Origin of the sequence: Paraburkholderia sp. SUR17 (assembly GCF_029536165.1) — a bacterium.
GTDB lineage: Bacteria > Pseudomonadota > Gammaproteobacteria > Burkholderiales > Burkholderiaceae > Paraburkholderia > Paraburkholderia kururiensis.
Genome location: NZ_CP120508.1, coordinates 3,599,927 through 3,656,210, shown reverse-complemented (window position 1 = coordinate 3,656,210; position 56,284 = coordinate 3,599,927). Strand labels below are relative to the sequence as shown.

General features: G+C 64.9%; 50 protein-coding genes and 1 pseudogene (2 of these 51 cut by a window edge). 21 read left to right on the top strand and 30 right to left on the bottom strand.

Annotated elements, in window-relative coordinates; translation table 11 throughout:
- The 4 genes from P2869_RS16360 to P2869_RS16345 form a co-directional block, all read left to right on the top strand.
- A protein-coding gene (locus tag P2869_RS16360) for a lytic transglycosylase domain-containing protein (RefSeq protein WP_277596989.1) crosses the window boundary here: on the top strand, positions 1-1,658 show its 3' portion. It extends 310 nt beyond the left edge of the window; the window shows 1,658 of its 1,968 coding nt (coding positions 311-1,968); its start codon lies beyond the left edge, outside the window; its stop codon occupies positions 1,656-1,658.
- 147 nt (positions 1,659-1,805) lie between these two features.
- The gene (locus P2869_RS16355; protein ID WP_277596988.1) at positions 1,806-2,762 is read left to right on the top strand and encodes a complex I NDUFA9 subunit family protein; all 957 of its coding nucleotides are present in this window, start codon (positions 1,806-1,808) and stop codon (positions 2,760-2,762) included.
- A 64-nt stretch (positions 2,763-2,826) separates the two neighbouring features.
- Entirely contained in the window at positions 2,827-3,468 is a 642-nt protein-coding gene (locus tag P2869_RS16350) for a glutathione S-transferase family protein (protein WP_042302012.1), read from the top strand.
- On the top strand, positions 3,465-4,718 hold the full coding sequence (locus tag P2869_RS16345; protein WP_277596987.1) for a multifunctional CCA addition/repair protein: 1,254 nt from the start codon (positions 3,465-3,467) through the stop codon (positions 4,716-4,718). The genes P2869_RS16350 and P2869_RS16345 overlap by 4 nt, the downstream gene beginning before the upstream one ends.
- 105 nt (positions 4,719-4,823) lie before the next feature.
- On the opposite strand, the gene P2869_RS16340 is transcribed toward P2869_RS16345, so the two are convergent.
- Positions 4,824-5,018, bottom strand: a complete 195-nt coding sequence (locus tag P2869_RS16340) for a DUF2905 domain-containing protein (RefSeq protein ID WP_126878167.1) — start codon at positions 5,016-5,018, stop codon at positions 4,824-4,826.
- A gap of 30 nt (positions 5,019-5,048) precedes the next feature.
- A pseudogene (locus P2869_RS16335) lies at positions 5,049-6,374 on the bottom strand (SAM-dependent methyltransferase); the annotation flags it as partial.
- Here P2869_RS16335 and P2869_RS16330 point away from each other — a divergent pair.
- The 5 genes from P2869_RS16330 (at position 6,370) to glmS (ending at position 12,245) form a co-directional block, all read left to right on the top strand.
- A complete protein-coding gene (locus tag P2869_RS16330) occupies positions 6,370-7,227 on the top strand; it encodes an SDR family oxidoreductase (protein ID WP_277596985.1) in 858 nt (285 codons plus the stop codon). The pseudogene P2869_RS16335 and the gene P2869_RS16330 overlap by 5 nt on opposite strands.
- A 110-nt stretch (positions 7,228-7,337) precedes the next feature.
- The gene (locus tag P2869_RS16325) at positions 7,338-7,739 is read left to right on the top strand and encodes a dihydroneopterin aldolase (RefSeq protein ID WP_017772076.1); all 402 of its coding nucleotides are present in this window, start codon (positions 7,338-7,340) and stop codon (positions 7,737-7,739) included.
- Between the two features lie 3 nt (positions 7,740-7,742).
- Positions 7,743-8,801, top strand: a complete 1,059-nt coding sequence (gene ttcA, locus P2869_RS16320; protein WP_017772075.1) for a tRNA 2-thiocytidine(32) synthetase TtcA — start codon at positions 7,743-7,745, stop codon at positions 8,799-8,801.
- Between the two features lie 168 nt (positions 8,802-8,969).
- Positions 8,970-10,331, top strand: coding sequence for a bifunctional UDP-N-acetylglucosamine diphosphorylase/glucosamine-1-phosphate N-acetyltransferase GlmU (gene glmU, locus P2869_RS16315; RefSeq protein WP_277596984.1), 1,362 nt, complete (start codon positions 8,970-8,972; stop codon positions 10,329-10,331).
- 96 nt (positions 10,332-10,427) lie between these two features.
- A complete protein-coding gene (gene glmS, locus P2869_RS16310; RefSeq protein ID WP_017772073.1) occupies positions 10,428-12,245 on the top strand; it encodes a glutamine--fructose-6-phosphate transaminase (isomerizing) in 1,818 nt (605 codons plus the stop codon).
- 50 nt (positions 12,246-12,295) lie between these two features.
- On the opposite strand, the gene P2869_RS16305 is transcribed toward glmS, so the two are convergent.
- The 5 genes from P2869_RS16305 to P2869_RS16285 all read right to left on the bottom strand — a co-directional run bounded on the left by P2869_RS16305 (position 12,296) and on the right by P2869_RS16285 (position 19,418).
- A complete protein-coding gene (locus tag P2869_RS16305) occupies positions 12,296-12,580 on the bottom strand; it encodes a PAAR domain-containing protein (protein ID WP_042302005.1) in 285 nt (94 codons plus the stop codon).
- A gap of 281 nt (positions 12,581-12,861) precedes the next feature.
- Positions 12,862-13,830, bottom strand: a complete 969-nt coding sequence (locus P2869_RS16300) for an Imm72 family immunity protein (RefSeq protein ID WP_277596983.1) — start codon at positions 13,828-13,830, stop codon at positions 12,862-12,864.
- Between the two features lie 127 nt (positions 13,831-13,957).
- A complete protein-coding gene (locus P2869_RS16295) occupies positions 13,958-15,067 on the bottom strand; it encodes an Imm72 family immunity protein (protein ID WP_277598160.1) in 1,110 nt (369 codons plus the stop codon).
- The gene (locus P2869_RS16290; RefSeq protein ID WP_277596982.1) at positions 15,067-16,647 is read right to left on the bottom strand and encodes a hypothetical protein; all 1,581 of its coding nucleotides are present in this window, start codon (positions 16,645-16,647) and stop codon (positions 15,067-15,069) included. Before P2869_RS16290 ends, P2869_RS16295 begins: the two co-directional genes overlap by 1 nt.
- Positions 16,648-16,649: 2 nt before the next feature.
- The gene (locus P2869_RS16285; RefSeq protein ID WP_277596981.1) at positions 16,650-19,418 is read right to left on the bottom strand and encodes a type VI secretion system tip protein VgrG; all 2,769 of its coding nucleotides are present in this window, start codon (positions 19,416-19,418) and stop codon (positions 16,650-16,652) included.
- A gap of 344 nt (positions 19,419-19,762) precedes the next feature.
- Here P2869_RS16285 and P2869_RS16280 point away from each other — a divergent pair, with 344 nt between their 5' ends.
- The 3 genes from P2869_RS16280 to P2869_RS16270 all read left to right on the top strand — a co-directional run bounded on the left by P2869_RS16280 (position 19,763) and on the right by P2869_RS16270 (position 22,858).
- The gene (locus P2869_RS16280) at positions 19,763-20,179 is read left to right on the top strand and encodes a hypothetical protein (protein WP_126878177.1); all 417 of its coding nucleotides are present in this window, start codon (positions 19,763-19,765) and stop codon (positions 20,177-20,179) included.
- 90 nt (positions 20,180-20,269) lie between these two features.
- The gene (locus tag P2869_RS16275) at positions 20,270-22,297 is read left to right on the top strand and encodes a VTT domain-containing protein (protein ID WP_277596980.1); all 2,028 of its coding nucleotides are present in this window, start codon (positions 20,270-20,272) and stop codon (positions 22,295-22,297) included.
- Positions 22,298-22,438: 141 nt separating this feature from the next.
- The gene (locus tag P2869_RS16270) at positions 22,439-22,858 is read left to right on the top strand and encodes a DUF305 domain-containing protein (protein WP_020480651.1); all 420 of its coding nucleotides are present in this window, start codon (positions 22,439-22,441) and stop codon (positions 22,856-22,858) included.
- A 116-nt stretch (positions 22,859-22,974) separates the two neighbouring features.
- Here P2869_RS16270 and P2869_RS16265 read toward each other — a convergent pair whose 3' ends face one another.
- Together P2869_RS16265 and P2869_RS16260 are read right to left on the bottom strand one after the other, a co-directional pair.
- Complete coding sequence (locus P2869_RS16265; protein WP_277596979.1) at positions 22,975-23,322, bottom strand: hypothetical protein; 348 nt, start codon at positions 23,320-23,322, stop codon at positions 22,975-22,977.
- Positions 23,323-23,403: 81 nt separating this feature from the next.
- Complete coding sequence (locus P2869_RS16260; protein ID WP_017772062.1) at positions 23,404-23,532, bottom strand: hypothetical protein; 129 nt, start codon at positions 23,530-23,532, stop codon at positions 23,404-23,406.
- Positions 23,533-23,844: 312 nt separating this feature from the next.
- Between P2869_RS16260 and P2869_RS16255 the strand changes: the two genes are divergently transcribed.
- On the top strand, positions 23,845-24,150 hold the full coding sequence (locus P2869_RS16255) for a hypothetical protein (protein ID WP_277596978.1): 306 nt from the start codon (positions 23,845-23,847) through the stop codon (positions 24,148-24,150).
- A gap of 38 nt (positions 24,151-24,188) precedes the next feature.
- Here P2869_RS16255 and P2869_RS16250 read toward each other — a convergent pair whose 3' ends face one another.
- The 3 genes from P2869_RS16250 to P2869_RS16240 form a co-directional block, all read right to left on the bottom strand.
- Positions 24,189-24,854: a DnaJ domain-containing protein gene (locus P2869_RS16250; protein ID WP_277596977.1), complete on the bottom strand. Its 666-nt coding sequence runs from the start codon at positions 24,852-24,854 to the stop codon at positions 24,189-24,191.
- Between the two features lie 136 nt (positions 24,855-24,990).
- Positions 24,991-25,479, bottom strand: a complete 489-nt coding sequence (locus tag P2869_RS16245; RefSeq protein ID WP_277596976.1) for a hypothetical protein — start codon at positions 25,477-25,479, stop codon at positions 24,991-24,993.
- A 205-nt stretch (positions 25,480-25,684) separates the two neighbouring features.
- The gene (locus P2869_RS16240) at positions 25,685-26,638 is read right to left on the bottom strand and encodes a DMT family transporter (RefSeq protein ID WP_277596975.1); all 954 of its coding nucleotides are present in this window, start codon (positions 26,636-26,638) and stop codon (positions 25,685-25,687) included.
- Between the two features lie 242 nt (positions 26,639-26,880).
- On the opposite strand from P2869_RS16240, the gene P2869_RS16235 reads away from it, so the two are divergent.
- The gene (locus P2869_RS16235) at positions 26,881-27,093 is read left to right on the top strand and encodes a hypothetical protein (RefSeq protein ID WP_017772057.1); all 213 of its coding nucleotides are present in this window, start codon (positions 26,881-26,883) and stop codon (positions 27,091-27,093) included.
- 138 nt (positions 27,094-27,231) lie between these two features.
- Here the strand turns inward: P2869_RS16235 and P2869_RS16230 are convergent, their stop codons facing one another.
- Positions 27,232-27,999 carry a Mut7-C RNAse domain-containing protein gene (locus P2869_RS16230; RefSeq protein ID WP_017772056.1) on the bottom strand — a complete coding sequence of 256 codons (768 nt, stop codon included), beginning with the start codon at positions 27,997-27,999 and terminating at the stop codon, positions 27,232-27,234.
- 91 nt (positions 28,000-28,090) lie between these two features.
- On the opposite strand from P2869_RS16230, the gene P2869_RS16225 reads away from it, so the two are divergent.
- Together P2869_RS16225 and P2869_RS16220 are read left to right on the top strand one after the other, a co-directional pair.
- Complete coding sequence (locus P2869_RS16225; RefSeq protein ID WP_017772055.1) at positions 28,091-28,960, top strand: NAD(P)-dependent oxidoreductase; 870 nt, start codon at positions 28,091-28,093, stop codon at positions 28,958-28,960.
- A 124-nt stretch (positions 28,961-29,084) separates the two neighbouring features.
- Entirely contained in the window at positions 29,085-29,729 is a 645-nt protein-coding gene (locus P2869_RS16220; protein WP_017772054.1) for a LysE family translocator, read from the top strand.
- 74 nt (positions 29,730-29,803) lie between these two features.
- Here P2869_RS16220 and P2869_RS16215 read toward each other — a convergent pair whose 3' ends face one another.
- Positions 29,804-31,093, bottom strand: coding sequence for an MFS transporter (locus tag P2869_RS16215; protein ID WP_277596974.1), 1,290 nt, complete (start codon positions 31,091-31,093; stop codon positions 29,804-29,806).
- A gap of 93 nt (positions 31,094-31,186) precedes the next feature.
- Here P2869_RS16215 and P2869_RS16210 point away from each other — a divergent pair, with 93 nt between their 5' ends.
- Positions 31,187-32,101, top strand: coding sequence for a LysR family transcriptional regulator (locus tag P2869_RS16210; protein ID WP_277596973.1), 915 nt, complete (start codon positions 31,187-31,189; stop codon positions 32,099-32,101).
- A 300-nt stretch (positions 32,102-32,401) separates the two neighbouring features.
- On the opposite strand, the gene P2869_RS16205 is transcribed toward P2869_RS16210, so the two are convergent.
- From P2869_RS16205 to P2869_RS16175, 7 genes are all read right to left on the bottom strand, one after another.
- Positions 32,402-33,235, bottom strand: coding sequence for an OmpW family outer membrane protein (locus tag P2869_RS16205; protein ID WP_277596972.1), 834 nt, complete (start codon positions 33,233-33,235; stop codon positions 32,402-32,404).
- Between the two features lie 191 nt (positions 33,236-33,426).
- Positions 33,427-34,674: a DUF2957 domain-containing protein gene (locus tag P2869_RS16200; protein WP_017772050.1), complete on the bottom strand. Its 1,248-nt coding sequence runs from the start codon at positions 34,672-34,674 to the stop codon at positions 33,427-33,429.
- A 193-nt stretch (positions 34,675-34,867) separates the two neighbouring features.
- Positions 34,868-36,211, bottom strand: a complete 1,344-nt coding sequence (locus P2869_RS16195) for a DUF2957 domain-containing protein (RefSeq protein WP_277596971.1) — start codon at positions 36,209-36,211, stop codon at positions 34,868-34,870.
- 526 nt (positions 36,212-36,737) lie between these two features.
- On the bottom strand, positions 36,738-37,685 hold the full coding sequence (argC, locus tag P2869_RS16190; RefSeq protein WP_277596970.1) for an N-acetyl-gamma-glutamyl-phosphate reductase: 948 nt from the start codon (positions 37,683-37,685) through the stop codon (positions 36,738-36,740).
- A 359-nt stretch (positions 37,686-38,044) separates the two neighbouring features.
- Positions 38,045-38,626: a flavodoxin family protein gene (locus tag P2869_RS16185; protein ID WP_017772047.1), complete on the bottom strand. Its 582-nt coding sequence runs from the start codon at positions 38,624-38,626 to the stop codon at positions 38,045-38,047.
- Positions 38,627-38,857: 231 nt separating this feature from the next.
- Positions 38,858-39,454: a YbhB/YbcL family Raf kinase inhibitor-like protein gene (locus P2869_RS16180; RefSeq protein ID WP_277596969.1), complete on the bottom strand. Its 597-nt coding sequence runs from the start codon at positions 39,452-39,454 to the stop codon at positions 38,858-38,860.
- Between the two features lie 229 nt (positions 39,455-39,683).
- Entirely contained in the window at positions 39,684-40,370 is a 687-nt protein-coding gene (locus P2869_RS16175; RefSeq protein ID WP_017772045.1) for an orotate phosphoribosyltransferase, read from the bottom strand.
- A gap of 365 nt (positions 40,371-40,735) precedes the next feature.
- Between P2869_RS16175 and P2869_RS16170 the strand changes: the two genes are divergently transcribed.
- Positions 40,736-42,025 carry an MFS transporter gene (locus tag P2869_RS16170; RefSeq protein WP_277596968.1) on the top strand — a complete coding sequence of 430 codons (1,290 nt, stop codon included), beginning with the start codon at positions 40,736-40,738 and terminating at the stop codon, positions 42,023-42,025.
- 274 nt (positions 42,026-42,299) lie between these two features.
- On the top strand, positions 42,300-44,591 hold the full coding sequence (locus tag P2869_RS16165) for an NADP-dependent malic enzyme (RefSeq protein ID WP_126878189.1): 2,292 nt from the start codon (positions 42,300-42,302) through the stop codon (positions 44,589-44,591).
- A gap of 195 nt (positions 44,592-44,786) precedes the next feature.
- On the opposite strand, the gene P2869_RS16160 is transcribed toward P2869_RS16165, so the two are convergent.
- On the bottom strand, positions 44,787-48,377 hold the full coding sequence (locus P2869_RS16160; RefSeq protein WP_277596967.1) for an indolepyruvate ferredoxin oxidoreductase family protein: 3,591 nt from the start codon (positions 48,375-48,377) through the stop codon (positions 44,787-44,789).
- Between the two features lie 386 nt (positions 48,378-48,763).
- On the opposite strand from P2869_RS16160, the gene P2869_RS16155 reads away from it, so the two are divergent.
- Positions 48,764-48,979, top strand: coding sequence for a hypothetical protein (locus P2869_RS16155; protein ID WP_017772041.1), 216 nt, complete (start codon positions 48,764-48,766; stop codon positions 48,977-48,979).
- 195 nt (positions 48,980-49,174) lie between these two features.
- Here the strand turns inward: P2869_RS16155 and hppD are convergent, their stop codons facing one another.
- Positions 49,175-50,272, bottom strand: a complete 1,098-nt coding sequence (hppD, locus tag P2869_RS16150) for a 4-hydroxyphenylpyruvate dioxygenase (protein WP_017772040.1) — start codon at positions 50,270-50,272, stop codon at positions 49,175-49,177.
- A 159-nt stretch (positions 50,273-50,431) separates the two neighbouring features.
- Between hppD and P2869_RS16145 the strand changes: the two genes are divergently transcribed.
- Positions 50,432-50,959, top strand: coding sequence for an Lrp/AsnC family transcriptional regulator (locus P2869_RS16145; protein WP_277596966.1), 528 nt, complete (start codon positions 50,432-50,434; stop codon positions 50,957-50,959).
- 166 nt (positions 50,960-51,125) lie between these two features.
- On the opposite strand, the gene P2869_RS16140 is transcribed toward P2869_RS16145, so the two are convergent.
- The 7 genes from P2869_RS16140 to paaA all read right to left on the bottom strand — a co-directional run.
- The gene (locus P2869_RS16140; RefSeq protein ID WP_017772038.1) at positions 51,126-51,791 is read right to left on the bottom strand and encodes a GNAT family protein; all 666 of its coding nucleotides are present in this window, start codon (positions 51,789-51,791) and stop codon (positions 51,126-51,128) included.
- Between the two features lie 243 nt (positions 51,792-52,034).
- The gene (locus P2869_RS16135; RefSeq protein WP_126878193.1) at positions 52,035-52,637 is read right to left on the bottom strand and encodes a TetR/AcrR family transcriptional regulator; all 603 of its coding nucleotides are present in this window, start codon (positions 52,635-52,637) and stop codon (positions 52,035-52,037) included.
- Between the two features lie 145 nt (positions 52,638-52,782).
- Positions 52,783-53,871: a 1,2-phenylacetyl-CoA epoxidase subunit PaaE gene (gene paaE / locus P2869_RS16130; protein WP_017772036.1), complete on the bottom strand. Its 1,089-nt coding sequence runs from the start codon at positions 53,869-53,871 to the stop codon at positions 52,783-52,785.
- Between the two features lie 2 nt (positions 53,872-53,873).
- Positions 53,874-54,458 carry a 1,2-phenylacetyl-CoA epoxidase subunit PaaD gene (paaD, locus tag P2869_RS16125; RefSeq protein ID WP_277596965.1) on the bottom strand — a complete coding sequence of 195 codons (585 nt, stop codon included), beginning with the start codon at positions 54,456-54,458 and terminating at the stop codon, positions 53,874-53,876.
- A gap of 46 nt (positions 54,459-54,504) precedes the next feature.
- Entirely contained in the window at positions 54,505-55,308 is an 804-nt protein-coding gene (paaC, locus tag P2869_RS16120) for a 1,2-phenylacetyl-CoA epoxidase subunit PaaC (RefSeq protein ID WP_277596964.1), read from the bottom strand.
- Between the two features lie 10 nt (positions 55,309-55,318).
- Positions 55,319-55,603: a 1,2-phenylacetyl-CoA epoxidase subunit PaaB gene (gene paaB, locus P2869_RS16115; RefSeq protein WP_017772033.1), complete on the bottom strand. Its 285-nt coding sequence runs from the start codon at positions 55,601-55,603 to the stop codon at positions 55,319-55,321.
- Positions 55,604-55,728: 125 nt separating this feature from the next.
- Positions 55,729-56,284, bottom strand: partial view of a 1,2-phenylacetyl-CoA epoxidase subunit PaaA gene (gene paaA / locus P2869_RS16110; protein WP_277596963.1) — the 3' portion only. Its footprint extends 443 nt past the window's final position; only the last 556 of its 999 coding nucleotides appear in the window; the start codon falls outside the window, past its right edge; its stop codon occupies positions 55,729-55,731.

The following is a 56,284-nucleotide window of genomic DNA, read 5'->3' as shown; positions in this document are numbered from 1 at the left end:
TCCTCCAGAAGTACGACGGGCAGGCCATCGCGGACCGGCTGCGCAACGACTACCTCGCCGTGCTCGGCGCGCGTCACGACTGGCGCAATTTCGACGACCAGTACGCACGCTTCGTTCTCAACGACGACACGCAGGTGAAGTGCTATGCGCTCGAATCGCGCGCATCGCGCGGCGAGAACGTGGCCGACGCGGCGCGCGCATTGCTCGTGGAGCCGCGCTGGTACGGCGACGGCTGCGTCGATCTCGTCACGGCGCTCGCCGCGAAAGGCCAGTTCAGCACGAACGACGTCTGGCAGCAGATCCGCCTTGCCTACGAGCAGAATCAGCAGACCGTGGGTACGCGCCTTCTCGATGCGCTGGGCTCGCAGGCGCCCGACGCCGCCACATTCAGCCGCGCCGTGAGTACGCCGCCGCTGCTGCTCGCGCGCGGCGTGGGCCCCGACAACACCTCGCACCAGCTTGCGCTGCTCGCCGTCACGACGATGGCGCGCAACGACCCCGCGATGGCGGCCGCCACCTACGCGGCCGTGGCGCCGCAGCTGAGTTCGCCGGAACGCGCCATCGGCTGGGGCACCATCGGCTATCAGGGCGCGCTCAAGCAGATGCCCGCTGCCGTGGATTGGTACCGGCTGTCGGCCAACGCGCCGCTGTCGAACCCGGCCTACGAATGGCGCACGCGCGAGGCGCTGCTCAACGGCGACTGGACCATGGTGCGCTGGTCGATCGAGCAGATGCCGGCCGCGCTGCGCGCGCAGCCCGCCTGGGTGTACTGGCATGCGCGCGCGCTCAAGCAGGCCGGCGACACGGCGCAGGCCAATGCCGAGTTCGAGCAGATCGCGCCGGGCTACAACTTCTACGGTCAGCTCGCAACCGAAGAGCTGGGTCGCAAGATCACCATTCCGCCAAAGACCCAAGTCACCGACGCCGAGATCGACAAGGCTGGCAACACGCCGGGCTTTGCGCTCGCGCGGCGCTTCTACTCGCTGAACCTGCGGCTGGAAGGCAACCGCGAATGGAACTGGCCGCTGCGGGGCATGACGGACCGCCAGTTGCTTGCCGTGGCCGAGTACGCACGCGGTATCGAGCTTTACGACCGCACCGTGAACACGGCAGACCGTACGAAAGCTGACCACGACTTTTCGCTGCGCTACCTCGCGCCGTTCCGCGACGTCGTGGAGCGCGACGCGCAGTCCACAGGGCTCGACGTCGAATGGGCCTACGGGCTCATCCGCCAGGAGTCGCGCTTCATTCTCAACGCGCGTTCCGACGTGGGTGCGAGCGGCCTGATGCAACTGATGCCGGGCACGGCGCAACTGGTGGCGAAGAAGATCGGCCTGGGGCCGCTCTCGCGCGAGCAGATGAACGACATCAACACCAACATCCTGCTCGGCACGAACTACCTTTCGATGATCTACAATCAGTTCGATGGTCTGGCCGTGCTGGCCACAGCCGGCTACAACGCCGGGCCGGGCCGTCCGCGCGCGTGGCGCCAGGCGCTGCCGCACGGTGTGGAAGGCGCGATTTTCGCCGAGACCATTCCGTTCACGGAAACGCGCGACTACGTCAAGAATGTGTTGTCCAACACGGTCTACTACGCGGCGCTCTTCGAAGGGCGCCCGCAATCGCTGAAAGAGCGGCTCAGCTACATCGCTCCGTAAGCGGCAGCATTGCCGCCGCGCTTAAGGCCCGTACACGAGGCGTACACCAGGCCCCAAGCGCGGCGGTCCGCCAGCAGCGTTCATCGCCTGCACCGCGCGGAGGCAGTCGCCGCGACCGCCGCCCGCGCACGAACGAGGGAGTCGAACATGCGACATCAGGTCATCGCAGTCATCGGCGGCTCCGGATTCATCGGCAGCCATCTCGTCAATGCGCTCGTGGAAGCCGGCAAGAACGTGCGCATCGCCACCCGACGCCGCTACAACGCGCGTCATCTCACCCTGCTGCCCATCGACGTGATCGAAACCGACGTATTCGATCCGGTGAAGCTCGCGAGCTTCGTCGAGAACGCCGACGCGGTCATCAATCTGGTGGGCACGCTGCACGGCAGCCGCGGCACGCCCTATGGTCCCGAGTTCGCAAAGGCGCACGTGGAGTTGCCTACGAAGATCGTGGCGGCGTGCGAGGGCAAGGGCGTGCGTCGGCTCGTGCACGTGAGCGCGATAGGCGCCGATCCGGCCGGCCCGAGCATGTACCTGCGCTCGAAGGGCGACGGCGAGCGCGCCGTGCATTCGGCGGCGGAACTGGCCACCACGATCTTCCGGCCGTCGGTCGTGTTCGGTCCTGAGGACACCTTCCTGAACCGCTTTGCGTTCCTGCAGAAGCTCTTTCCCGTCATTCCGCTCGCGATGCCCGACGCGAAGTTCCAACCCGTCTTCGTGGGCGACGTGGCGAAGGCCATCGTCAACGTGCTCGATCTGGACGCCTCCGTCGGGCGTACTTACGAACTGGGCGGGCCGACGGTCTATACGCTCGAGCAACTGGTGCGCTATTGCGGCGAGGTGATTGGCCGGCACGCACGCATCGTGCGTCTGCCGGATGCGCTCGCGCGCCTGCAGGCGCTCTCATTCGAGTTCGGCCCTGGCGAGCCGCTTATTTCACGCGACAATCTGGACTCCATGAAGGTGGACAGCGTGATGAGCGGCCCGCTTGCGCCCGAACTCGGCATCGAGCCGGCGAGCATCGAAAACATCGCGCCGCTGTATCTGACCGGCGCCTCGGCGCGCTCGCGCTTCGACACGTTTCGCGCCAGCGCCGGGCGCTGAGCGGGGGGGGCGTCCGCGTCGTCCAGTTCATCCGGTTCATTCGTTCCTTGCCCCATCACACAACATGAAACTCGTTATCGGTGACAAGAACTATTCGTCGTGGTCCATGCGGCCTTGGGTGCTGCTCAAGCACTTCGGCATTCCGTTCGAAGAGGTCGTGATCGAACTGCTTCAGCCCGACACGAAAGCCTCGATCCTGCAGTACTCGGCGTCGGGCAAGGTGCCATGCCTGATCGGCGACGACGGCGTGCCCGTGTGGGACTCGCTCGCCATTGCCGAGACGCTCGCCGAGCGCTTCCCGCAGCACGCGATGTGGCCGCGCGATGCCACGGCTCGCGCGCGGGCTCGCTGTGTGAGCGCGGAAATGCATTCGAGCTTCGGCGACCTGCGCTCGCAGATGTCGATGAACATTCGTGCGTCGTGGCCCGGCCGCGGCGCGACGCCGGGCGCGCTCGCAGACGTCGCGCGCGTCGATACCCTCTGGCGCGACTGTCTTGCAGCGAGCGGCGGTCCGTTCCTGTTTGGCGAGTTCGGCATTGCCGACGCGATGTATGCGCCCGTGGTCATGCGCTTCAACACCTACCAGCCCGAGATTTCGGCCGTGGCGCAAGGCTACGTGGCGCGCGTCAACGCGCATCCCGCGGTGGCGCAGTGGGTGGAAGACGCGCGTCGCGAGACCCATCGCATCGCCAGCTACGACGTATGAATATCTACGCAGTAGGCGGTGCCATTCGCGACGAACTGCTAGGCGTGCCGGTGCAGGACCGCGATTACGTGGTGGTTGGGGCGACGCCCGAGCAGATGATCGCGCAAGGGTTTCGTCCCGTCGGCAAAGACTTCCCGGTGTTCCTCCATCCCGACACGAAGGAGGAATACGCGCTCGCGCGCACCGAGCGCAAGACCGCGGCCGGTTATCACGGCTTCCAGTTCTACTACGCGGCCGACGTCACACTCGAAGAAGACCTCGCGCGTCGCGACCTCACCATCAATGCGATGGCCCGCGAGGTGCGGCCCGACGGCGAGCTGACTGGTCCGGTGATCGACCCGTTTCACGGCGAGGCCGACCTGCGCGCGCGCGTGTTCCGGCACGTGAGCGACGCGTTCCTGGAAGACCCGGTGCGCATTCTGCGCGTGGCGCGCTTTGCCGCGCGCTTCGCGGACTTCACCGTGGCGCCCGAAACGGTGGCGCTCATGAAAAAGATGGTGGAGGCGGGCGAAGTGGACGCGCTCGTGCCCGAACGCGTATGGCAGGAGGTGTCGCGCGGGCTCATGGAACAGAAGCCTTCGCGCATGTTCGAGGTGCTGCGCGAGTGCGGGGCGCTCGCCCGCGTGCTGCCCGAGGTGGATGCGCTGTTCGGCGTGCCGCAGCGCGCCGACTACCATCCCGAGGTCGACACCGGCGTACACGTGATGATGGTGGTCGACCACGCCGCGCAGCAGCGTTACGCGCTGCCCGCGCGCTTTGCGGCGCTCACGCACGACCTCGGCAAGGCGACCACGCCCGACGACGTGCTGCCGCGTCACATCGGCCACGAGGGCCGCAGCGTCGATCTGTTGAAGCCGCTCTGCGAGCGCCTGCGCGTGCCGAACGACTGCCGCGACCTCGCCATTCTGGTGGCGCGCGAACACGGCAACATCCATCGCGTGATGGAGATGGGCGCGGCGGCGCTGGTGCGCCTCTTCGAGCGCTGCGACGCGCTGCGCAAGCCGGCGCGCTTCGCTGAAGCTTTGCAGGCCTGCGAGGCCGACGCACGTGGGCGCCTTGGCTTCGAGTCGCGCGAGTATCCGCAGGCGGAGCGGTTACGCGAGGCGCTGGTGGCGGCGCGATCCGTGGATGCCGGCGCGATTGCGAAGGAGCACGCGGAGCGCCCGGAGCAGATCAAGGACGCCGTGCACCGCGCGCGGGTGAAGGCGGTGGCGCGGGCGATTGGCGGTGGGGAAGATGCGGCGGAGTAGGCGATGCAGGTGCGGCGGAGTCGCTGCGCCGGGCGTCGAACATCCCGAGCCGAACGCCGTTGCCGCGCCGCCGTGCCGCGCTAACGCGGCAGCGAGCCACCGCGCTCAAAGCATCCGCACGATGAGCGACAACACCATCGAGATCACGAGCGTCGACATGAACGGGAACGAATACTCGCGCCCGAAAAGCCGCAGCGTGAAGTCGCCAGGCAGCCGGCCAATGCCGATCTTGCGCAGCCACGGCAGCGACCCCGAGAGAATCGCCACAGCGATGAACGTGGTGAGCAGCCAGCGCAGCATGTCGTGTCGGGTTCCGGGCCTGAAGGTGGTTTAAAGCGTGTGCGAGCGGTCGCCGCGCGAGAAAGCGGTGAGGGTCTCGCTGATGCCGCGTGAAAACGCGATCACCTTGAAGAGCTCGCCCATCTCCGCTTCGGAGAGCAGCTTCTGGACCGCGTTGGCCGCGGGCAGGAAGTGCTCGATGTCCTGCGGATCGATTTCGGCGAGCGCATCGGTGATACCCGCGTTCATCAGGAAGCGCGCCTGCGAGGTGTAGCCGAGCAGATCGGCTCCGGCCTCCACGCCGGCCTCCGCGATACCCGTGAATTCGACGTGCGCCGTGATGTCGGTGAGACCCGGGTAGAGGAACGGATCGCCGTGCGCGCGGTGCCGGTAGTGGCACATCAGCGTGCCTTGGGCGCGCTGCGCGTGGTAGTACTCGTGGCGCGGAAAACCGTAGTCGATGAAGAACGCCGCGCCGCGCGTGAGCATGGAGCACACCGTGCGCGTGAAGGCGAGAGCCGCTTCGTGCGTTTCGGCGACGTAGCCACCGTCTGCGTCGATGCCGGCCAGCAGCGCCGCATCGGCCGGCGAGGCGAGCGGGCGGTCGGCGAAGGTGAAGCGGCCGTCCGCGGCCACCGTGACGCCGCGTTCGTACCAGACGGCGCCTTGCGTGCGGTGGCCATTGAGCGTGTGGCCGTTGATCGTGTGGCCGTTGAGCGTGTGGCCGATGAGCGCCGGCGCTGACTCCCGCGAATCGTGAGCGACAGCGTCAGCGCCATGGTCAGCGCGCACGAAGAGCCGCACCGGCATCGCGTCCAGCACCTCGTTGCCCACTACGACGCCTTCGAAGTGCTCGGGCAACGCATCGAGCCAGCGCACGCGGTTCGCCAGCGCGGGCGCTTGCGCTTCGATCGTTTCGCGCTGGCGCTGGCGCAACTCGCCGGAGAGTTCGACGATGGAATAGGTCTCGAACGCTGCGTCCAGCGTGGCCAGCGCGTTCAGCAGCCCGGCCGCGAGCTTGCCCGTGCCCGCGCCGAACTCCATGACGTGCCGCGTGCCGCTAGCCGCGAGCGCTTCGGCAATGGGCCGCGCGAGCGTGGCCGCGAAAAGCGGGGACAACTCGGGCGCCGTGACGAAGTCGCTCCCGTCTTCGGCGCGCCATCCGAATTTGACCGCGCCGCCGCTGTAATAGCCGAGGCCCGGCGCGTACAGCGCACGCTCCATGTAGCGGTTGAACGGCAGCCAGCCGCCCGCCGCTGCGATTTCGCCGCGCACGAGATCGGCCAGCGCTTCGGACTGCGCCAGCGCGGCAGGGCCCGGAGCAGGTAAACTATCGGGTTCGAGAGCTTTCGGATTCATTCCCGCATTGTAAATGAGCGCTTCTTCCGGCACTTTCGGCCCAGCCAGCGTTGAAAACGCGTCGTCCCGTGCATCCACGGCGGGCCGCGCGCCGGCGCGCGTCGTGCTCGTGACGGGCGCGGCGCAGCGCGTGGGCCGAGCACTGGCGCTCGGCTTTGCCGAAAGCGGCTGGGACGTGGGCGTGCACTACGGCACGTCGCGCGACGAGGCGGCGGACGTGGTCGAGCAGATTCGCAAACTGGGCCGCCGCGCGGCGGTGCTGCACGCTGACCTCGCCGTGGAGGCGCAGGTCGCCGGACTGGTGCCCGCCTGCACGGCGGCGCTGGGGCGGCCGGTCTGCGTGGTGAACAACGCGTCGCGCTTCGACGAGGACACCGCACGCAACGTCGGCTACGAAGGGTTGCTCAAACACACGGCGATCAACCTGGGTGCGCCGCTCGTGCTGGCGCGCACGCTGTACGAGGCCACGCCCGATGCTGCCGCTGCCGACGAGTCCTTGCGCACCGTGGTGATCAACGTGCTGGACCAGAAGCTGTACAACATGAATCCGGACTACCTCTCGTACACGCTGACGAAGGCCGCACTCGAAAACGCCACGGTGGCGCTCGCGCAGGCTCTCGCGCCGAAGGTGCGTGTGGTGGGCCTCGCGCCGGGGCTCACTTTGCCCTCGGCATGGCAGACGCCGGAAGCGTTTGCCGCCGCGCATCGCGTGACGCCGCTTGGCCATGCCTCGCGTCCCGAAGATCTGGTGGCGGCGGCGCTGTATCTGGCCGACGCGCGCGCCGTAACGGGCACGACGCTTCTCGTGGACGGCGGCCAGCACCTGGTGCCGCTGCCGCGCGATGTGATGTTTCTGACGCCGGGCGCCTGACGAACCGCCGCGCCCGGACCGAGTTGAACTGAAGACTGAACCGCCGAAACGCCGAAACGGAACGGCACGCCAATGTGCCCTCCGCCACGCCCGCCTGAACTGGAACGACCATGCTAGCCGCCTCCGCCTTTGCGCATCCGAAACTCGCCGCGTGCCGCAGGCTTTTCCTGCGCAATTACGAGGTGTACATCAACATCGGCGTGCACGACTTCGAAAAACGCGGCGAACAGCGCGTCGTGATCAATATCGACCTGTTCGTGCCGTTCGCGCTTTCCACGCCGAAGGAAGACAAGCTGCGCGAAGTGGTGGATTACGACTTCATGCGCGCGACAGTCGCGAAGCGCGTCTCGCAGGGGCACATCCATTTGCAGGAGACGCTGTGCGACGACCTTGCGCGCGCCATGCTCGAGCATCCGCACGTGTTGGCGGCCCGCGTGTCGACCGAAAAGCCCGACGTTTATCCGGACTGCGATGCCGTGGGCGTCGAAGTCTTTCGCATCAAAGAGGACTGATTCATGAACGCTCCCGAGATTGCCGGCGGTGTAGCTGCCGCCACGCCGGCCGATGCCGTCGCGCTGCAGAGCCGGGAAGCTGGCCAGGAACGCAGCCAGGAAGCCGACGAGGCCACTGGCCAGCAAGCCAGCCGCCGCGCCCTTACGCGCCGCGAGCAGAAAGAGGCGTACGAGAACAACAAGCTCTTCAAGCGGCTGGCGCGCCTCGTGGGCCAGGCCATTGGCGACTACAACATGATCGAGGACGGCGACAAGGTGATGGTCTGCCTGTCGGGCGGCAAAGACAGCTACGCGCTGCTCGACGTGCTGCTGCGCCTGCGCGAGCGCGCGCCCATCGACTTCGACATCGTCGCCGTGAATCTCGACCAGAAGCAGCCGGGCTTCCCCGAGCACGTGCTGCCCGAGTACCTCACGCAGCGCGGCGTGCCGTTTCATATCGAAAACCAGGACACCTACAGCATCGTCAAGCGCCTCGTGCCCGAGGGCAAGACCACGTGTTCGCTGTGCTCGCGGCTGCGCCGCGGCATTCTGTACCGCGTGGCGGGCGAACTGGGTGCGACGAAGATTGCGCTGGGCCATCACCGCGACGACATCCTGCAGACGCTGCTGCTCAACCTGTTCTACGGCGGCAAGCTGAAGGGCATGCCGCCCAAGCTGCAGTCCGACGACGGCAAGAACGTCGTGATCCGGCCGCTTGCCTACGTGAAGGAAACGGACCTCGAAAAGTACGCCGAGCTACGCGAGTTCCCGATCATTCCGTGCAACCTCTGCGGCAGCCAGCCGAACCTGAAGCGCGCCGAGATGAAGGCGTTGATCCGCGAGTGGGACAAGCGCTTCCCGGGCCGCGTGGACAACATGTTCAACGCGCTCGCGAACGTGGTGCCGTCGCACCTGATGGACTCGAAGCTGTTTCCGTTCGCCGGATTGCGCGCCACGGGCGAGGCCGACCCGCAAGGCGACATCGCGTTCGACGACGATCCGTGCTCCACGACGAGCGGCGATGAGACGCTCGCGAACGGAGCCACGAAGCCCATTTCCATCGTGCAGTTCGACGATCTTTGAGCGGGCAGGGCGCAGCGGCGACGAACGGCCGCCGTCGCCGCTGCGCGCGACGGGACATGTTCCGAGGCGCCCGCGCCAGCCGTGGTTTCAGCGTTTCCGCCCCAGCCGATCGGTACATATGCCCATGCTAGAATGCCCGGCTTCCAATCCCGTCTTCTCGCCGACGCCATGAATATCGTCATTTTGGCGGCAGGCACCGGCAAGCGCATGCGGTCCGCGCTGCCCAAGGTGCTTCATCCTCTGGCCGGCCGGCCGCTTCTCTCACACGTCATCGATACTGCCCGCACGCTCAAGCCCGCGCGGCTCGTGGTGGTGATCGGCCATGGCGCCGAGGCCGTTCGCAGCGCCGTTGCCGCGCCGGACGTGCAGTTCGCCGTGCAGGAGCAGCAGCTGGGCACCGGGCATGCCGTGCAACAGGCGCTGCCGCTGCTCGATCCCGCGCATCCCACGCTGGTGCTTTACGGCGACGTGCCGCTCACGCGGGCCAGCACGCTGCGGCGCCTCACCGACGCCGCGGGCCAGAACGGCTACGGCGTGCTGACCGTGACGCTCGACGACCCCACCGGGTACGGGCGCATCGTGCGCGATGCCGATGGCGGGGTGCTGCGCATCGTGGAGCAGAAAGACGCGTCGGAAGAGCAACGCCGCATTCGCGAAATCAATACCGGCATCATCGTGACGCCGACGGCGCCGCTCGCCGACTGGCTCGCGTCGCTCAAGAACGATAACGTGCAGGGCGAGTTCTACCTCACCGACGTGGTCGAGCTTGCGATCGAAGCGGGGCTCGAAGTCGTTACCACGCAGCCCGACGAAGAGTGGGAAACGCTCGGTGTGAACAGCAAGCAGCAGCTTGCGGAACTGGAGCGCATCCACCAGGGCAACGTGGCCGACACGCTGCTCGCCGAAGGCGTGACGCTGGCGGACCCCGCGCGTATCGACGTGCGCGGCACGCTGGAATGCGGGCGCGACGTCTCGATCGACGTGAACTGCGTGTTCGAAGGACGCGTGACGCTCGCGGATAACGTCGCCATCGGCCCGAACTGCGTGATCCGCAACGCGACGATTGGCGCCGGCACGCGTGTGGACGCCTTCACGCATATCGAAGGCGCGCAGGTGGGCGCGCAGGTCGTGCTGGGTCCGTACGCGCGGCTGCGTCCGGGCGCGGCGCTCGCTGACGAGGCGCATGTGGGCAACTTCGTCGAGGTGAAGAACGCCGCGATTGGCCACGGCTCGAAGGCGAATCACCTGACCTATATCGGCGACGCCGACATCGGCGCGCGCGTGAATATTGGCGCGGGCACCATCACGTGCAATTACGATGGCGCGAACAAGCACCGAACGATTATCGAAGACGATGTGTTCGTGGGCTCGGACACGCAGCTCGTGGCGCCGGTGCGCATCGGCCGCGGCGTGACGATCGCGGCGGGCACGACCGTCTGGAAGGACGCCGAAGCCGGCGCCCTCGTGCTGAACGACAAAACGCAGACGGCGAAGTCCGGCTACGTGCGTCCCGTCAAGAAGAAAAACTGAAGCTACGGCGAAGGCGGTGGCGCAACGCGAGGGCATGACCACCGCGCGGCTGTCTTCGAATTCAACCTGCAAGGACCGGAATAAGGACCGAAATCCATGTGCGGCATTGTCGGCGCGGTTGCGCAACGTAACATCGTCCCCGTACTGATTGAAGGACTGCGTCGCCTCGAATATCGCGGCTACGATTCGTGCGGCGTCGCCGTGGTGTCGAGCGAAGGACCGCGCCGCGCGCGTAGCGTCGCGCGTGTGGCCGACCTCGACGAGCAGGTGCGCGAGACGCATCTCGATGGCGTAACGGGCATCGCGCACACGCGCTGGGCCACGCACGGCGCGCCCGTTACCGACAACGCGCATCCCATCTTCTCGCGCGACGAACTGGCGCTCGTGCACAACGGCATCATCGAAAACTACGAGTCGCTGCGCGAGACGCTGCGCGGCAAGGGTTACGAGTTCGTCTCGCAGACCGACACCGAAGTCATCGCGCATCTGATTCACAGCCTCTATCGCGGCGACCTGTTCCTCGCCGTGCGCGAAGCCGTGCAGCAACTGCACGGCGCCTACGCGATTGCCGTTCTGCACAAGGCCCAGCCGCATACGGTGGTGGGCGCGCGCGCAGGCTCGCCGCTCGTGGTGGGCGTGGGCGAGCACGAAAACTTCCTTGCCTCCGACGCGCTCGCGCTGGCCGGCAGCACCGACCGTTTCATGTTCCTCGAAGAAGGCGACGTGTGCGAAATCACGCTGGAAGGCGTGCGCATTGCCGACCGCGACGGCAACGAGGCGAAGCGCGACGTGCGCCAGGTGCAGGCGTACGGCGGCGCGGTCGAACTGGGCCCGTATCGGCACTTCATGCAGAAGGAAATCTTCGAGCAGCCGCGCGCGATTGCCGACACCATTCCGGCCGGCGAAACGTTCGACGCCGCGTTGTTCGGCGACGCCGCCGGCAAGGCGTTCGCGGGTATCGACAGCGTGTTGATCCTGGCTTGCGGCACGAGCTACTACTCGGGGCTCACGGCGAAGTACTGGCTCGAATCCGTGGCGAAGATCCCGACGCAGGTAGAGATTGCGAGCGAGTACCGCTACCGCGAATCCGTGCCGAATCCGCGCTCGCTCGTCGTGGTGATTTCGCAGTCCGGCGAAACCGCCGATACGCTGGCCGCGCTCAAGCACGCGCAGTCGCTGGGCCACGAGCATACGCTCGCCATCTGCAACGTGGCGACGAGCGCGATGGTGCGGCTCACCGAACTCGCGTTCCTGACGCACGCGGGCCGCGAGATTGGCGTGGCATCGACGAAGGCGTTCACCACGCAACTGGTCGCGCTCTTCATTCTGGCGGTGACGCTCGGCAAGCTGCGCGGTCACGTATCGGCAGCCGACGAGCAGAACTACGTGAAGCTGCTGCGCCACCTGCCCGCCGCGCTCAATAGCGTGCTGGCGCTGGAGCCGCAGATCATCGCGTGGTCGGAGGAGTTCTCGCGCAAGGAGAACGCGCTGTTCCTGGGTCGCGGGCTGCATTACCCCATCGCGCTGGAAGGCGCGCTGAAGCTCAAGGAAATTTCGTACATCCACGCGGAAGCGTACCCCGCAGGCGAACTGAAGCACGGACCGCTTGCGCTCGTGACAGAGGCGATGCCCGTGGTGACGGTGGCACCGAACGACGCGCTGCTGGAGAAGCTGAAGTCGAACATCCAGGAAGTGCGCGCACGCGGCGGCCAGCTCTACGTGTTCGCGGATGCGGACACACGCATCGTGAACGACGAAGGCATCCACGTGATTCGCATGCCTGAACACTACGGGCTGCTGTCGCCGATTCTGCACGTTGTGCCGCTGCAATTGCTGGCGTATCACACGGCGTGTGCGCGCGGCACGGATGTGGATAAGCCGCGGAACCTGGCGAAATCGGTCACTGTTGAGTGAGTAACGGGGGCGGTGCGAACTGCGTAGATGTTCGCGCCGGTCGCCGATCGTTAGCTCGACAGCGTTCCGCTGGTCTGCGATGCAACGAGACGCGGCAGCGGTTCGCAGTTGCATTGGCACAGGTCGCCCTCCAGCGCGACCACTTTGCCGCTGACCGACATCGTGTGAGGCGAGCCATCGCTGACGATGGTTCCATCGGCGTTGCACGTGCGGCAATGCACAGGCGCGCCGAGATACGCGAGCGGCCGACCATCGAACGATGATTCCGCGATGCCGTCGAGCACGATTCCGTTGTGGTCCGTTGCGTCGTCTTTCAGGATGAATTTTCGGGGCATGAGGGGCGTCTGCTTAGGCGTTTGATATCGGAAAGTCAGCCCACCGTGGCGACTGTTGGCTGCGCGTTGCCGCAGGCGGCTTCGATCTCGGCGGGCCACACTGGTTCGCGGCTCGTCAATTGGGCGATGCAAAAAACCACGCGCTAAGGGACGCGCGCAGCGATGGCCCTTTGGGCAGGTAGTGCTGAATAGCGGGAATCGAGGCCGCGCCCCGTGTTGCGAATAGGCTCTATCGCAGACTTCGAGCACCGTGTCGTTCATGGAAAACGCGGTGTGGGCATCTACGTGCCCGATACGGGGCAGACGTCACCGGTTCGTGCCTCGAGTCCCTTGACTGATTGGGTCGCAGTCGCGGAGTCGATGTTCATGGGTTCAAGGAAGTATTCCGTCTCGTCAGGAATCACACCATCCTTGTAGCGGGTGTCCTCCCACAGCAGGCGCCAACGGGTGGTTGTGCGCGTCGTACGAGAGTTGACTCCGCTCCATTGGCCCATGATGCTGGGGGCCTTCGTATCGCTCACCAGATAGTTGAAGCATCCGTTGTTTTCGACACTTCTTATGCCTAAAGGCAGGACGCCCAACGCCTTTTCTCGCCCGATGCTGACTGGTTCCCAGATTCCATCCACCGATACGCGCTGCCCGGAACTGATGATGAGGTCCGTACCGCCGGGCACTTCCGGAATCTCGGCGGGAAAGACAGGATAGGCCAATTGATAGAACCGGTATGTGTATCGTTCGGGGTCGAGCAATGCACCAGGGCTGGAATACCTCGCTGACTTCTGCGGCCCGAAGGGAACCTCGATGGGGGCGTAGTCTCCCTCGTATGTGCTGGCAAGCAGCAGCCTGTTGAGCGCTTCGACGTTATCCGGGTAAGGCGCCGTCTGGGTGCCGCGCTCCCAGTAGTCGGGATGCGTGTACAGAAAGTTATGGACGGTTCCGCTTGTGTCGAGCGCAGTTTCAAGAGCCTGGCCCGTGCGCCACACAAATCGGTGCCCCTTTCCCAGTTCTTCCACCCCTCTGGTGTACAGGCTCAGCGTTTCGTAGATGCGAGGTAGCAAATCGGCGTCCACGCGCTCCGCGGCATTCTTCGGCCAGGTCCGGACGGCATTTTCATATGCCCGGGCGAACACCTCCCAGGCATCTCTTTTCTTTGCCCACAGCGAAAAGCTGGTCAGGCGCTTCAATAGCCAAAACACGCGGCGCCGGGTGGAGGGATCGTGCATGTCGTATTCTTTTGCGGCGTGGTCCATCAAATCTACTCCTGACCGCTTGCTGGAGTACGTGACGCAGCAACGGTTTTGCTGTTCGCCACCTTGGTATTTCATCGCTAGCAGGCTGGCGCGTGCGAGACGGCACGCCCCCATCATCACGGTGCAGTCAAATATCGACAGCCGCTGCAAGCAAGCGCCATCTTGCCCAATGAACACGACGTTCTCCCGAACCCGGAGAAGGGAGAAGGACATCTGGCATTGTCTGCCCCTTAAGAACCTGGATCGGCGCTACGCCAAGTCCGATGGCCTCCCAGGTGCCAGATATGGGACATATCTCGCCGGTTTGCATTTCCATACCGGCGGGCAGATTGGTCGAGGTCGTTGATTCGACTGTCTCCGGGTCGAGAAAGTACTCTGACTCGTCTGGAATGACGCCGTCGTTGTACCGCGTGTCTTCCCATAGCAGATGCCAATGCGTGCTTGTGGCCGAGGAACTGAATGTCTGTGGGTCGAACGGGCCATCGAGGGTCGGTGCCCTTGTTCCCTGGACGAGATAGTTGAAACAGCCGTTGTTCTCGAATGTCTTGTCGCCTACCGGGACGATTCCCAGAAGCTTTGTTTGGGTCGTCGTAACCGGCTCCCATATGCCATCGAAAGGAACGTTCTGGCCAGATCGGATGACAACGTCAGGCGGATCTGGCGGTTCGGGAAGCGACTCCGGGAACACCGGATATTCGAGTTCGTAGAATCGATGCCTGTAATTCTCTGGGGCGAGAAGAAATGTGGCTGATTGAAGGTTCGCCACATCTCCGCTCGAGGCGACGACCTCGCAGGGTGCGTAGTCTCCATGGAACTCCGACATGCGCATCAACCGGGCCAGGGCGCTTACTTTTGGCGGGTACGCTTTTATTTGCGCGCCCCTCTCCCAGTACTCCGGATCGGTGTAGAAGTATTGGCAGAGGTGACTGTAACGATCGATCGCGGCGTCAAAAGGCTCACCGCTTCGCCATACATGACGATGTCCTTGTGCCAGTTCCCTCAACCCTTTGTCGTACAAGCCCAGGATCTCATAAATGATCGGCAGGTTATCTGCCGGAACACGGTCTGTTTCTTCGCGAGGCGGCGTTTTCACTGCCGCTTCATATTGCACGGTGAAATTAGCAAATCGCTCGCGTTTCCTGCGCCAAAGCTCGTAGCTGGTCAGTCTGCGGAGTAACCAGAAGACCTTGCGTCGTATTGCGTTGTCATGCATGTCGTACTTCGCCGCGTTGACGATCACGGTTGTGTCTCCAGATTGGCCTCAGTTTTTAACGCGGCTGTCGTTTTGCTGTTCGTCACCTTTGTTTGAACCTCTTCATTGGCCAGTCGCCGTGTCTTTGTAGCATAAGCGAAGTCGTCTTCGTAACGGCTGTAACCGTAAACGCCTTCGACGTTTTCCCAATTTGTCTTGTAAAAGTCAACGCGAATTCCGTCGATTATTTCTGTTCGGTGGACCTCCTTGTAACCGGTCACACCCTTGTTTTCGGATTTAATTTCCTGTCCGATCGCGGATATCTTCTCGGACAAATCCCCAAGATCGGCAATCACCTGGTCGCCACCTCCCTCAAGGTATTGAACTGGACTTTTCGTCCCGAACTGCTCGGCAATCTTGCCATACCATGCTTTGGCTTCCGGGATGTGTGTTGCGAGGTCGTCTGGAAGATGCACGACCACGAGGAAACCATTTCCGTTCCAGCTATCCAGGACCGCCGACTTCGTTCGCCATTCCTTCGCGTCCTTAGGAGGGAGGCCCACGCCCCAGTACGAGATCCGGCGGCCGCCAGCATAGGTCCCACGTTCGCTTGACGCCAGAGGTGTGGGGTTGCCGAATGCGCGGTACAGTTTTTTGCCGGCAAGCTGTTTTGCATCAATGGCCTCAACCTTCCCATGGAAGGACGCAACGTCGAGATATACCGGGCGTTTACCAAAGACAGGCATCGTTCCCGTCTTATCCAGAAGGTTCGGCCATCCCTCATCGATCTTGGGCTGATATGTTGCCCGGACGTGCGTTGCTGTCTCGCTGCCGTCTGCTGCACATGTTGCTGACGGGTAGCGCCCCTGCCGTATCTCCCGCGCCAGCTTGCGCTCCTCGAGATACGCCTCAGCCTCGCGCTTCACCTTTGGCATGCCGCCGGTGGCAATCTCGTGAATCTCTCCGCGGTACACCATGTTCTGGAGCGCCTTGAGCTTCGCGTCCAGTTCCTTGATGGCTTGCGGAATCATCTGGTCCGCCAGGTCCTGCAAAGCACGAAAGCCGTCGCGAACGCGTTCTATCCGGCCTCGCCACATTTCCGGCAGCAGGTTGCCAACACGCGACTTCAGTGAACGCTCTATGGCAAGGCGGACGGTGGCACAAAAGTCCTTGAACTTCGACAGAACCTGCGACTGGTACGTGCTGATGTCCAACGCCTTCAACCACTGGGGAGCATCGCCATGACCCATGCGGTTGAGAAACCGAATGACTTCGTCGAGCAGTTCCGCGTCCCTCGCTGCATCTCCTGCCACCCTCAACGCGAGCCGGCCGACGCCTTTGATGACGCCTCCCACCACGGGAATCAGCGCGAATACCAGCACGACAAGTAACACCCACTGCATGACCTGTTGCCGCTTCGTCGGGTCCTTGCTCATGTCGATACCTACCGCCAGCAAGTCCCGCACGGCTGTCACGTCCCCGATGAGTGGAATCATGCCGATGACGGCATCGACAATCACCTGGCTGATGGTCTGCTTCTCGTTGAATGCACCTTCCAGCGTACCCCAGCACCATTGCCCCACCTCCAGCGAGGTGGTCTTGAAATCCTCGATCGACCAGTCCACCCTCAGGCTCCCCCGTGCTTGCTGATGAGCGAATCGATGTCGGCCTCGGTGAGCTGTTCGCCCTTGTAATCGGCATTGCGCGTCACGTCCTTGCGCGCGTAGGGTCGCCCGTCCGGCCCAAGGGCAACTTGAACCGAACCTACCGGAACGTCTTTCAGGTTCATTCGTCCCTGGCCGTCGAGCACCCCTTCGCGTGTGCTGCCGTCCGCCAGTGTGGCGACGTACTTCGCGCCCTGCACGGGCTCGTTGTCGTGATAGAGGTACTGCATGGCGGCGTCGTACTTCGACGTCGGCAACGGAGGGAGCGGGTAGTCCTGCTGCGCCGGCCCGTTGAACGAATGTTGCGAGCCCTTCACGTCGACTGCGCCGGGGGCGTGAATTTCGATGTCACCGTTTGCGATGCGTATGTAGGCACCGCCTGACGTGAGCAGAATTTCAGTGGATGCAGCGACCTCGATTTTCTCCGTGGTCGACAGGACCTTGACCGTCTTTTGTGCGGTGAACTCGATGTTGTCCGAGTGCGCCTGCACTTCTACTTTGCCCTTCGCCGCAAAGAGTTTCATGCCGGCGTTTTGCACGAAGAAGCTGATGCGCTGTGCCACGCTCGCCACCAATGACTTGCCTGTGGCGAGGTGCGTGCTTTGTCCGCTGAAAACGTTGAGGTGCTGGTCGGCGGCAATGTGTGTGGAGTTCGGCGTGGACAGAGCGATGCCCGACGGGCTGGCCAGCACCATGACCGGGTCTTTGAAGGCGTTCGCATTTCCCATTCCGCCGCCCGCCGTTTTGCCGCTCGAAGCGCAACCCTGCACGCTGTCCTTCGTTGCATCGGCGAGTGCCTTAAGTGCGTCTTGCCCGTCCTTGAGGCTTTCAGCTTGATGCGTTGTGCTCGCATCCGACATGGCGCCCATGGCGTCTGCGGAGTTGGTCAGTTGCTCTCGCGCGGCGCTTGCATCGAGAGGCTGGCTCGACGTTCCGGACACCGGATGAGTCGAAACGTACAGGCCGCGCGCGGCCCGAATCGCACCGTACGCATCTGACTTGAGGTCGAATCCGCTACCCAGGTACGAGCCTCGGTCATTGCCGCTTTGGTCCACGAGATAACCCAGGTGCAGGTGAGCGTTCGTACTCGTGGTGTAGAACTGCACGCGGTTTTGGCCGGTGGAGTCGTCAAGCACCAACTGGTTGTATCCGCTACCCCCGTACTCCTTCGATTTATAGCCGGAGAGGAGACCGTTGGTATGCCAGTGGGGCGCCTTGTCTGCGTTGTACAGTCGTCCGGTCACGACGGGGCGGTCGCAGTCGCCATCCATCCAGTTGATGATGACCTCTTCACCTATCCGCGGCACATGGACGCCGCCATAGCGGCTACCCGTGTCCGAGTGCGCCACACGCACCCAGCACGACGCCTTTTCGTCGCCGGTATTGATGCGGTCCCAGTGCAGTCGCACCTTGATGCGATTCAGGCTGTCCGTGTACACCTCTTCGCCGGCAGGGCCCACGACAGTCGCGGTCTGCAAACGCATGACCGGCTTCCTGTGCTCGAACGGACTGCGGAACGGTACGGACCTGCGTTGCGCCTCGATCTCTGCGAGGAAGAACCCGCTATTGCCTCCACCGTCGGTGAGCTGGTAGGTCGAGGCGGTTTCCTGGTGCGCGGCGCGTACGTTGGCCAGAACAGGCTCGAGACTGTGCGGGAAGGGGCAGCTGTTCCCTATCGGTACGTTGTTCGCTACATGCCAATGGACCGCGATGGCGACGAATTCCCGGTCCTGTGCCTTGTCCCGCTCATGCTCAGGGTGGCCTTGGAGCTGGAACAACTTGCCCGCATCGATGCGCCGTACGCTGCCCACGCCATGAAAGCGCTTGGCGCGCGATTCCCATTCTTCGAGCCTCAGCTTCGTCAAGTGATCGCCGCGGCCGCTGTCCAGATAAGTGTATGAGCCTGTGTATTCGTAGACTTCAGCTTGCTCGGGGAGAGCACCTTGATTGCCGACGGTCGGAAACGTTTTTGACTTGTCTTCGGCGGGCGACTTGTAATCAAACGTGGCCGTCGCATACGCTGCGCTCTGCAGCGTCCGCGTACCCGACCATTGCACGAACGCGTCCGTTTCGCTATTCACGCCGGAGCGGTAGAACTGCACCTGCTCCGGCTCCACCGGCTTGCACATATAAAGGTCGTCGGTGACCACTAGCGTGTGCGACTTGCCGTCCGCCGCCTGTTCGAAGAAGCCGAACAGCCCTTCGTATTCCATCAGCCGATGCGCAAAATTCCAGTCGTCCTCGTATTGCACGCAGAACGAGCGGTTCGGTGTGGGGTTTCGCAACGCAAAGCGGTAGGCGCCACGCGCCTGCGGATGGTTGTCGAATACGGCTTCCAGAATGGACTCGACCGTCATTTCCTGAAAAATGCGCGCGTCCTTACGGAACTTCAGGAAATGCAGCCAGGACGAGAACGCGAGCTGATAGCTGGTCAGCCTGCCGTCCGAGCCGAGTCGCCGCACGGTATGCACATAACCGTGATGCGGTAGATACGACCGGTCGGATTGCTGAATCCACAGCGTGACCGGTTGCGCAATCAGGCTTTTCAGCTCGACCGAATCTTTCAACGACACAACGTCGACCACAAACTCGAAATGGCGACCGATTCGTGACTGCCCGACGGCGCGCTGAGGCAATAGCACGTCGGAGCCGAGAGGTGAATCGAGTTTGAGTAACCGGTCTTGCTGGCTAATGCCCGCATTGATTATTGAGATGAGGTCTTGTGCACCCATAGTCGCTGCCCCGCCTGGATTTTTACTTCTGGTTTGCGATGCGAATAGTAAAGGGAAAGAAAGCGTCACACAATGCGGAAATGCATTCGGTATTTATTTCGCTTTACCGCAATGTGACAGGAAATAATTACGTTGCACGGAGGCTGGATTTCTCTCGCGCAAACGCATGATATTGCGGCAAAGACGCCACGATTGTTAAACATTGCAATCCCTGCGAATTTCATTCGTTTAGTGCGTAACATCTCGCCGTAGTGATAAAGAGCGGCCACTCCTCTCGAATGAAATGCGGGGCTAAATGCAAGATGAATAAGCGGGGTAAATCCGGCAAAACGTCGACGCGCGCCATGCTGCTGCCACCCACGGCAGGTTCGGTGCGCGAGCTGTCGCTGCGCTATCACCTGGCGCTGGCCGCGCTACGCTCGGGCGAGGGAAACGGTTATCTGCTCAGCGAATTGATTCGCGTGCTCTACGTTGCCTGGTATCTGCACGAGGTAGGGTATGGCCAACCTGCCGCCGGGCTTTTCGCCGACGCCGAAGCGGCGCTCGACCGCAGCGCGTCGCGAGCCACGCGCGACGATGCCTGGCATCTGGAGCCGCGAGAGTGTGCCGCCGTGGAGAAACTGCTCGCCCTGCACGACGAGCAGCTTCAGCAGGCGCCCATCAAGGCGATGCTGGAAGTCCAGAAACGGCTTGCCCATTTCGCCCGCAGCGACAGGCGTACGCCCTGGCAGAAGGACGAGCGGGCCGCGGCGTCGGGGTGACTGGAATCCTTTGCGCCACACGGCGCACCGTGTCCTGATGCGCCCCCGGCTAGCCATGCGTGCCCTCGATCTCGGGCATCATGACGGCCCATGGAGCACCTCTTTCTCCACCTTTGGGCTCACCTTGCCAGCCATCCCGGCTGGACGCTTACTATCGTCTTTCTGGCGGCGTTTCTCGAGGCGGTCGCCGTGGTGGGCACCTTCGTGCCCGGCAGCACCGTGATCTTCCTCGCGGGCGCGCTCGCCGGCGCGGGTTCGCTGAACCTGGCCGCGGTACTGGCCTGCGCGGTGGTGGGCGCGGTTGCAGGCGACGGCATCAGCTATTGGCTCGGCGCCCGCTTCCGCGAACAGATGCCTCGCGTGTGGCCGTTCCGCCGTCATCCGCAACTGTTGGAGAAGGGGCGGGACTTTCTCTCGCGACACGGGGCGAAGAGCATTCTGCTTGCGCGCTTCGTCGGGCCGATCCGCGCGGTGGTGCCGGTGGTGGCGGGCATGCTCGGCATGTCCGCGGGCCGTTTCTATCTGATGAACGTGCTCTCCGCGCTGCTCTGGGCGCCGGCGCACATCCTGCCGGGCGCCGTGTTCGGCGCGTCGGTGCAGCTCGCGGGCGCAGTGTCGTTCCGGCTCGTGGTCGTCATCGTGTTGCTGGTGGGCATCGGCTGGCTGGGGTATCGCTTCGCGCGTTTGCTGTTCCTGCACGCCGGGGGCCTCGTGGACGAAGGGCGGGAGTCGCTCACGCGCTGGGCGAGCCGGCATCCGGGCCGCGCGGGCCGCGTCGCGCGCCGGATACTCGATCCGGCGGAGCCTGCGGCGCGCATCACCGTGGCGATGTCGGCGGTGGTGCTTGGCGCGGGCTGGGTGTTTCTCGCCGTGATGCAAGACGTGCTGCAAGGCGACCCGCTCGTTCATGTCGACGGAGCGGTCTACCGTTTTCTGGCGTCGGTGCGTACGCCGTGGAGCGATGCGGCGTTCGCGGGGATCGCGACGCTCGGCAGCGTCGTGACGCTCGGCGCACTGGTTGCCGTTGTCGCCGTGCTGCTTGCCTGGGAGAGGCGCTGGCGCGCGCTCGGCTACTGGCTCGCCGCAGCGGTGTTTTCGCAGGCGGTGATTCTCGTGGTTCGGCTCGCCATTCACCGCGCGGCGCCTGCTGCGGCCGGGGCGCAGGCGTACGCGTTTCCGAGCGATCACGTCGCGGCGTCCGTGATCGTCTATGGCTTTCTTGCGTTTCTGTTTGCGCGCCGTGCGCGGGGCGCGACGCGGGCCATTGCCGTGACGTCGAGCATGGTGATCGTCGTGCTGATCGCACTGGCGGGCCTGTACCTGGGGCGGTTCTGGTTCTCGGACGCGATTGCGGGCGCGGCGCTCGCTTCGGCTTGGCTCGTGGCGCTGGCGCTTGAATTGACCTGGCGAAACCCCATGCCGCCGAAGCTGCCACCGCCCTATCCCGCGGCGGTGCTCGGTGTGACCGGCGCGGCGGTGGCGCTGCAGCTCGCAGCCGGCGGTGGAGGTGGGGGCGAGCCCGCGCTGCCCACAAGGGAGGGCCTCGCTCAGCCGTCCACCGTCATTTCGCAGCGGACGTGGATGGATACCGCATGGCGCCAGTTGCCTTGCTGGCGCACCGACCTGGAAGGCGACCGGAAGGAGCCGCTGTCGGTGCAGTGGTCCGCGAGCGCCGCCCAGATCGACACTGCGCTGCGCGCTCAGGGCTGGTTGCCGGGTGTGCAGTTGTCGGCGCGCACGATTTTCTCGCTCGTGGCGCCCAACGTGTCGGCCATGGCGCTTCCGGTTTTGCCCAAGCTCGACAACGGCACGCCTTCGCCGCTCGTATTCGCGCGAGCGGGCGCCGTGCCGGCGGAGCGCTTCGTGCTGCGGCTGTGGCCCGCGGGGTACGCCATTGCCGATCCGAAGAGCGGTCCACCCGCGCCGCTTTGGACCGGCATGGTGGTGCGCGAGCAGCTGCTTCGCCCAGCGTGGCCGGTCAACGTGCTGCGCGTGGACCGGCACGGCGCGATGGCCGACGTGAGCAGTACGCTGGTTGGGGCGCCGGCCGTTGCGGTGATCGGCCGCCGTTCGTGCGATGGCGTTACGGTCACGCTTCTCGCTGCCGCTTCCCGCTAGTGCGTTCGCCGTTGGCTCATCAGCGCGTTTGACCTTCCCGTCGTGGGAAGCCCCACGATAGCGGGCACGCGGTTCGCGCAGGTAGTCTGCCTATCGCAATCAGGTTCTCGAAGTACTCATTCAAAGGAAAGGAGATTCGCTATGCGCAAGTTCTTCGGTGTCTGTTCCTCGGTCGTGTGTCTTGGCCTGGCGCTCGGTCTCGCGGCTGCGCCTGCGCTGGCGCAGAACAGTGCTTCGATGCCGGGCATGAGCATGTCGCCCTCGTCGGGTACGGCGGGTATGTCGGGCATGCAGGCGGATGGGGGCGCTTCGACGCAGGCCTTCAAAGGTGCCGACCAGAAAATGATGAAGGACATGGACGCCCCCTACACAGGCGACGCCGACAGGGACTTCGTGGCCCACATGATCCCGCACCACCAGGGCGCCATCGACATGGCGAAGGTCGAACTCAAGTACGGCAAAGATCCGGAGTTGAAGCGGCTGGCGAGCAACATCGTGAAGGCGCAGCGCGAAGAGATCGCATTCATGAGGCGCTGGCAGGCGAAGCATCCTGCGCAGTGATCCTGCACAGTGATTCCCGCGCAGTGACTCCGCACAGTAAGCGTCGGACGGCGCCGTGATGGCGCACGCCTCACGCGTGTCGGCCCGCGTGAGGCGGTTCATTCGGTGCGGGCGAATCAATGATCGTGATGCCAGTCGCGGCCATGCCCGTCGTCGCCGCGATGCCATTCGTCGGGCCGGTGGCGGTCGCCGGCGTCGCGCCATTCGTGATGCCGCTCTTCCCACTCGCGGCGTTCCCAGTAGCGATGCCCGTCGTAATAGCGGTCGCCGTACCAGCCCGGCGCGATGACGACGGCGGGCGGAGGTGGCTCATACACGGGCGGCGGAGGCGGTGGCGCGTAGACGGGCGCGGGCGTGCCGATGTTCACGCCGATGTCGACGCCTGCCACCGCCGCGGTCGATAGACCGACGCTGGTACCTGCAACGAGCGTGGCAGCAATCAGTCGTTTGTATGTCGCGTTCATGTTCTTTCTCCCTTCTTTCGCGCAGAGCCATTGATCGTTCCGCTCGCTTCAGTGCATGTGCACGCGAGCGGGCGCTTCACGTCAGTAGCGGTCGTAGTAGTCGTGGTGATGGTGGTAGTAGTAGCCGTCGCCCGCGGGCACGACGATGCAGCCGCCAAGCAGGCTGCCGAGCGTGAGAGCGAGTAGTGCGAGTGCGATGATCTTCTTCATGACACACCTCTTCGTGGGTCTGAGTGGTTGGTCGTGAGCGCACTTTATTGAGCGGCGACATTACTCGTGTGTTCGTGTGTAACCAAACGTGTCGCATAAATGCTGTCGTGCGAGTACGGAGCCGCGTGTGCGGTTACGCGGTGTTACCTATCTCATAGAGCTGTTTCACCTCGCGTCGCGCGGCGCTTCTACACTTCGAGCCGTATTCCCCACGGTCATGGTCCGTTCGAACGCGGACGTATCAATCAACAACAGGCAAATAGCTGGCGGCAGCGGCGGCGCCAGTCACCACAGGCAGCCACGGAGAAGATCATGAACAGCAAATTCGTTGTCGGTGCGGCGTTGGGTGTAGCGGCGCTGGTGGCATCGTCGGTGGCGTCGGCTCACGTCGACGTGGCGATCGGGCTTGGCGTGCCGGCCTACGTGCCCGCAGAACCGGTGTATGTGGCACCGCCGCCGGTGGCGTATGCGCCGCCGCCCGTCGTCTATGGCGCGCCGCCTGTGGCGGTCATGTACGGCGACGACTGGCGCGAACGCGAATGGCGCCGCCACGAATGGCGGGAGCATCAGTGGCGCGAGCATGAATGGCGCGAACGCCGCGGGTGGGGCGGCGACTGAGCGCCGGATGGACAGCGGTCGTTATCCTTTGTGATTCGTCAGGATCGCAGACCAAAGAAGCCGCGCCACAGCGTATCGAAGATGCGGGTGTGACGTTCTTCGTGTGGCTCGGCTGAAGGCGTGTCGTGGGCGGGTGTGGCGGCGTTGTCGTGGTCTTTATCGTGGTCTTTGTCGTTGCGGCCGCGACTTTCCTTGTCGTGCGGCATGGGCTCGTCTGAGGCGCTCACGTCTTCTTCGGTTGCCGTTTCGGCGCGACGCGCCTGCTGCAACGCGTAGACACTATCGGCGATACGGCCGGCGACTTCTTCGTCGCAGTCTCGACCCAGTAGTACGCCGAGCAGGACGTCACGGTTGTATCCCGCGTCGGCGAAGCGCATCGCGAGCGCGACGTTCTCCCTGTATCGGGCTTCGGCCGCTGCCTGTTCGGCGGCTTCACGTTCCGCGCGCTCCTGCTCGCGTTTCTCTTGCTCGCTCTGCCAGCGGCGCATTTCTTCGGCAAACACGGCATCGTAGACGGCGCGTTGATGCGCGTCCGAGAGAATCGCGTACGCGTCCTTGATCTCCTGGAATGCGGCGCGCGCAGCGTCCTCTCGACCGGCGTTGCGGTCGGGGTGCCACTTCATCGCGGCCTTGCGGTACGCGCGCTTGATCTCGTCTTCGGAGGCGTTGTCGGCAACGCCCAGCAGTTCGTATAAGGTCGCCATCCTGCTTCCATTCCGTGCCGGTTTGAGCACTATCCTGGCACAGGAAGACGACAGCAGTTCGGCGGCGCACTTATGGTCGCGCAGCGGCGGTGGGTGCACGCTGTAACCCGCGGCAAGCAGCCGATGCGAGGCGAACTTATTCGGGCGAGGCGGGCGCCTGTTCCCGCACGCCGGGAGCGCCGGGCATGCCCGGCGGCGTGGCGACGTGGGGCACCCGGTTCAAGGCGACGAGATCTTCGTTCAGGCTCGTATGAAGCGTTGCGATCGCCTGATCGACGTTGGCCGGCTTCAGCTGGATGCGCGCGAGCGAGTCGTAGACGTAGTGGCGCAGTATCGGGTCCTGAGTCCGGTTCAACACCTCGTGGTAGACGGCCACGATCTGGCTCTCGCGTCCTGACATCGCGTAAAGGCGATGCAGTTGCTCGAGATCGTTGACGACCGCGAAGTCGGCGCCGGCCGGAGGAGGGGGCAAATGCGCGGGGAGGCGCGCCGACAAACCCGGTACGCCCTGCGTACCCGCGTCCGCGTGTTGAGCTGTATCCGGTGAGCTGTCTTGCGCGAAGGCGGCCGGCAATGCGAGCACTAGCGTCGCAATTGCAGCCGCGGAAATCAGGCGTTTCTTCACTTTCGTGTTCTCCCGTCGTTCGACGCCGGCACGTGGCCCGCCGGCTTGAGAAGCACGATAGACGAACGCCCGCGCACGATGGATTACCTCATCTCCCCGTTTCTTACACGGTGTGGTGCTGGCGCGAGCGCGGGTAAGCGTGGACACGCGTGGGTAAGCATGGGTAAGCGCGGCACGTCGCTGCACCCGCTCAACCGCGTTCGAGTCAGGCCTCGGATCGGGATTCGCGTCCGAGTCCGGAGCCGCGCCGGCCGGATGACCGCGGCCATCGCGCGGGCATCACCTGGCACACGATCAGCCCCGCGAGCATCAGCGCGCAGCCCGTGAGCGCGCGGGCGCCGAGCGTCTCGCCCAGCACGATCCAGCCCGCGAGCGCGGCGAACACGCCTTCCATGCTGAAGATCACGGCGGCGTGCGCGGGCGCGGCATCTTTTTGTGCGATCACCTGGATCGTGTACGCGATGCCCACTGAAAGCGCACCGCCATACAGAATGGTCGGCGCGGCGCGCGCGATATCGGCTAAACGCACGGGCTCGTATGCGAACGCGACAGCAAGGCATAGCACGCCGCACGTGACGAACTGCACGAGCGCGAGCATGAGCGGATCGTGCCGTCGCGCGAAGCGGCCCACCAGCATGACCTGCGCGGAGATAGCGAGCGCGCCGCCCAACTGATACCAGTCGCCCGTCATCACCTCGAAGTGTTCGTTGATGCTGAGCAAGTAAAGGCCAACGGCCGCGAGCATCGCGCCCAGCCACGTGCCCATGCCTGTGCGATGACGAAACAGCACACCCATCATCGGCACGATCACGACGTAGAGCGAACTGATGAAGCCGGCGTTGGCTACCTTCGTGTAGCGCAGGCCGATCTGTTGCAGCGAGATCGCCACCGCGAGCGTGAGGCCGAGCAATGCGCCGTCGCGCACGAGCGCCGGGCGATCGGCGCCCCATGTGGCGCGCGGGCCGGCTGGCGAAAGGTGCAGCATGCCGACGAGCGCGAGCACTACGCCTGCGCCCAGCAGGAAACGCAGTCCTGTAAAGAGGAAGGGACCGACGGCGTCGAGGCTGATGCGCTGGGCGACGAACGCCGAACCCCAGATCATCGCGGCGCCGAGCATCAGAAGGTTCGCACGCAGATGTTTACGGGCAGGAGAATTCACGCGAAAGTTTCTCTTTTAAGTACGAGTTATTCTGTAAGGCGACAGAAAGGCGTGGTGTGGACGGAAAAATACATCATCCCTGTTGCCGGATGACAAACGCCCTACGCTGCGTGATACTGCCCCGCGGGAAGCGAGCGCCGCAATACCGCGTGTCGCTTTGCCGGTTGTGCAGTTGTCCAATTGAAGCAGTTATTCTTTTTACGTCGATTTATCAAATCATTTCCGGTTTGGGGAACACCAATATGAAGAAGATCATTGCCTCGCTCGTTACCGCCTCCGTCGCGCTCATCTCCGTTCAGGCTTTTGCTCAGGACGCATCGGGTGCCGCGCCCGCCACGGCTGCCAGCGCACCGGCGAAGAAGCACCACAAGGTGCTGAAGCACCACGGCAAGCGTGCCAAGGTTCAGGAAGCCGCATCGGCTGCCGGCACCGCCGACAAGGGCACGCAGCAGTAAGCTGCCCGGCGCGCCCGTGCGGACGCATGCAGCGCCCGCAGCAGCAGGAAGGCCAGAGCGGCAACGCTTTGGCCTTTTTCTTTTGTCCGCTCCATCGGTTCGGGGTTTGGGCCGCCACGCTGGCATTCCAGCCGGCATTCAGTCCGCCGTAAGGCCACTATCCGCCGATGGCCTCGTCACGCTGTCCATGAGCGCGCGCATGCGCTGCCAGTGCGTGCCTTCCCAGAACACGCGCCGACAGACATCGCAGGTCACGAACTGCGTGTGGCGCGCAAGCACGCCCGGCGGCGCGCGTTCGCCCACTTCGTGTTTCGCGATGCGCCGCAGCGGCGCGTTGCACGTGAGACAGAGCCGGAACGGATGCGCACTCGCGGCGAGGTCGAGCCGGTCGAACACTTCGCGCAACTGGTCCTTCGGCTTGAGCGCGCGTACGTAGCAGCCGTGCGTGATGGTGCGCCGCTTCAGCAACTCGCGGTCGCGCGTGAGCACGATGCGGTTTTCGCTTGCGGCGAGCGCTTCGATTTCGTCGTCTGGAAAGCCGTTGTCGTAAAGCGTGTCGAAGCCCGCGAGCCGCAGCAGTTGGGCGAGGCCGCCCAGGTGCGCATCGGCGATGAAACGCGTCACGCGTAGCGGTGCCGCGCGCACGCGCAGCAGCGGCTGGATGTCGACGGACTCGAACTTCGGATAAACCGCCACGCGGTCGCCCTCGGCGAGCGGGTAATCGAAGCCCACGGACTCGCCGTTCACCAGAATCAGCTCGACTTCCGTATGCGGTACGCCCAGCGCCTCGATCATATGCTTGGCCGTGGCGGCCCGCGCGCACGCACAGCTGAACTCGTGCCGCCGCAGCGACGGCGCGAGAAAGTCGTTCAGCTCTTCATAGAAGCGGAATGTCGCCGTGACCATGCGGCAAGTATGGCACCGGCGCTGCCGGCATGCCTGCGCCTGTCACGAGGCTGTGCTTTACTGCCGGTTTGGCTGCACGAGGAGAGCAAGGATGGATATCGGCTTTATCGGTCTCGGCGAAATGGGCGCCGCGATGGTTGCAAACATTCTGAAAGCGGGCCACAGCGTGCGCGTGTGGAACCGTACCCGCGAGCGCGCGTTGCCGCTTGCGGATGCCGGCGCGCGCATTGTCGAAACGCCCGCCGACGCCATGGCCGGCGACGCCGTGTTTTCCATGCTCGCCGACGATGCGGCAGTGGCCGAAGTCTTCGATGCCGCATTGATCGAGCGCGCACCGCGCGGCCTCGTGCACGTCAACATGGCGACGATTTCCGTAGCCCTCGCGCAGACGGTGGCGCGCATGCACGAAGAGCGCGGCCTGCACTACGTGGCCGCGCCGGTGCTCGGTCGCCCTGATGTGGCAGCGGCCGGCAAGCTCACGATCATGGCGGCCGGTGCGGCGGAGGCAGTCGATCGCGTGCAGCCGGTGCTCGATGCGGTGGGTCAGAAGACGTGGCGCATCGGCTCGCTGCCGCAGCAGGCGAACGTGATGAAGCTCGCGGCCAACTTCATGCTGGCTTCGGCAGTGGAGGCGCTGGGTGAGGCTTCGGCGCTGCTGGGCGGGCATGGCGTGTCGATGCAGGACTTTCTCGACGTCGTGACGAGCGGGCCGTTTCCCGGTCCCGTGTATCAGGGCTACGGCCGGATGATTGCGGAGCAGCGCTATGAGCCGGCGCTCTTCAAGGCACGACTCGGCCTCAAGGACGTGCGGCTCGCGCTGGCTGCGGCGGATGCCACGTCCACTCCCTTGCCGATGGCGAGCGTGCTGCGCGACAGCCTGATCGAAGCCGTTGCGCACGGCGATGGCGAGCGTGACTTCGCCGTGCTCGGCAAGGTGGCGGCACGCCGAGCGGGACGCTGACTCGACGGGCGCCGCTACTCGCAAAAGGAGTATGCGGGCGGGCATAATGGCTTCCCTGTTCTGCGCCGGTTCTGTGTCGGTTTTTGCGTTCACGGCTGGCGCCCCGCCCCCTGAGGAAGTTCGAATGAGCCTGCACACCTGGTGGCTGCTGGTTGCCACAGTCTTTGTCGTTTCCGCCATTCCCGGTCCGAACATGCTGCTCGTGATGACGCACGGCGCGCGTTATGGACTGCGCCGTTCGAGCGCGACGATGGCGGGGTGCCTCACGGGCATCATGCTGATGGCGTCGATATCGGCGGCAGGTCTTGGCGTGTTCCTGCAGGCGTGGCCCACCATGTTCAACGCGCTGCGGCTCGCGGGCGCGGCCTACCTGGTCTGGCTCGGCATCAAGGCGTGGCGTGCGCCGGCGGCCGAGGTGCGTGAAATGGCCGCAGCGGACGCCGAGGCTTCGTCGGCGCTGCTGCGCCGCTCGGCGTTTTCGCTCTTTCGCAACGGCTTTCTGGTGGCGAGCAGCAATCCGAAGGCGATTCTGTTTGCGGCGGCGCTGCTGCCGCAATTCATCGACGCGAGCCGACCCGCACTGCCGCAGTTCGTCGTTCTCGTCGCGACGATCGCTGTGATCGAGGTGGGCTGGTATCTGATCTACGCCGGCTTCGGCACGCGCATCGGCGAGCGGCTGCGCAGCAAGAGCGTGGCGAAGGCGTTCAACCGGCTGACGGGCGGCGTATTCGTCGGATTCGGCGCGATGATGGCGCTCGTGCGGCATTGAACGACCACGGGCATCGCGCGCGTGGTGCCAGCCGCCGCGCGCCATTCCGCGTTGCGCCTTGCTCTCGCGTCGGCTTAGTCCGCGCCCCTCACCACGCCGAGCAGAAATGCGGCGTCCGTGAAGACGAAGCACACCGCGCAGACGCCGTCCCACCCGGCGAGGCTCCAGGCCGCCCCTGAGAGCACTGCGCCCAGCGCGCCACCCACGAAGAACATCCCCACGAAGATGCCGTTCAGACGTCCGCGCGCGGCCGGATTCATGAGATTGATCGAGCGCCGGCCCAACGTCTGATCGATGACCACGCCGGCGTCCAGCGTCGCGGCGCTCGCCACCAGCAAGGTCAGGGCAAGCCCGGGATGCGCGGTCGGCGCGAAGCCGAGCCAGCCCGCGCCCGCTATGCCCATTGCAAGGATCGCCACGAGCATGGCGAGGTGGCCGCGCAAAAGCACGGCATTGCCGATGCCACGGTCGCCCGCCCGACCGGCGAGCGGCGTGACGATCGCGCCAGTCGCGCCCGCCAGCGCGAACAGCGCGATGCCGTGCAGGCCGAGGCTGAAAGGCGGTTGCGCGAGCCGCAGGCCGATGGCGGTCCAGAACGCGCTGAACGCGCCCATCACCAACGCGGCGGAGAGCGACCGCCGTTGCAGGACCGGCTCCGTGCGCAGCAGCGTCCAGAGCGAGCCCAGCAGAGCGACATAACGGGTGGCGGCCTGCGGACGGCGCACCGGCAGCCGCAGGCTCAGCAGCAGGGCGAGCAGCGCGTCGGCTGCTGCTGCGACGCCATAGAAGCCGCGCCAGCTCACCGAACCGGCTATTACGCTGGCCAGCGGCCGCGACAGCAGAATCCCCACCATCAGTCCGCTCATCACGTTGCCCACCGCCCGGCCGCGTTGATGCTCGGGCGCCATCGACGCGGCCATCGGTACGAGCATCTGGATCACGCTCGATGCCGCGCCGGCCAGGAAAATGGCGACGAGAAAGAGCGGGCCGGAGCGCGTGAATATGGGCACGGCGAGGAACGCGGCGCAGGCAGCGAGCGTGCGCACGATCAGGCGCCGGTTTTCCACGAGGTCGCACAACGGAACGAGCAGCACAAGCCCGGCGGCGTACCCGAGCTGCGGCAGCATGGCGACGAGCCCCGCGAGCGAGGCCGGCAGACGCAGCGAATCGGCGATCGTGCCGGTGAGCGGCTGCGCCGCAAACAGATCGACCACGATGATGCCTACCGCCGCCGAGAAGAACAGCATGAGCGGCGTGGAAAGGCCCGTGGGCGCGGAGGCGCTTTGTGCGACGTTCGCCTTGCATGGGACGGCGGCGGCGCAGGAGGCGTTGGCGTTTGTGCCGGCGTTGGCGGAAGAATTCATCCAGATGGCTCCAGAAGCAATGTCCGCTCATCGTACGAACCGCTGTGCTATGCGACAATTGAAATATGTCGATAATCTTTATGCGAGATTGTTTTGAATACCCGTGACCTTCAGGCTTTCGTGGCGGTGGTGGATAGCGGCTCGATGGTGCGTGCCGCACAGGCGTTGCATCTGACGCAGCCGGGTCTCACGCGTCGCGTGCAGAACCTGGAAACCACGCTGGGCATGCCGTTGCTCGATCGTCAGGCGAAGCCGCTCAAGCCGACGGCCGCTGGGCGTGAGGTGTACGCGCTCGCGCGCAACGTGCTGGGCGCCGTCGACGACCTGTTAGCGCTCACTTCGCCCGACAGCGAGCCGGCTGGCGAGCTGAGGCTCGGCGTGCCCCCGTTTCTCTCGGAATTTGCGCTGGAAGAGCCCGTGGACCGGTTGCGCAGCGCGTTCCCGAAACTCACCTTGCGGGTCACGGCGGCATGGTCGCCCGGGCTGTTGCAGAGCGTGGAGCGGGCGTCGGCAGACGCCGCCGTCGTGCTGATGCCGTCCAACGTGGCGCTGCCGGACACCGTGGTGTCGACGCGGCTTGCGTGCCTGTCCACCGTCGTGGTGGCGCCGCGCTCGCTGGACTTGCCGGATACGCCGGTGTCGCTCGCCGAACTGTCGCGCTACGCGTGGGTGCTGAATCAGGACGGCTGCGGCATGCGATCCGCGCTCGCGCGCGCCCTGGCGGCGGGCGGACTGCCTTTCAACGTGGCCGTCGAGGCGTTCGGCTCGGACCTGCAGCTTTCGTTGGTGGCGCGCGGGCTGGGCATCGGCATCGTGCCGCCGGACCGGCTGGAGCGGGCGCCGCACCGAGATCGGCTCAGGGTGGTGGAGACCACGGACTTCCGGTCCGACGTCAACGTGTGGCTGGTGCATGGCGCGCTGCCGGGGCGCCTCGCGCGTGCCGTCGGTCTGCTGCGCGAGGCGCTGGTCGAGACGCTCGTGGCCAACGGCATTGCGGCCGCGAAGTAGGTGGCGCGATCAAGGTGGGCGGCCATCCGGCGAATCCTCCGGGCGGCATAAAGGCGGGAGAGGGTGGCTGTCGCTCAAACCGTTCGATTCGCTGTTGCTCGACGACAACAATTGGGGATTGCCCGCATTTTCATGTTGCGTCGCACCAAGCGTTTTGCTATAGTTGGAACTGTCTCCTCCATGTCTCCTCTGATATGGATTCAGCCCGCCAAACAAGGCGGGCTTTTTTTTGCCCTGGCAATCCCGGCCAGCATCACAGACGCATGCCGTTCCCAACGCTCCAGCGTCTCGCACCCAATCTCAGAACCGATACGACAGCGCCAGATACGTGATGATCGGATCGGCCTTCAGCTCCGATTGCGTCACGGCCAGTTGCGTGCCGTCCGCCGCCTTGATGATCACCGACGACGTCGTCTTCAACGGGATGTAAGTCACCGAGGCCGTCACGCCCCAGTGTTCGTTGATGTTGTACACGGCGCCCGCGTTGAACACCGGCGCCCAGGACGACGACGCCTTCGCCTCCACTCGCGTCTGCCCCGGCTTGCCCGCGCCCGCGGCGAGAATGGCGCCCAGATTCTGCTGCGTTGACTGCACGAAGTTCGGATTCAGCTCGAGGTTGGTGAAGAAGTTGTACGACACGCCCACGCCGATGAACGGCCGGAACTTCGAGGTCGACGACGCGAAGTAGTACTGGAACAACAGCGCCGGGCTCCACTGCCGCACGCTCTTCACGATCGGATTGACGCCCGCCTGCCCGATGTCCTGGCTGCCGAGTGCGCCCGCCGGCCCCGGCGGCTTGATGGTGCCGTGGCCGTAGATCTTGAACGTCGGCGGCACGCCCGCCACGCTCGTGATCGCGATGTTGTCCGTGAGGAAGTGGCTGAAGACGAGCCCGAGGGTATCCGCCTTGTTCGAGGCGAGCCCTGTGCCCGACGACGTGAACGACGACGGCAGCCGCAACGGCGTGTTGATCGGCGTGGGCGCCACGTGCGTGGTGAGCGGCTGGCTCGACTGCTGCGGCATGATGTGGAACCAGCCGAGCGACACGACGTCGTCGCCGGCTTTCTGTGCGTACGCGCTGGCACACGCGCAAAGCGCGAGCGCCGCCAACGCGGGTCTCAAGGTGTTGTGCATGTTTTCTCTCCCTGCTTCCCTTCAGCGGGCAAGCCTGCTTCGCGCTACGGCGCAACGGGCATGGCCGCCCGCTGCGTCGTGCGTCGCGCCCACACCCCTCGCCGCGGGTACCGGAGGTACCTGATGCGCGGCTGAGGGGCGAGGGCGGAAGCGGCCGCCTCGTTCCGTTGTCTCGGTGTGCGCCTCGTCCATTACTGGACGAAGGCGCCGATGGTGAAGTACGGCGACGACGCGTTCGTCATGTCGAGGAAGCCGAACACGCCGCCCGAGAAGATGAACTTGCCGGTGGGCGCAGTGCCCGCCGCGGCATCTGCATGCACCGAGGTCACGACGCCCGGCACCGCTTCCGCGTAGCTCAGGTTGAGCGCAGTGGCGAGCGATGCCTGCGACGGCTGGAACGGATCGAGCAGCGTGGCCTGCGTGCCGGCGATCGCCGTGGTGCGGTAGTTGAACGCGCTATCCACGCCGATGTATTCGCCGTCCTGCGAGCCCTGCGCGATGGCCGTTTGCGGCGCGAGAATCGAGATGCCCGATTCGTCGTCGGCGACGGGGCCGGAGATGCCGTTCTGCGGATTCGGCGTGAGCGTGGAGTTGGCCACACCCGTGCGCACGAGAATCGGCACCAACTGATTGCGCAGCTTGCCGACGATCATGAAGCCCTTGGCGTACGGCGTCGTGGCGAGCGTCGGCTTGGCCTGGCCCTGGAACTTGTCCGTTTCGAACGCGCCGCTGCCGTCTGCCGACTGCACGAAGTTCGTTCCCGGCTGCTGACACGTGCCGGCGTTGACGCCGGTGTTGTCGCACTCGGTCCACGTGCCGTCCGCGTTGATGATGATCTTCGAATCCACCGCCACCGGCAGGAAGTTCTGCGACGGCACCTGGTGATAGCCGAGCTGGTTATAGGTGCCGGCCACGTTCGCGATGTTCGTCTCGAGCGACGAGAAACCGATGAACGGGTAGTACGGGAACGTCGTGTCGGGCACGGCCCCTTCGCCGAGGATGCCGCCGAACTGGATCTCCTTGCCCGGAATCGTGCCGCCCGCCACGCCGAAGCCGACGAAGATGCGTGCCGGACGGTTCGGATCGAGACTCGCGCCGTTCAGACGGAACGCGCACTGGTTGAGCTTCTGCGTGGGCAGCGCCGTCTCCTGCGTGATCGTGCCGCTTTGCGACGTGCCGGCGCGCGTGGGCGAAACGGTGCCCGTAGTCTGCGGGATCGGCGACTCGACGTAGGTCACCTGCCAGGTCATCTTCGTCGTGTCGAGTTGCAGCTTGACGAGTTCGCCGTCGCCGCCACCGCCCGTGTAGACCGTGTTGTAGTCGAGCGATGCGGGACACAGCCGCACTTCCGGCGGCGGCGCCGACGTGCCGCCACCGCCGCCGCATGCCGCGAGTATCGGCGCCGCGATAACGGCCGCCGCAAAGGTCTTCCAGTTCATACCGCCCCTCCATGATCTTTTCGTTGTGAGCGGCCAGCTCCCTGTCCAGCCGCGCTTCGTCTCGTTCTCTAACGGTGTTGCCGGTGCTGCGTATTTTTGTGCTGCTTTTATGGCTGTGCTGCCGGGGTGCGTCGTGCGTCTCGCGGGGGCGCGAGGTGTGTGCTTTTTTTCGATGCTGCCGTTCCTCCTCAACTCACTTGCTGATCTGTGCGCCCACACCGAAGTACGGATTGCTCGACCACGTGCCGCCTGAGGCGAGGCCGCCGTTCATGGTGTCGTTGATCAGGATGGCGTACAAACCGCCCGAGGCGATCGCGAATCCGCTCTGGCCGCGCGCGTCCGTCACGCCGATGAGGCCGGGCGTCGAGAGGCCGTAGTTGAGCGCGAAACCATCTTCGTTGGCCGCCGTGGTCGGATTGATGAACGTGCCCACGCCGCCCTGGATGAGGGTGGCCGTGTACTTGAAGTTCGAGTCGGCGCCTACGTAGCCGCCGTCGAAGCCGCCCGATGCAATCGCCGTGTTCTTCGCGAGCAGCGCGATGCCGGACTCGTCGTCGGCCTGCAGCGCGCCGAGATTCACGTTGCCCGTACGCACGACGAGCGGCACGGTGGCGCCGTTGACCTGGCCAAGCACCATGTGCGCGCTCGCCGAAATGCCGAGCGGCAGCGTCTGCGCGCTGATCTGCGGAGCCTGCGTGCTGGTGAAGTAGCCGTTGCTGCCCGCGGTCCACGGGTTGCCTGTGGTGAGGCAGCGGGTGGTCGACGTGCAGGCGCCGTTGGCGTCGAACGTTTCGGTCGAGTTCGCGCCTGCCGTGAGGTAATTGCCCGACGGCGTGATGTGATAGAGCAGCCCGTTATACGTGCCGGGCAGTTTCGAGATGTCCGTTGTCGTGCTCGCGAAGCCGAGGAACGGATAGAAGTCGAACTGGCGATTCGGCACCTGGCCGACGCCCGTGCCCAGCCCAAGGATGCTCACGCCGCTGAACTGCACCGTCGCGCCCGGAATGCCGCCGCCCGCCACGCCGAGGCCCACCAGCACCATCGGCGGATTGCTCGTGTTGAAGCTCGCGGCGGTGCTGTAGGTACCGCCGCCAGGCGCCGTGCCGCTGCCGGGTTCGAGAATGAAGGCGCAACGCGTTTGTTCGGCGGTAGGCAGCGTGCCGGTGGGCGGATGCGCAACGTTGCCGGTGATCGTCACGCCTGCGCGCGTGGGCGACACGGTACCGGTGGTGAGCGGAATGGGCGACTCCCACCACTTGAGCGTGTAGGTCATCGCGGTGGCGTTGATGTTGAGGCTCACGATCTCACCGCTGCCGGCGCCGCCCAGATACGTCGAGCTGCCGATGTCGCCAGTGGCCGGGCACAGCGCCGCGGCGCCGGCGCCTTGCGCGGGCGGGCCCTGAACGCCGCAACTGGCGCCCGAGCATTGAGGAACGTTGATGGCGCCTGGTGCATCAGCCTTTCCGCCGCCGCAAGCAATCAGCAAGGGTGCAGTGGCGATGGCCAGCGCCAGTCCCACCGAAACGGTGTGCGACATTGTTGTCTCCCTGATCTCGTTTAATTGTGCGGTGTAATTTCGCCGGGCTCTTTATGGCTGTCAATTGAAAGAACCGTCTAAAAAAGTCGATTCAAACAGCGTTTTATTCGCCGATGCCGCCTTGTGGCGAGGCTCGCCGCCCTTTTAAACGGAACACGGGTTTACGGCAGGACACAGATTGTGTTGCGCGTGCGGCGCAACATCGCCAAGGCCTTGCTGTGCGGCGCCGGCGGCCAAATCGCGTCATCCTGCCGGAACGGTCGTTCGCACAAAAATACGTGAATTCCCTATGCGGAAATCAATGCCGTTTTAGCAATAGAAGCAAGAAAAATTTCCCGTCTATATGGAAATTTCCAATAGCTGCGCGCTTTTCTCGTTATTCGGGCGGCTTTTAAAGGGTGCAACGGGCGGTGCGGGGGGCTCGCATTTCTGGTGAGGCGCTGCCGTGTCATCGCACGTACAGGCGTTTGAAAAAAAGAAGCCGGCTGGATGAAAGCCGGCTTCGTGGGATGGACCGCCTGTGCTATCAGCGTTTCAATCCAGTCTCTTCCGGCGCGCCGATGGCGAGGTTCATGCACTGGATGGCGGCGCCTGACGCGCCCTTGCCCAGGTTGTCGAGCCGCGCGACGGTCACGAACCGCTCTTCGGTACCGAACACGAAGAGGTCCACGCGATTGGTGTCGTTGGTGGCTTGCACGTCGAAGAAGCCGGCGTCGAGGTTCTCGTCCGCGTTGAACGGCGCCACGCGCACGAACGCTTCGCCCGCGTAGAACTCCGCGAACAGCGCCTGCACGTCCTGCGGCGTGGCGCGCTTGGCCAGATGCTGCGGCGAGAAGTACGTCGTGACGGCGAGGCCCTTGAAGAAGTTGCCCACGATCGGCGTGAACACGGGTGCCGACTTCAGGCCGGTGTGCGCCGCCATCTCCGGCAGATGCTTGTGGCCGAGGCCGAGCGCGTAGGGCCGCGGGCTGTTCAGCTTCGCGTTGTTGCCCGCTTCGTAGTCGGCAATCATCTTCTTGCCGCCGCCGCTGTAGCCCGTGATGGAGTAGCTGTGCGCCGCGAACTCGGGCGCGACCACGCCCGCCTCGACGAGGGGCCGCATGGCCAGCACGAATGCCGACGCGTGGCAGCCCGGCACCGCGATGCGCTTCGCGCCGCGCACACGCTCGCGCTGGCCGCGCGTGAGTTCGGGCACGCCATAGACCCAGTCGGGGCTCGTGCGAAACGCCGTGCTCGCGTCGATCACGACAGTGCGGCTGTTATCCACAAGCGTGGCCGACTCGCGCGAGGCCGCGTCGGGCAGGCACAGGAACGTGACATCCGAGGCATTGATGAGACGACGGCGCTCTTCGACGTCTTTGCGCTTCGCTTCTTCGATGCGCAGGACTTCCACGTCGCTACGTTGCGACAGGTATTCGAAGATCTTCAGGCCGGTGGTGCCTTCCTGTCCGTCGACAAAAACTTTGGTGCTCATCGCTGTCTCGCTGAAACGGGTGATTCGGTGCAGTGGAACCGGGCCGCGGACCGAAGGCGCCGGTTCGGTGCGGCGCCGGTTTCGCGCCGGAACGCCATTTTAAGACCTCATGGCGGCGAGCGTGCGGCGTTGCAGGAGAAAAGCCCGCATTTTCCGCACCTTGCGCGACGATGGTGACGGGAGGATGACGTGGGTAGGCGCGGAGGGTGGGCGGAGAGGGCGCGCAGCGGCGCGAAGAGTGCGCTGGGCTCAGAGGGCAAAGCGGGGCGCCCCGCCGTGGGGCACCCCGACGCCCCGCTCACGCTTCGACGCGAGACGCAGCGACGCTGCGTGGCACAGCGAGACTCAGCGAAAAAACCTTACGCCGACCCTTCGCGTCCCGCGTTCCAGCGCGCCGTCACGGCGGCCACGCGGGCGCCGAACACCTTCGCCGTTTCGAGATCGCCCTGGGGCGGTGCCTCTTCGGGCGACGCGTCGGCCGGCGACTGCCCGAGCAGCCCGGTGAAGCCGCCCACGTAGTTGAGGTCGTTGCGCGTGGCCGCCTTCGTGTTCGACGGCATGATGCCCGTGCCCGTCCAGATCATGCTGTGCTGCATGGCGAGCGTGACGAAGTACTGGATGGTCGAGAACTTGTCGCCGTTCATCGTGGCGGAGTTGGTGAAGCCGGCGGCGATCTTGTCCTTCCACTTCTGCGTGAACCACGGCTTCGACGTGGCGTCCGCGAACTTCTTGAAGTCCGCCGAGGGGCCGCCCATGTAGGTGGGCGCGCCGAAGACGATGGCGTCGGCGGCATCCAGTTCGCCCCACGCCGCGTCGTCCAACTCGCCGACCGCGAACAGCTTCGCGTCCGCGCCCGCGTCCGTCATGCCGGCCAGAACCGCTTCGGCGAGCTTCTTCGTGTGGCCGTAGCCGCTGTGATAAACGATGACAATCTTCGACATGGAGCGCTCCATTTTTCAAAGGGAAACGGGGGAATCCGGCTGTCCGGGGATGAAGGCTTGCCGCGTGGATCGTGCGTTGCGGCGCCGCCGACATTTAAGCACTTTCTCGTGTAGCGGCTGTGCACGATGCACGGTGCGCGCGGGAAGGACTGAATTTCCGTTCAGGGGGTAATGGGCGCAGGCGTGCCGCACGTGTCGCACCTGCTTGCTGTCCGCGCCGGCGTGGACGCCCTATCGCCCGTAGGTGACCGTCATCTTCGCCACTCCCAGCGTTGCCGTGCCGATCTCGTGATCGAACATGATCGCGGGGCGGCCGGTGGCGAGCCGCAGGTTCGTGGTGCCGAGCGCGTAGACCGACACCACGTAGCGGTGCGGCTTGCCGGCCGGCGGGCAGGGGCCGCCGTAGCCGTCCGTGTCGTAGTCGTTGCGCGCCTCGACGGCGCCGAGCTTCTTCAGATAGCCGGACGCGCTGGCGTTCGCCGGCAGGTGGTCGATGCCGGCCGGAATGCCGGCCACCGCCCAATGCCACCAGCCGCGGCCCGGCGCATCGACGTCGAACATCGTGATGGCGAAGCTGCGCGTGCCGGACGGCGCATTGCGCCACGACAGTTGCGGCGACCGGTTGCCGCCCTTGCAGTCGTCCTGATCGTAGACCTGCGGGTCGCCCACCTTGCCGCCGTCCTGCAGATCCGTGCTGACCACAGTGAAGGCACCCGCGGCATGGAGCGGCGGCGCGGCGGCGCCCATGAGCGCGAGGGCGGCGGCGAGCACGGTATGCCGCGCGATTCGCACAGGGAACGAAGCCATCGACACGTCGGGACAACGCATGAGCCGATTCTCCTTTTGACAGGCGAGGGTACTGCTGCGCTATCTCCCTATTTTGTGCCCGATTGTGCTTGATTGCGCTCGAAGCGGGAAATCCGTTCGATATGCCGGGCATGCTCAGGCAAAGATCGGCCAAAGAAAAAAGCCATCTGCGGACAGATGGCTTTCTTTACGCTGCGGACGGGCGGGGCGCTTAGGCGCTCAGGCCCTCACGCGCCCGGCGTGGCGGGCATTACTGCGGAGCCGCGGTCGCGCCACCGTGCGCCGCCGACCACTCGGCCGGCGCGTGCAGGAATTTCTCCACTTCGTCGAGCGTCTTCGTTTCGAAGTAGCCGGACTCCTTCGCGACGCGCAGCACGTCCCACCACGTGGCGAGCGCGTGCAGGTCGACGTCGATGTCCTTCAGCACCGAAACGCTTTCCTTGAAGATGTTGTAGTGGAACAGCACGAAGCAGTGATTCACCTTCGCGCCGGCCGTGCGCAGCGCGTTGATGAAATTGATCTTGCTGCGGCTGTCGGTGGTCAGGTCTTCCACTAGCAGCACGCGCGAACCTTCTTCCAGGAAGCCTTCGATCTGCGCGTTGCGCCCGAAGCCCTTCGGCTTCTTGCGTACGTACTGCATGGGCAGCATCAGGCGGTCGGCGATCCAGGCGGCGAACGGGATGCCGGCGGTTTCGCCGCCGGCCACGGCGTCGATCTGCTCGAAGCCAACGTCGCGCAGGATGGTGGTTTCGGCCATCTCCATGAGGGCACGGCGCACGCGCGGATACGAGATCAGCTTGCGGCAGTCGATGTACACCGGGCTCGCCCAGCCGGACGTGAAGATGAACGGCTTTTCGGCGTTGAAGTGCACGGCCTGCACTTCGAGCAGTATTTTCGCGGTCGTGTCGGAGATCGTCTGACGATCGTAGCCTGTCATGGGGCGAATCCTTGGGTGTGAGCGGGAGATGATGCGCGTGGCCGGGCGGCGATCAGCGGGACCCAGGCGGCGGAGCTTCGCCAGGCGGCGGGCTCCGGCGGCTTCGGCGTTCCTGACGTTGCCGTCAGGACGGGGTTCGCCGGCACCACGGCGGAGCGCACAGTGGGGCCGCGAGCCACCGGCCAGCCTGCTGCGCGCGTAGCCCGGCATTTTACCCGACTTGGGTGGCGCCGACGAGCGCGGCCCGTTGTAGCGCTCGCCCTACGCCCTTACACTCACGCGAATTTCGGGATCGCCCCGCCGAACCCTGCCGAACCCTGCGAAATCCCGCCAAGCCCTCTAACGAACGCCGCGAGCGCGCCAACATGAACGCTGTTTCCTCTCCTCCCGAAACCGTGCAGCGGCGCGGCTACGCGGGCCGCGCGCTGCTTGCCTCGGTGCTCGGCTACGCCATGGACGGCTTCGACCTGCTGATCCTCGGCTTCATGCTGCCCGCCATCGCCATGGATCTGCACCTGAGTTCGACCCAGGCCGGCTCGCTCGTCACGTGGACGCTCGTAGGCGCAGTGGCGGGCGGCGTGATCTTCGGCATGCTGGGCGACCACTTTGGCCGCGTGCGCGTGCTCGCATGGACGATCCTCGTGTTCGCCGTCTTCACGGGGCTGTGCGCGCTCGCGCAAGGCTACGCGGACCTGCTCGTCTACCGGACGATGGCCGGCATTGGCCTCGGCGGCGAGTTCGGCATCGGCATGACGCTGGTCGCCGAGGCCTGGCCTGCCGCACAGCGGGCGCGCGTGTCGTCGTATGTGGGGCTGGGCTGGCAGCTTGGCGTGCTGGCCGCGGCGCTGCTCACGCCGCTGCTCTTGCCTGTGATCGGCTGGCGCGGGATGTTTGCCGTCGGCCTGTTGCCCGCCGTGGTGTCGTTCTTCGTGCGCCGACGTGTCGAGGAACCGCTGCTCTTCACCGAGCGCGCGGCACGTGCCAAAGATGCTCAACGTACCGAAGGTGCCGAAGGTGCCAAAGGCGCCGGACATGACGCTGCCTCGGCGCCACGCGCACCGATCCGGCGTCTCGTCGCCGACGCCCGCACCGCCCGCACGAGCCTCGGCGTGGTGATCCTCTGCTCGGTGCAGAACTTCGGTTACTACGGGCTGATGATCTGGCTGCCCGGTTATCTCTCGAAAGCGTTCGGCTATTCGCTCACGAAGTCCGGCCTCTGGACCGCCGCGACGGTGGCCGGCATGGCCGCGGGCATCTGGCTCTTCGGCGCGGCCGCGGACCGCTTCGGCCGCAAGCCCGCGTTCCTGTTTTACCAGGCCGGCGCCGTGGCGATGGTGTTCGTCTACTCGCAGCTTGCGACGCCGTTCGCGCTGCTTGTCGGCGGCATGGTGATGGGCGCGTTCGTGAACGGGATGATCGGCGGCTATGGGGCGCTCATTTCCGAGCTGTATCCCACCGAGGCGCGCGCCACTGCGCAGAACGTGCTCTTCAACATCGGCCGCGCGGTGGGCGGCTTCGGGCCCGTGACAGTGGGCGCGCTCGCGGCGCGCTATTCGTTCACCGCAGCGCTCGGCGTGCTCGCGTCGATTTACGTGCTCGACATTCTCGCCACGCTTTTCCTGATTCCCGAACGCCGAGGCGCTGCGCTGGAGTGAGCGCGCGCGAGTGCGCAGGATGCCGCGCCGCAGCATGCGCGAAGGCTGCGGCGCTTCGTCTGCGGGGCTTGGGCAGGGCCTCGTCGCTCAACGTGCGGGGTGTACACTAACTGCCCCGTTGAAATCCCCGGTGCCTTGTTTTGCGTCGAGGTTCGTTGTCCCGCCTAACCGGCGCAGGCAAGAACCGCCGCCATCGATCTACCCTTCGATCGCCCACGAAGACGCACGCGCCGCGTGATGCCGGTTCCAATTCAAAATGCCTGTCAGGTCAAACATGGACGAACAACTGAAGCAAAGCGCTCTCGCATACCACCAGAATCCGAAGCCCGGCAAGATCTCCGTCACGCCGACGAAGCCGCTGTCCAACCAGCTGGACCTCTCGCTCGCGTACTCGCCGGGTGTCGCGGCCGCGTGCGAGGCGATCCACGCCGATCCGCTCGACGCGCAGAAGTACACCTCGCGCGGCAACCTGGTGGGCGTGATCACGAACGGCACGGCGGTGCTGGGCCTTGGCAACATCGGGCCGCTCGCCGCGAAGCCGGTGATGGAAGGCAAGGGCTGCCTCTTCAAGAAGTTCGCCGGCATCGACGTGTTCGACATCGAACTTTCCGAGTCCGATCCGGACAAGCTCGTCGAGGCCATCGCGATGCTGGAACCGACGCTGGGCGGCATCAACCTCGAAGACATCAAGGCGCCCGAGTGCTTCTACATCGAGCAGAAGCTGCGCGAGCGCATGAAGATCCCCGTCTTCCACGATGACCAGCACGGCACGGCCATCATCGCGTCCGCCGCGATCCTGAACGGGCTCAAGGTGGTAGGCAAGAAGCTCGACGAAGTGAAACTGGTGTGCTCGGGCGCGGGTGCGGCGGCCATTGCGTGCCTGGACCTGCTCGTGAAGCTCGGTCTTTCGAAGAAGAACGTGCTGGTGGCGGACTCGAAGGGCGTGATCTATGAAGGGCGCGGCAACCTGGACCCGTCCAAGGCGCGCTACGCGGCCACCACGGACGCGCGCACACTGGCCGACGCCATCAAGTCGGCCGACGTGTTCCTCGGCTGTTCGAGCGCCGGCGTGCTGAAGCCGGAGATGGTCAAGGACATGGCGAACCAGCCGCTGATTCTCGCGCTCGCGAATCCCGAGCCGGAAATCCGCCCCGAAGAAGCGAAGAAGGTGCGCCCGGACGCGATCATCGCGACGGGCCGTTCGGACTATCCGAACCAGGTCAACAACGTGCTGTGCTTCCCGTTCATCTTCCGCGGCGCGCTGGACGTAGGCGCCACGACCATCACCGAAGAGATGAAGCTCGCGTGCGTGCGCGCCATCGCGGAACTGGCTGAAGAGACCGATCAGGGCGACGAAGTGGCGAAGGCCTACGAAGGCCACTCGCTCGAATTCGGTCCGGAGTATCTGATTCCGAAGCCGTTCGACCCGCGCCTCATCATCAAGATCGCGCCGGCCGTGGCGCAGGCCGCGATGGATTCGGGCGTGGCGACGCGTCCCATCGCCGACATGGACGCCTACCGCGAGGAACTGGGCACCACCGTCTACCGCACGGGCATGGTGATGCGCCCCGTGTTCGCCGCTGCGAAGGCGAGCCAGGCGCGCATCGTGTTCGCCGAGGGCGAGGACGAGCGCGTGCTGCGCGCCGCGCAATTCGCGCTGACGGAGAAGATCGCGAAGCCGATCATCGTCGGCCGCCCAGCGGTGGTGGAGATGCGCCTGCAGAAGATGGGCTCGAAGCTCAAGGCTGGCCAGGACTTCGAGATCGTGAATCCGGAAGACGATCCGCGCTATCAGCAGTGCTGGCAGGCCTACCACGAGATCGGCGCGCGCGACGGCGTGACGCCCGAAGGCGCCAAGGCCGCGCTGCGCAAGTTCAACACGCTGATCGGCGCGATGCTGGTGCGCCTCGGCGACGCGGACGGCATGATCTGCGGGCTGATCGACAGCTTCGACAGCCACCTCAAGTACATCGACCAGGTGCTGGGCAAGGCGACGGACGCAGAGAACTTCGCCGCGATGAACCTGCTGATGCTGCCGGGCCGCAACCTCTTCATCTGCGACACCTACGTGAACGAAGTGCCGAGCGCGGAACAGCTCGCCGACATGACGATCCTCGCTGCGCGCGAGATCGAGAAGTTCGGCATCGTGCCGAAGGTCGCGCTGCTCTCGAACTCGAACTTCGGCAGCATTCCGTCGGCGTCGTCGCAGCGTATGGCGAAGGCGCGTCAGCTGATCGCCGCGCGCGCGCCGCAACTGGAGGTGGACGGCGAAATGCACGGTGACGCGGCGCTCTCCGAAGTCATCCGCAAGCAGGCGTTCCCGGGCACGACGCTCACCGGCGAGGCGAACCTGCTCATCATGCCGAACGTGGAAGCCGCGAACATCACGTACAACCTGCTGAAGATGATTGGCGGCGAAGGCGTGACGGTGGGGCCGTTCCTGCTGGGTGCGAACCGGCCCGTGCACATCCTGACGCCGGCCGCGACCGTGCGCCGGATCATCAACATGACTGCGGTGGCGTCGGCCAAGGCCGCTGTCGGCAAGGCGCAGCAGGCAGCGCGGTAACACGCCGGCGTGCGTTGTCGGCGCGGGGCTCGCGAGGTTCGCGAGCCTTGATGCAACGACCTCGCACGACCGAAAGAAGCAAATGAAAAGGGCGCCCCGTTTTTGCGGGGCGCCTTTTTTTGCTGATACGCCGTAAAAGCGCGACGCTTACAGTGCAAGAGCGGTTCAACAGCGGCTGCGGTGTGCCGTGCCGCTTTAAGCCGCGTGCCGCGCGTCACCACCCTGCGGCGCGCGCCACTTCGCGAGCAGCGTCGCCCATTTCGTGCGCACGGCCTTGAGGTTGTGCTCCTTCACGTGACCGTAGCCGCGAATGCCGTCGGGCAGGCTGGCCAGTTCCACGGCGAGTGCACGGTTCTGCGCATTCAGCCCGCGCAGCAACTCGCAGACGAGCGCCTCGTATTCGCCGATCAACGCGCGTTCCGTGCGGCGTTCTTCCGTGCGGCCGAACGGATCGAGCGCCGTGCCGCGCAGTACGCGCAGCTTCGCGAGCATGCGCATGGCGGGCAGCACCCACGGTCCGTACTGCTTCTTCACGAGATGACCCGAAGCGTCCTTCTTCGAGAACGACGGCGGCGCGAGGTAGAAGTTGAGCTTCCAGTCGCCCTCGAAGTTTTGCTTCAGCTTCTCGACGAACGCGGGGTCGGCGTAGAGGCGTGCGACCTCGTACTCGTCCTTGTAGGCCATCAGCTTGTGCAGGTTCTTCGCGACGGCCTCGGTGAGCGGCATCTGCGCGTCGCCCGCGTCGAGCGTGGTTTCCGCGGCGCGCACTTCGTCCACGAGCCGGCGATAGCGCGCGGCGTAAGCGGCGTTCTGGTAGGCGGTGAGGAACGCGGTACGGCGTTCGATCAGCGTGTCGAGCGACTTCGGCGTGTGCAGCGTGACGACCTTGGCCGCCGACGCATCTGCCGCTGCCTCACCCGCCAGCTTGCGCACCGTCGCCAGATCGTGCGCGGCGAGGCGGCCCCACTCGAAGGCCGCGCGATTCTTCTCGACCTGCACGCCGTTCAGTTCGATGGCGCGAACCAGCGACTCGTGCGTGAGCGGCAGCCACCCGCGCTGCCACGCAAAGCCCAGCATGAACGGATTCGTGTAGATGGCATCGCCTAGCAGGGCCACCGCGTAGTGGTTCGCGTCCACCACCGCGACGCCGTCTTCGCCTGCGGCGGCGCGGACGTCCGCTTCCGTGCTCGAGCCCGGAAAGCGCCAGTTCGGGTTCTTGATGAACTCCGCGGTCGGTGTTGCCGCGCTGTTGAGCACCACGCGCGTGCTGCCGTTTTGCATGCGCGAGATGCACTCGTCGCTGGCGGTCACGATCTCGTCGCAGCCGATCACGAGGCTCGCTTCACCCATCGCGATGCGGGTTGCGTGGATGTCGTCGGGGCGATTGGCGATCTGCACGTGGCTCATCACGGCGCCGCCTTTCTGCGCGAGACCCGTGACGTCGAGCACCGTCACGCCCTTGTTCTCCAGGTGCGCAGCCATGCCGAGCAGTGCGCCGATCGTCACCACGCCAGTGCCGCCCACGCCCGTGACGAGCACGCCGTAGGGTTGCGCGATGTCGGGCGTTTGCGGCGCAGGCACGGGCGGCATGGCGTCGTTCTTCACGCCCGCCACGGCCGGCTTGCGCACCTGCCCGCCTTCCACGGAAACGAAGCTCGGGCAGAAGCCCTTCAGACACGAGAAGTCCTTGTTGCAGGTGGACTGGTTGATCTGGCGCTTCGTGCCGAACTCGGTTTCGAGCGGCTCGACCGAAAGGCAGTTCGATTGCACCGAACAGTCGCCGCAGCCTTCGCACACCGCTTCGTTGATGACGACGCGGCGTGCCGGATCGGGGTACGCGCCGCGCTTGCGGCGGCGGCGCTTTTCGGTGGCGCAGGTCTGGTCGTAGATCAGGATCGTCGTGCCGGCGATCTCGCGCAGTTCGCGCTGAATGGCGTCGAGCTGGTCGCGATGATGGATCGTCACGCCCGGCGCGAGCAGCGTGCCGGGGTGGCCTTCGTATTTCTGCGGCTCGTCGGTGACGATCACGATCTTCTTCGCGCCTTCGGCAGCGAGTTGATGCGTGATCTGCGGCACGGTGAGCACGCCGTCCACGGGCTGGCCGCCCGTCATGGCCACCGCGTCGTTGTAGAGAATCTTGTAGGTGATGTTCGCCTTCGACGCGATCGCCTGGCGAATCGCGATCAAACCGGAGTGGAAATAGGTGCCGTCGCCCAGATTCGCGAACACGTGCTGGTCGTTCGTGAACGGTGCCTGGCCGACCCACGCCACGCCTTCGCCGCCCATCTGGCTGAAGGTGCTCGTGCTGCGGTCCATCCACACAGTCATGTAGTGACAGCCGATGCCGGCCATGGCGCGCGAACCTTCGGGCACGTTGGTCGACGTGTTGTGCGGGCAGCCCGAGCAGAACCAGGGCTTGCGTTCCACCTGCACGCGCGGCTTGGCGAGCGCTTTCTCCTTCGCTTCGATTACCGCGATGCGGGTGGCGATGCGCGCGCGCACCTCGGCGGGCAGGTCGAACTTGTCGAGCCGCGTGGCAATGGCCTTGGCGATGATGGCGGGCGAAAGCTCGTAGTGCGCGGGCAGGAGCCAGTTGCCCATCGGCACCGACCATTCGCCGCCGGCGCCGCCCTTCTCGTCGAACTTGCCGTAGACGCGCGGACGCTGCGCGTCGGGCCAGTTGTACAGCTCTTCCTTGATGGCGTATTCGAGAATCTGGCGCTTCTCTTCCACCACCAGAATCTCTTCGAGCCCGCGCGCGAATGCCTGCGCGCCCTGCGCTTCGAGCGGCCACACGCAGCCCACCTTGTACAGGCGAATGCCGATGCGCGCGCAGGTGGCGTCGTCGAGCCCGAGGTCGGTGAGCGCCTGCCGCACGTCGAGATACGCCTTGCCGCCGGTGATGATGCCGAAGCGCGCGTTGGGCGAATCGATCTCGACGCGATCGAGCTTGTTGGCGCGCACGTAGGCGAGCGCCGCGTACCACTTGTAGTCGAGCAGCCGTGCTTCCTGCACGAGCGGCGGGTCGGGCCAGCGAATGTTGAGACCGCCTTCGGGCATCGCGAAGTCGCCCGGCAGCACGATATTCACACGATGCGGATCGATCTCCACCGACGCCGACGATTCGACCACGTCCGTCACGCACTTCATCGCGACCCAGAGACCCGAGTAGCGGCTCATGGCCCAGCCATGCAGACCGAAGTCGAGATATTCCTGAACGTTCGAGGGGAACAGCACCGGCAGGCCGCACGCCTTGAAGATGTGCTCCGATTGATGCGCGAGCGTGGACGACTTGGCGGCGTGATCGTCGCCGGCCAGCACGAGCACGCCACCGTGACGCGACGAGCCGGCCGAGTTGCCGTGCTTGAAGACGTCGCCGCAACGGTCCACGCCGGGGCCTTTGCCGTACCACATGGAAAACACGCCGTCGTACTTCGCGCTGGGGTACAGGTTGACCTGCTGCGAGCCCCACACCGCAGTAGCGGCAAGGTCTTCGTTGACGCCCGGCTGGAACACGATCTGGTGCGCGGCGAGATGCTGCTTTGCCTTCCAGAGCGACTGGTCGAGACCGCCGAGCGGCGAGCCGCGATATCCGGAGATGAACCCTGCTGTATTGAGACCGGCCGTCTTGTCGCGTTCCTGCTGGAGCATCGGCAGGCGAACCAGCGCCTGGATGCCGCTCATGTACGCGCGGCCGCGTTCGAGGGTGTATTTGTCGTCGAGTGTGACGGACGTTAGCGCGGCTTCGAGCGACGCTCGCTGACCTGCGTCTAGCGGGGCATTCATTATGTGTACTCCTCCATCTACCAATCCGTTTGGATCGCCAGAACTGCTGTGCCTCGGCATCTCGTGAATGCTTCGGCCGGGGTCGCCATATTGGCGTCTTTTTCGCGATGGTAGCACTGGTGAAAACCCGCCGCAGGAAGCCAGAAATCCCGATTGCAGCGGCCTTTCGGCTGTGATTGCGGTGCGAATCGTCGCGCCGATTGTGGCCTGCGTATGACGCGCGATGTGTCCGAATGAATCGCGATGTAACGGCCTGTAAAAGCCTGCTCCGGATGGGAACCGCTCTTGAAAAGCCGGTCTAATCCCCCACCTGTGCGGACCGCGTCCTGTTCCCCCGCACGTTGTGGGGCACCTCCCGCGCAGGTAGTTCAGAAAAAGGAGTACGCATGAACCATCGAAACATCCAGACCTTCCTGATGGTCTCGGCCGCATTTTTCGCCATGAGCGCGCCGCTGCGTTCGAACGCATCCAGCAACGAGGGCGGCAACAATGCGTTTGCCAATGCCACCGCCCGTATGACAACCCGCTGTGCGCCGGCTCAGGTCGGTACGCGTCGCTTTGGCGCATCCGCTCAGTCCAGCGACGAGAGCGAGCAATCGTGATGCGGCGTCGCGCGCCGCTTGCCTCAACCTGAAGGCAGATAGCGGGTAGCGCGATACGGCATCGTCCGTTTTAGTGCCGCGGCCTGCTAGGACGCGGCGGTTCCAAAGGAGCAAAGGGCGAAGATCTGCGGATCTTCGCCCTTTTTTGTGCGCGCGTTATGCCGCTACCCGGCTGTGCCGTGCGCGGCGCGACGCTTACGCCTTGTCTTGCACCACGCCGCGGCGAATCTGGTCGAGTTCGATCGATTCGAACAGTGCCTTGAAGTTGCCCTCGCCGAAGCCCTGATTGCCCTTGCGCTGGATGATCTCGAAGAAGATCGGGCCGATCTGGTTTTCGGTGAATATCTGCAGCAGCAGGTCGTCCGGTGCGCCGTCCAGGAGAATCTTCCGCTTCTTCAGTTCATCGAGCGGTTCGCCATGGCCGGGAATGCGGCGATCCACCAGTTCGTAGTAAGTGGCCGGCGTGTCGAGCAGCGCGATGTTCGAGGCGCGCAGACCGTCGACGGTGCCGTAGATGTCGTTGGTACCGAGCGCAATGTGCTGGATGCCCTCGCCGTGGTAGGCGTCCAGATACTCCTGGATCTGGCCTGCGGTTTCCGAACCTTCCTCGTTGATCGGGATGCGGATCTTGCCGCACGGCGACGTCATGGCCTTCGACTTCACGCCCGTCACCTTTCCCTCGATGTCGAAGTAGCGGATCTCGCGGAAGTTGAAGAGGCGCTCGTAGAACTCGGCCCATTCGCGCATGCGTCCGCGGTGCACGTTGTGGGTCAGGTGGTCGATGTAGGTGAGACCGTGGCCGGCGGGGTTCGGGTTCGCGCCCGCAATCGGTTCGAAATCGACGTCGTAGATGCTGATGTCGCCGATGCTGCCCGGCGCCGCGCCGTTCTTGCCGCGCCAGCGGTCGACGAAGTAGATGAGCGAGTCGCCGATACCCTTGATGGCCGGAATGTTGAGTTCCATCGGGCCGGTCTTGTTGTCGAAGCCCCAGGCGCCGCGTTCCAGCGCGTGGCGGTAGGCCTTCGCGGCGTCCTGCACACGGAAGGCGATGGCGCAGATAGACGGGCCGTGCAGGCGCGCAAAGCGTTGCGCGAACGAATCGGGCTCGGCGTTGACGATGAAGTTGATGTCGCCCTGGCGGTAGAGCGTGACGTCCTTGTGGCGGTGGCGCGCCACGGCGGTGAAGCCCATGCGCTCGAACAGCTGGCCGAGTGCTTTCGGGTCGGGGGCGGTGTATTCGATGAACTCGAAGCCGTCGGTGCCGACGGGGTTCTCCCAGACGGGAACCTGCATGTCTCTCTCCTGATTGCGGGTGCTGTTTGGCTGATGGGCCGTAGGCCGGTATGAGCGAAAAGTTTATCCGCGACGGTGAGACGAAAACTTGCGATTTGGGTTGTGAATGAATACGATCGAGCTATTTGTTGCCACCCATTCCCGCTTATATGGCAGAAAATGACCAAAATCGAGATTGATGCGATCGACCGGCGAATTCTTGCCATCCTCCAGGAGAACGGGCGACTCTCGAACCAGGAGATCGCCGAGCGGGTGAATCTGTCGCCTAGCCCTTGCCTGCGGCGCATCCGCCGGCTCGAGGAGAGCGGCGTGATTCGTGGCTACGTTGCGTTGCTCGCGCCACAGAAGCTCGGGCTCGATCTGCTTGCGTACGTGAGCGTGCGGCTGGAGAAGCGGGGCGGCCCACTACCGTCGATGCCGGCCGCCGGCGGTGCGGGCTCACCGGCGCGTGCCGGCGCGACGCACGCGGAGCTGTTTCGCGCGGCGGTGCAGGCGTGGCCCGAAGTGGTGGCGTGCCACGCGATGACGGGCGACATGGACTATCTACTGCGCGTGCAGGTGGAAGACATGGCGCATTTCTCGCGCTTCATGCAGGAGCAACTGCTGCATCACCCGTCGGTGATCGACGTGAAGACGAGCTTTTCGCTGGAAACGTTCAAAGAGACCACGGCGTTGCCGATTCCTTGAAGCGCCGGGTGAGGAATGGAGATGTTCGGGTGAGGCGCTGCGGCCAAAGGCATCAAGGCCGGCAAGGGGGCAGAAAAGCAGAAGGGCGGCCAAGGCCGCCCTTCGTCGTTTGTCGTTGCCATCGCGACAGGCGCCATCGCGGCGCCACGCGCTGCGATGCGTTCGCTCAAGCCGCGATAGCGTGCGGCAGGATCGACTCGATGATCTTCGATGCCTGACGCGCCTGGCGCTTCAGCGCGTAATCGAACGCCGCGGCTTGTTCCTGAAGCATTTCCGCGATGATGCTCGTCTGGTCCGCGGGCGGCAGCGTGAGGTAGGCGTCGGCTTCGCCGTAGGCGTACTCGATCTTCATGCCGGCCTTCTTGGCGATGTGCATCATCGTGCTGTTGCGCGACAGGCAGTGCATGTAGAGCGTGGTGACGTGGGTATTGCGGCTGCGGATGGCAGCGCGCTCGAACAGGCGCGTGCCGATGCCCTGGCCGCGCGCGCTTTCGGTCACGGACACGCCGAACTCGGCTGTGCGCTTGTCGCCTTCGGCGGGCAGGTAGGCGAGGTGGCCGACACCCACCAGCTGCAACTGTTGGTCGAACACGCCGAACACGGTGTCGCGCGAGAAGTCGAGCGTGCGAACGTAGTTTTCGATCACGTGGTCGGGAACGACCTGGCCGAAACGCAGGAGCCGGTCGTCTTCGCCGAGCGCGAGAAAGTGACCGAGCAACCGCTCACGGTCGATGGAGGTCAATTCCCGCACCAGCGCAGGCGCGCGACCGGCCGGCAACAGGCGATCGACCGTTTCGATCGGCTCGTCGGTAAGGGCGGTGGGCGTGTTCATGGCGGGTTCTCCTTCCTGTTCGTCAACCGCGTGATGCGGCGCGACACGAATTCTATCGGAGAAGGGTGCCAATAACTAGGGAAAACCCCGATTCCCGGCTGAGTCCGCGCTCTAGTGCAATTTGGCGCTAATTTTAAGTTGTTGTTTTTATGTGATTTTTTGTTGATGCTTCGCGCATGACACTGTTGTGGCATGCCGACGGACAAAGCGTCGCACCCATGCTGCTTTGCAAAATCAGGCGGCTCAGGCGCTGATGAGACCGTGGTCTATCACCGCGACCACCTGTTCCGCGAAATCGCGATAGCCCATGCGCCCGCCCGGCTTCAGCCAGGTAAACGTCCAGTTGATCATGCCGAACACCATCATCGTGAGCGCCGTCTGGTTTTCGCGGGTGACCCGTTCGGGATAGGCCCGCGACAGTTGCCGCGCGAACGCCGCAACCACGTCGCGCTGGCGGTTCAGGATGATTTCGCGCTGCGCATCCTCCAGATATTTGACGTCGTTGAGGAGCGCCACGTGTCGGCTATGCGACGTCTCGTACTCGGCGAGAAAGGCACGAACCAACTCGGCGAAGGTTTCACGCTCGTCGAGGCCGCGCCGCTGGCTTGCGCCCTCCACCTCCGCGATGATCAGCATCAGCCGCTTGGTGTAGCGGTCGAGCAGGTCGAAGAGGATGGCTTCCTTGCTCTCGTAGTAGTGGTAGAGCCGCGCCTTGGAGGTTCCGCTTGCCGCCGCGAGGTCGGCCATCGACGTGCTCGGATAGCTCGTCTGCGCGAACTTGCCGGCTGCGAGTTCGAGAATCTGATCGCGTTGAGTATCGTGATCGGGAGCGCGGGTGCGGGCCATGGTTGTTGTTCTGGTCGGGTTGTCTACAGCGAAGCGATCAAGCCCGGCGACGGGCGATGACGTAGCAAAGGCCGCTCGCGCGCCGGCGTACCGGGCGCGCGAGCGGCCTTAGTGTAAGCGGATCGTGCGCGGCGTTCCAGCCGCTCTAGCGCTCGTCGTAGCTCACCACCACGCGCTCGCTGACCGGATGGCACTGGCACGTCAGCACGAAGCCGTCGCGAATTTCCTGCTCTTCGAGCGTGTAGTTGCGGTCCATTTTCACCTCGCCTTCCAGCACCTTCGCGCGGCAAGTGCAGCAAACGCCGCCTTTGCACGCGTAGGGCAGCGCAAGCCCCGCGCGCAGGCCGACGTCGAGCAGACTTACGCCTTCGTACGGCAGACGCAGCCGGCGCGTCTTGCCATCGAGCACGATTTCGAGGTCGGCGGCGGGCGTGTTCCCGGTAATCTCGACGGGCGGCACACCGGCCTGGGGCAGCGGCGAACCGAAGCGTTCCACATGGATCTTTTCCTGCGCAAGGCCGGCGTCGCGCAACGCGCGCTCGGCGGCGTCCATCATCGGCGCGGGGCCGCAGATGAACGCTTCGTCGATGCTGTTCGCCGGGAGCAGCGTTTCAAGAAACGCGGCGCACTTGGCCTCGTCGAGCACGCCGTTGAAAAGCTCGACTTCCTGCAGATCGTCGGAGAGCACGTGGTAGAGCGCGAACCGGTTCATGAACCGGTTCTTCAGGTCTTCGAGCGTCTCGGCGAACATGATCGAATCGACGCTGCGATTGCCGTAGACCAGCGCAAACGTGCTGCGCGGCTCCGCTTCGAGCGTCGTCTTGACGATGGCGAGCACCGGCGTAATGCCGGAGCCGCCGGCGAACGCCACGTATTGCTTGCCGTTCTCGGCGTTCAGATGCGTGAAGAAGCGGCCGTCGGGCGTCATCACGTCGATCGTGTGGCCGGGTTGCAGCGTGTCGAAGGCAAAGTTCGAGAAACGGCCGCCGCGCACGCGCTTGATGCCGATGCGCAATTCGCCGTCGCGATCGTAGTCGGTGACGCCGACGCAGATCGAATACGAGCGGCGCGTCTCTTCGCCGTCGATGTGGGCCTTGAGCGTGACGAATTGCCCTTGCGTGAAACGGTACGCTTCGCGCAGCTCGGGCGGCACTTCGAACGCGACTGAGACGGCGTCGGCGGTCTCGGGCCGGACTTCGCGGATGCGCAGCGGGTGAAATTCCGGGGTGGCCATAGTCAATAAGGTTTGAAATAGTCGAAGGGTTCGCGGCAATCGAGGCAGCGGTACAGCGCCTTGCACGCCGTGGAGCCGAATTGCGAGAGACGCTCGGTATGCAGCGACCCGCAGTGCGGGCACGCAGGCGACGCGAGCGCGGCAGGCGGCACGAAGCGCAACGCTTTTTCGGTGGCGGTCTTCTGACCCGCGTCTGTCGCGGCATCGCCGCCGCACTGCCCGGTGGGCGGCGCGATGCCGTACGCGCGCAGCTTTTCACGCGCTTCGGCGGTGATCCAATCAGTGGTCCAGGCGGGCGCCAGTACGGTTTCGATCCGGCAGGGCCCAAGACCTGTGACTTCGAGCGCGTGAGCGATGTCTTCCGCGATCTGCGCCATCGCGGGGCAGCCCGAGTACGTCGGCGTAATGACGACTTCGAGCACGCCGTCCGCGGCGCGACGCACGTCGCGCAGAATGCCCAGTTCGCGGATCGATACGACCGGGATCTCGGGATCCGGCACCCCTTCGAGCGCGGCCCAGGCGCGTTCGAGCATCGATTCGACGCTCGAATCGATGCTCGCGCGGGACGTGTCTGCAGCTGTGGTCATTGCTGTGTTCCGCAAGTGCCTTGGTGATCGGGGCGCGACTGGACGGCTACCACGTCGCGCCGGGATGTTGCCGCGCGAGGCTCTGCATCTCGGCGAGCAAATAGCCCATGTGCTCGGAGTGCTCGCCGTGCTTGCCGGTGGTGACGTGCTTGACCGGCGCCGGCAACGCGAGCGTGGCTTCTTCGAGCGCGGCGCTGACGTCTTCATTCCAGGCGGCTTCGAGGTCGGCCGTTTTCGGACCGATGCCTGCCGCGGCGATCGCGTCTTCCACGGCGTCCGACGCGAACAGCTCGCGCGTGTAAGGCATCAGATAGTCGAGCGCGGCTTGGGCGCGACGATGCGATTCGGCCGTGCCGTCGCCGAACCGGATCAGCCACTCGCGCGCGTGATGCAGGTGGTAGCGCGTTTCCTTGAGCGACTTCGCGGCGATAGCGGCGAGCACCTCGTCGGACGACGCCGTGAGCGCGGTCCAGAGATGCGCCATTAGCGTCGCATACAGGAAATTGCGCACGATCGTGACGGCGTAGTCCTTCTCCGCGTGCGCCGTGCCGGCGAGCGGGCCGTAGTGCGGCAGCTCGACGAGCGTGTAGTTGGCGAATTCGCGCTCGGCGCGGAAGTACGCGTAATCGTCTTCGGTGCGCGAGCGTCCGTTCAGCGCGGCTTCCAGCGTGGCCGCGTGCGTGTACAGCAGCCGCGCCTGGCCGATGAGGTCGAGGCTCATGTTGGTGAGCGCGATGTCCTCTTCGAGCACCGGGCCGTGGCCGCACCACTCGGCGTTGCGCTGGCCGAGAATCAGCGCCGTGTCCGCGAGGCGCAGCACGTAGGTGAGGTGATCTTGCGTGGGCGTCATGGTGCGCGTCTTACATGTGGTTGACTTCGTCGGGCAGCGTGTAGAACGTCGGGTGACGATAGATCTTGTCCCCCGCAGGCTCGAAGAGCGCGTCCTTCTCGTTCGGGTCCGATGCGGTGATCGCCGACGACGGCACCACCCAGATGCTCACGCCTTCCTGGCGCCGCGTGTAGACGTCGCGGGCCATGCGCAGCGCCATCGACGCGTCCGCCGCGTGCAGGCTGCCGCAATGCTTGTGATCGAGCCCTTGCTTGCTGCGCACGAACACTTCCCAGATGGGCCATTCCTTGTTCATCGTGAATCTCCTGGAGTCTCTTGCTGATCGTTCGTTCGGGCGGGTCTTGCGCATGTGTTGCGCTTGATGCCTTTGGGCCCGCGGGGCTGTGACGCGATTGGTGCGGCGGCTGGCGCGGGCAAGCGTCAGGCGGCTTGCTGGGCGGCGCGCAGGCGTACTTTTTCTGCGTGGGCGATGGCGGCTTCGCCCACCCAGGCGCCATCGTCGTGTGCCTTGACGCGGGTGGCGAGCCGCTCGCGGTTGCACGGGCCGTCGCCGTTCACGACGCGCCAGAACTCGTCCCAGTCGATCACGCCGTAGTCGTAATGGCCGCGCGCTTCGTTCCAGCGCAGATCGGAGTCGGGCAGCGTGACGCCGAGAACCTTGGCCTGTTCGACCGTGGCATCGACAAATTTCTGGCGCAGATCGTCGTTCGAAATGCGCTTGATGCCCCATTTCGTCGACTGGTTGCTGTGGATCGAATCGGCATCGCTCGGGCCGAACATCATCAGGACCGGCCACCACCAGCGGTTCACCGCCTGTTGCACCAACTCGCGCTGCGCCTCGGTGCCTTTCATCATGGCGAGGAGGGCGTCGAAGCCTTGCCGCTGGTGAAACGACTCTTCCTTGCAGATGCGGATCATGGCGCGCGCGTAGGGACCGTACGAGCAGCGGCACAGCGGAATCTGGTTCATGATCGCC

What these genes read in the sequence shown, in the direction of transcription:
- P2869_RS16265 (WP_277596979.1), bottom strand. Translation starts at nt 23,322, where the DNA reads ATGAACGCGACATACAAACGACTGATTGCTGCCACGCTCGTTGCAGGT.
- paaE (WP_017772036.1), bottom strand. Translation starts at nt 53,871, where the DNA reads ATGGCCACCCCGGAATTTCACCCGCTGCGCATCCGCGAAGTCCGGCCC.
- P2869_RS16225 (WP_017772055.1), top strand. Translation starts at nt 28,091, where the DNA reads ATGGATATCGGCTTTATCGGTCTCGGCGAAATGGGCGCCGCGATGGTT.
- P2869_RS16140 (WP_017772038.1), bottom strand. Translation starts at nt 51,791, where the DNA reads ATGAACACGCCCACCGCCCTTACCGACGAGCCGATCGAAACGGTCGAT.
- P2869_RS16330 (WP_277596985.1), top strand. Translation starts at nt 6,370, where the DNA reads ATGAGCGCTTCTTCCGGCACTTTCGGCCCAGCCAGCGTTGAAAACGCG.
- P2869_RS16300 (WP_277596983.1), bottom strand. Translation starts at nt 13,830, where the DNA reads ATGGACCACGCCGCAAAAGAATACGACATGCACGATCCCTCCACCCGG.
- P2869_RS16200 (WP_017772050.1), bottom strand. Translation starts at nt 34,674, where the DNA reads ATGAACTGGAAGACCTTTGCGGCGGCCGTTATCGCGGCGCCGATACTC.
- P2869_RS16235 (WP_017772057.1), top strand. Translation starts at nt 26,881, where the DNA reads ATGAAGAAGATCATTGCCTCGCTCGTTACCGCCTCCGTCGCGCTCATC.
- P2869_RS16195 (WP_277596971.1), bottom strand. Translation starts at nt 36,211, where the DNA reads ATGTCGCACACCGTTTCGGTGGGACTGGCGCTGGCCATCGCCACTGCA.
- P2869_RS16280 (WP_126878177.1), top strand. Translation starts at nt 19,763, where the DNA reads ATGCTGCTGCCACCCACGGCAGGTTCGGTGCGCGAGCTGTCGCTGCGC.
- glmU (WP_277596984.1), top strand. Translation starts at nt 8,970, where the DNA reads ATGAATATCGTCATTTTGGCGGCAGGCACCGGCAAGCGCATGCGGTCC.
- argC (WP_277596970.1), bottom strand. Translation starts at nt 37,685, where the DNA reads ATGAGCACCAAAGTTTTTGTCGACGGACAGGAAGGCACCACCGGCCTG.
- P2869_RS16270 (WP_020480651.1), top strand. Translation starts at nt 22,439, where the DNA reads ATGCGCAAGTTCTTCGGTGTCTGTTCCTCGGTCGTGTGTCTTGGCCTG.
- P2869_RS16180 (WP_277596969.1), bottom strand. Translation starts at nt 39,454, where the DNA reads ATGCGTTGTCCCGACGTGTCGATGGCTTCGTTCCCTGTGCGAATCGCG.
- P2869_RS16135 (WP_126878193.1), bottom strand. Translation starts at nt 52,637, where the DNA reads ATGGCCCGCACCCGCGCTCCCGATCACGATACTCAACGCGATCAGATT.
- P2869_RS16255 (WP_277596978.1), top strand. Translation starts at nt 23,845, where the DNA reads ATGAACAGCAAATTCGTTGTCGGTGCGGCGTTGGGTGTAGCGGCGCTG.
- paaD (WP_277596965.1), bottom strand. Translation starts at nt 54,458, where the DNA reads ATGACCACAGCTGCAGACACGTCCCGCGCGAGCATCGATTCGAGCGTC.
- P2869_RS16205 (WP_277596972.1), bottom strand. Translation starts at nt 33,235, where the DNA reads ATGCACAACACCTTGAGACCCGCGTTGGCGGCGCTCGCGCTTTGCGCG.
- P2869_RS16325 (WP_017772076.1), top strand. Translation starts at nt 7,338, where the DNA reads ATGCTAGCCGCCTCCGCCTTTGCGCATCCGAAACTCGCCGCGTGCCGC.
- P2869_RS16275 (WP_277596980.1), top strand. Translation starts at nt 20,270, where the DNA reads ATGGAGCACCTCTTTCTCCACCTTTGGGCTCACCTTGCCAGCCATCCC.
- ttcA (WP_017772075.1), top strand. Translation starts at nt 7,743, where the DNA reads ATGAACGCTCCCGAGATTGCCGGCGGTGTAGCTGCCGCCACGCCGGCC.
- paaB (WP_017772033.1), bottom strand. Translation starts at nt 55,603, where the DNA reads ATGAACAAGGAATGGCCCATCTGGGAAGTGTTCGTGCGCAGCAAGCAA.
- P2869_RS16215 (WP_277596974.1), bottom strand. Translation starts at nt 31,093, where the DNA reads ATGAATTCTTCCGCCAACGCCGGCACAAACGCCAACGCCTCCTGCGCC.
- P2869_RS16305 (WP_042302005.1), bottom strand. Translation starts at nt 12,580, where the DNA reads ATGCCCCGAAAATTCATCCTGAAAGACGACGCAACGGACCACAACGGA.
- P2869_RS16345 (WP_277596987.1), top strand. Translation starts at nt 3,465, where the DNA reads ATGAATATCTACGCAGTAGGCGGTGCCATTCGCGACGAACTGCTAGGC.
- P2869_RS16165 (WP_126878189.1), top strand. Translation starts at nt 42,300, where the DNA reads ATGGACGAACAACTGAAGCAAAGCGCTCTCGCATACCACCAGAATCCG.
- P2869_RS16220 (WP_017772054.1), top strand. Translation starts at nt 29,085, where the DNA reads ATGAGCCTGCACACCTGGTGGCTGCTGGTTGCCACAGTCTTTGTCGTT.
- P2869_RS16175 (WP_017772045.1), bottom strand. Translation starts at nt 40,370, where the DNA reads ATGACAGGCTACGATCGTCAGACGATCTCCGACACGACCGCGAAAATA.
- glmS (WP_017772073.1), top strand. Translation starts at nt 10,428, where the DNA reads ATGTGCGGCATTGTCGGCGCGGTTGCGCAACGTAACATCGTCCCCGTA.
- paaC (WP_277596964.1), bottom strand. Translation starts at nt 55,308, where the DNA reads ATGACGCCCACGCAAGATCACCTCACCTACGTGCTGCGCCTCGCGGAC.
- P2869_RS16355 (WP_277596988.1), top strand. Translation starts at nt 1,806, where the DNA reads ATGCGACATCAGGTCATCGCAGTCATCGGCGGCTCCGGATTCATCGGC.
- P2869_RS16340 (WP_126878167.1), bottom strand. Translation starts at nt 5,018, where the DNA reads ATGCTGCGCTGGCTGCTCACCACGTTCATCGCTGTGGCGATTCTCTCG.
- P2869_RS16155 (WP_017772041.1), top strand. Translation starts at nt 48,764, where the DNA reads ATGAACCATCGAAACATCCAGACCTTCCTGATGGTCTCGGCCGCATTT.
- P2869_RS16160 (WP_277596967.1), bottom strand. Translation starts at nt 48,377, where the DNA reads ATGAATGCCCCGCTAGACGCAGGTCAGCGAGCGTCGCTCGAAGCCGCG.
- P2869_RS16250 (WP_277596977.1), bottom strand. Translation starts at nt 24,854, where the DNA reads ATGGCGACCTTATACGAACTGCTGGGCGTTGCCGACAACGCCTCCGAA.
- P2869_RS16170 (WP_277596968.1), top strand. Translation starts at nt 40,736, where the DNA reads ATGAACGCTGTTTCCTCTCCTCCCGAAACCGTGCAGCGGCGCGGCTAC.
- P2869_RS16230 (WP_017772056.1), bottom strand. Translation starts at nt 27,999, where the DNA reads ATGGTCACGGCGACATTCCGCTTCTATGAAGAGCTGAACGACTTTCTC.
- P2869_RS16260 (WP_017772062.1), bottom strand. Translation starts at nt 23,532, where the DNA reads ATGAAGAAGATCATCGCACTCGCACTACTCGCTCTCACGCTCGGCAGC.
- P2869_RS16185 (WP_017772047.1), bottom strand. Translation starts at nt 38,626, where the DNA reads ATGTCGAAGATTGTCATCGTTTATCACAGCGGCTACGGCCACACGAAG.
- hppD (WP_017772040.1), bottom strand. Translation starts at nt 50,272, where the DNA reads ATGCAGGTTCCCGTCTGGGAGAACCCCGTCGGCACCGACGGCTTCGAG.
- P2869_RS16285 (WP_277596981.1), bottom strand. Translation starts at nt 19,418, where the DNA reads ATGGGTGCACAAGACCTCATCTCAATAATCAATGCGGGCATTAGCCAG.
- P2869_RS16350 (WP_042302012.1), top strand. Translation starts at nt 2,827, where the DNA reads ATGAAACTCGTTATCGGTGACAAGAACTATTCGTCGTGGTCCATGCGG.
- P2869_RS16145 (WP_277596966.1), top strand. Translation starts at nt 50,432, where the DNA reads ATGACCAAAATCGAGATTGATGCGATCGACCGGCGAATTCTTGCCATC.